This window comes from Pseudomonas fragariae (ex Marin et al. 2024) (assembly GCF_059621105.1).
Genome location: NZ_CM184369.1, coordinates 1,541,591 through 1,599,261 on the forward strand (window position 1 = coordinate 1,541,591; position 57,671 = coordinate 1,599,261).

The window sequence follows — 57,671 nt, forward strand, 5'->3', positions numbered from 1 at the left end:
GGTATCGGTATCATCCACAAGAACATGACCATCGAGCAGCAAGCTGCCGAAGTGCGCAAGGTCAAGAAGTTCGAGGCCGGTGTCGTCAAGGACCCGATCACGATCGAAGCCGACGCCACTGTTCGCGATCTGTTCGAACTCACCCGCATGCACAACATTTCCGGCGTACCGGTCCTGCACAATGGCGACCTGGTCGGCATCGTGACGTCCCGCGACGTACGCTTCGAAAACCGTCTTGATGTCCCTGTCCGCGAAGTGATGACGCCCAAAGAGCGTCTGGTCACCGTGCGTGAAGGCGCCGACAAGAACGAAGTGCGCGAACTGCTGCACAAGCACCGTCTTGAAAAAGTCCTGATCGTGGATGCCAATTTCGCGCTCAAGGGCATGATGACCGTCAAGGACATCGAAAAAGCCAAGGCTTACCCGCTGGCCAGCAAGGACGATCAGGCTCGCCTGCGTGTCGGCGCTGCAGTCGGTACCGGCAAGGACACCGGCGAGCGCGTCACCGCACTGGTCGCGGCTGGCGTTGACGTCGTGGTCGTCGATACCGCTCACGGTCACTCCAAGGGCGTGATCGACCGCGTTCGCTGGGTCAAGGAAAACTTCCCTCAGGTGCAGGTCATCGGCGGCAACATCGCCACTGGCGAAGCGGCCAGGGCACTGGTTGCCGCAGGCGCCGATGCAGTCAAGGTCGGTATCGGTCCGGGCTCCATCTGCACCACGCGTATCGTTGCCGGTGTCGGCGTGCCGCAGATCAGCGCCATCGCCAACGTCTCCGCTGCCCTTGAAGGCACTGGCGTGCCGATGATCGCCGACGGCGGTATCCGCTTCTCCGGTGACCTGTCCAAGGCCATCGTGGCTGGCGCCTCCTGCGTGATGATGGGCTCGATGTTCGCCGGTACTGAAGAGGCACCAGGCGAGATCGAACTGTTCCAGGGCCGTTCCTACAAGGCCTATCGCGGCATGGGCTCGCTGGGTGCGATGTCCCAGGCGCAAGGCTCTTCCGATCGCTACTTCCAGGATTCGTCCGCCGGTGCCGAGAAGCTGGTGCCGGAAGGTATCGAAGGCCGTGTGGCCTATAAAGGTCCGTTGTCGGCCATCATCCATCAGTTGATGGGCGGCCTGCGTTCCTCCATGGGTTACACCGGCAGTGCCGACATCGAGCAGATGCGCACCAAGCCCGAGTTCGTTCGCATCACCGGCGCCGGTATGGCTGAGTCCCACGTCCATGACGTGCAGATCACCAAGGAAGCGCCGAACTATCGCGTCGGCTAAAGCCTCCAGCTTCAAGCCCCAAGCAATCAGCTACAAGCGGTAGTTACGCACATGTAACTACCGCATTGATTCCGACAACTTGCCGCTTGCAGCGTATAGCTTGCAGCTGCTCAGAGAGTTTCCATGGCCCTCGACATTCACGCCCACCGTATCCTGATCCTCGACTTCGGTTCCCAGTACACCCAGCTGATCGCCCGCCGCGTGCGCGAAATCGGCGTGTATTGCGAGCTGCATCCGTTTGACATGGACGACGAAGCGATTCGCGAATTCGCTCCAAAAGGCGTGATCCTCGCCGGCGGCCCAGAGTCTGTACACGAAGCCGACAGCCCGCGCTGCCCGCAAGCGGTATTTGACCTGGGTGTGCCGGTTTTCGGTATCTGCTACGGCATGCAGACCATGGCCGAGCAGTTGGGCGGCAAGGTTGCCGGTTCCGAGCTGCGCGAGTTCGGCTACGCCCGCGTTGACGTAGTCGGCAAAAGCCGTCTGCTCGATGGTATCGAAGACCATATCGACGCCGACGGCCTGTTTGGCCTCGACGTATGGATGAGTCACGGTGACAAGGTCACCAAACTGCCGGAAGACTTCCACATTCTGGCCAGCACCCCGAGCTGCCCGATTGCCGGTATGGCTGACGACGCTCGCGGTTACTACGGCGTGCAGTTCCACCCGGAAGTGACCCACACCAAGCAGGGCGGTCGCATCCTGTCGCGCTTCATCCTCGACATCTGCGGCTGTGAAGCACTGTGGACCCCTTCGAAGATTGCTGAAGACGCTATCGCTCAGGTTCGCGCTCAGGTGGGTACTGACAACGTGTTGCTGGGCCTGTCCGGCGGCGTTGACTCTTCTGTCGTTGCCGCGTTGCTGCACAAGGCCATCGGCGATCAACTGACCTGCGTATTCGTCGACAACGGCTTGCTGCGCCTGCACGAAGGCGAACAGGTGATGGCCATGTTCGCCGAGAACATGGGCGTCAAGGTGATCCGCGCCAACGCCGAAGAGCAGTTCCTGAACAACCTGGCAGGCGAGAGCGATCCAGAGAAAAAGCGCAAGATCATCGGCCGCACCTTCATCGACGTGTTCGATGCCGAGTCCTGCAAGCTGGACAACATCAAGTACCTGGCGCAAGGCACCATCTACCCGGACGTCATCGAGTCGGCTGGCGCGAAAAGCGGCAAGGCCCACGTCATCAAGTCGCACCACAACGTGGGCGGCCTGCCGGAAGAAATGAACCTCAAGCTGGTCGAGCCACTGCGCGAGCTGTTCAAGGACGAAGTCCGCCGCCTGGGCCTCGAACTCGGCCTGCCCTACGACATGGTCTACCGCCACCCATTCCCAGGCCCAGGCCTGGGCGTGCGCATCCTCGGCGAAGTGAAGAAGGAATACGCCGACCTCCTGCGTCGTGCCGACCACATCTTCATCGAAGAACTGCGCAAGGCCGACTGGTACCACAAGGTCAGCCAGGCATTCGTAGTGTTCCAGCCAGTCAAATCAGTCGGCGTCGTCGGCGACGGCCGCCGCTACGCCTGGGTCGTTGCGCTGCGTGCGGTGGAAACCATCGACTTCATGACCGCTCGTTGGGCACACCTGCCTTATGAACTGCTGGAGACGGTGAGCGGCCGGATCATCAACGAGATCGAAGGGATCTCGCGGGTGACTTACGACGTGTCGAGCAAGCCGCCGGCTACTATTGAGTGGGAATGATTGGACGTCCGGCATTGTCCGGGACGATCTAGTAAGAAATGCCCTGGAGCCCGCGTAATTGCGGGCTTTTTGGTTCTGGCCGATCTCTTTTTGAGAATGATGTGATTACTTTTCACGCAAGATGCTCACCCCCAGCCTACCTGCGAGCCGAGTCAGGTTCGCGCGATCCAGATTAAGACCTCTAGCTGCAGCAGAAACATTGCCTTCTGAAAGCCTGAGAGCCTCTTCCAATATCGCTTTCTTGTATCCGTCGACAGATGATTTGAAATCGTGAGACGGGATCTGCTGTGCAAGGATAGAGCCTGATTTTTCCGCAACCCTCTCGGAGGGCGATTCCAGTAGGTCAAGGTCCTGCAATTCCAGCGACAAAACACTCTGCCTTTGCAAAGACGCCGCTCTTTTTTTTGCCTTCAGCGCGGCCCTCGCCATCAGGTGTTCCAGTTCCCGGATATTCCCTGGCCACGAGTAGCCGACTAATGCTTGGCGGGCAGAGTCGGAAAATCGCAACGAAGGTACGCCGATCCTCCAGCGGTTTTCTTCCGCGAATGCTCCGGCGAGCAACATGATGTCGTCCCGACGTTCTTTCAAAGAGGGGACGCGTAATGGGTAGACGCTTAGTCGGTGATACAAGTCTGCTCGAAAGCGACCCGCACGCACTTCCTCAATCAGGTCTCGGTTGGTGGCGGCAATCAAACGAATATCGACGACATGGAGCTTGTCTGAACCGACCCGCTGAAGCTGGCCACCCTGAAGTACGCGAAGCAGGGTGGCTTGCGCGGCCAACGGCAGCTCGCCGAGCTCATCCAGAAATAGTGTGCCAGTGCTGGCCACTTCAAATTTGCCCAGCCGATTTTCGATGGCTCCCGAAAAGGCGCCTTTGACGTGTCCGAAAAGCTCGCTTTCAATCAGGTGCTCAGGAAGGGCGGCGCAATTGACCGTTATGAACGGTTTGTCCGCTCGCGTCGAGAGATCGTGCAGCCGCTGGGCAACCAGTTCCTTACCTACTCCGGTTTCGCCGGTAATCAAAACCGTGAGGTCGCTTGAAGCGACCAGATCGATTTCAGAGAGGAGTTGCCTGAAACTTTCGCTGTTCCCAATCATTTCAGGCTTGGGCCTGCGTGCAGAGAGCCGGTACGCTTCTGCTCGTTTCCGTTCTCCGGCAACGGTGCGCAATAGATCATCAAATCGGGATGCCGCTACGACGGTCGCCGCAGCGAACATGGCAAAGGTCTCGACGGTTTGAAGATCCTGCTCAGAGAACTGCCCCACGGTCAGGGCGTCCAGTGTCAGAACCCCCCAGGTTTTGTCATTGATCCGCAACGAGCAGCCCATGCAGTCGTGTACGGGCAAGGCGCTTGAACCGATCAGTCCGTCATAGGGGTCTGGAAGATCACAGTTCGGTGGAAACAGAACGGCTCCCTGCGCTTCAATGATCGCCTCCAGTCGCGGATTGCTTGCCACGCGGTAGCGTCGGGCCATTGCGTCACTGGCCAAGCCATGCGCGGCAACCGGTATGAGTTCGCCCTGCTCCAAGCGCAGTAATGCCACAGCATCCGAGGGGACCAGCTCTCGCAATGCGTTCAGAACACGGTAGTAACGATGCTCTGCAGGCAGCTCTACTGCTAAATCACCCAAGAGCGGAAGAAGGGCATGCAACGCATTCAGTTGATGAGTCGAAATGACATCTTTTTTCACGGATCAGGTCTTAATAACACAGTCATAAAGACTCTATACGCCTTCGGCTTGCTGTTTTACAAGGCTTTTATGCCTGGCACGGCGGTTGCTCTAACCAAGGGTATAGATTCCTACCCTCTGGAGCCCACCATGCTGACCTCAACCCAGCGCGACATCATCAAAGCAACTGTGCCTCTGCTTGAAACTGGAGGGGAAGCGCTGATCACTTATTTTTATCAACTCATGCTCGACACGCACCCTGAAGTGCGTCCGTTGTTCAATGAGGCGCATCAAGCTAACGGGTCGCAGCCCCGCGCGCTTGCCAACGGCGTGCTGATGTATGCCAGGAATATCGACAGGCTCGAAAACCTGGGCGGGCTGGCGAGCCAGATAATCAACAAGCATGTGGCGCTGCAGATCCTTCCCGAGCATTACCCTATTGTCGGCTCCTGCCTTTTGCAGGCTATCCGCGAGGTGCTGGGCGCAGAAATCGCGACAGATGAAGTCATCGCAGCGTGGGCCGCAGCCTATCAACAGCTCGCAGATATCCTCATCGCCGGTGAGCAGAGTGTCTACGACGCCATTGCTGCAGCACCGGGCGGCTGGCGGGGTGGCCGTCAATTCACAGTCCTTAGAAAGGTGGCCGAAAGCGCTGAAATTACGTCATTTTATCTTGCGCCCACTGATCATCAGCCCGTTATCCGGCATAAAGCCGGACAGTACATCGGCCTACGGCTCATGATCGATGGTAAGGAAGTGCGGCGTAACTACTCTTTGAGTGAGCAGGCTGACGGTGTTCGATATCGAATCAGCGTCAAGCGCGAGCTGGGGGGACTCGCGTCTACCTATCTGCACGATCATGTGGAGGCGGGAAGCTCGCTCGATGTGTTTCCTCCTTCCGGGGATTTCACGCTTAACGACCATATCAAGCCACTGATACTTATCAGCGGCGGCGTCGGGATCACGCCAACGTTGGCAATGGCCGAGCAAGCGCTGGAGTCCGGGGAGCGACCAGTAACCTTCATTCACTATGCACGTAATGGTCAGGTGCATGCGTTCTCAGACCTCCTGCGAAGCTGGCAACAACGCTACCCGCTGTTCAAGGCTCGTGTCGTCTATGCGGAGCGGGCCGATCATGAGGTCTACACGCCAGACGCCATTGGCTTTCCCTTAATCACTCACCTTGAACAATGGCTGCCGGCTGACCGCGATGTCGACGTTTATTTCCTGGGACCCAAACCATTCATGGCATTCATGAAACGGGCCTTAAAGGATCTGGGAGTACCAGAGAAACAGGCCCGGTATGAGTTTTTCGGTCCCGCGCAAGCCTTGGCGTGAGGTTGCAAGGCAACTCTAGGCTCTGTACGAAAAGTGGCTGCGCTCGGTGATGCTTCGTTAAAAACAGGCTCGGAATGCTCATTTACAACACGTAGACTCCGCTTCCTCGCCTGTTTTTGCCTCGCCTGACCTTCGCTCGCCGACTTTTCGTACAGAGCCTAGGGCAGTGGCTAAAGAGTTCGTATTTGCTTTGGCAGATTCGGCTCAAAGACAATAAATGAGACCAGAGTGATGCATAACCAAGCGTTACCGGCACGAAATAATCAAAACCAGAACTTGCTATGGTCTGCGGTCGCTGCGGCCATGGTAATGGCCATTGGCATGGGCTTTGGACGTTTTGCTTATACCGGCGTCTATCCTGTGATGGTTCACGAGGGCATAGTGAACCTGCATGATGGCACTTTGGCTGCGTCAGCCAATTATGCCGGATACTTGTTAGGCGCTTTACTGGCTGCGCGCTTATCAAGCGGTCATTCACGCAGGTGGATAGTGGTCTCTATCCTCGCCAGCGTGGGGTGCCTGATTGCGCTGGCCTATACCGCACTGCCTTGGCTAATTATTAGCGTTCGAGGCGTGGCAGGGCTCTTCAGTGCGCTGTCCATGATCGCCGCATCGCAGTGGTTGTTGCAGCACAAGGGGCATCATGAGGGAGCCCCTATACTCTTTTCAGGAGTGGGCATAGGAATCTTCTTGTCAGCAGAAATTCTGGCCATTGCTCAAGGCGTCGGACTTAACAGTTTTAGTCTGTGGCTTACGCTGGGCGCGAGCAGCGCCGTACTAAGCGGCATTGCCATAAAGAAACTGGATAAGCGCTCCACCCATTTAATAGCCCCATCAGCCAGTGATGCTCCTGGGCGTCATATTGCGTTAGGCGCATGGCCTTTAATTGCGGCCTACGGGTTGGCGGGTTTTGGCTACATTATTACGGCGACGTACCTTCCGATGCTGGTGAAAAGCGCCTTTGGAGATATGAACCCCGTTCACATCTGGGCTATTTTCGGTCTTGGAGCCGCGCCCTCCTGCTACCTCTGGCACACACTTCACCTGAGATTTGGCACTCACGTTGCGCTCCGTGCAAACCTTCTGCTTCAAGCGTTCGGCGTCATTCTGCCAGTTATATCACCTACCGAGGTGGGATACGTGGGCAGCGCGTTAATTGTTGGCGGAACATTCATGGGCACCGTAACCATAGCCATGCCCGCCGCAAAACGCGTTTCACACACTATTAAGCACAACCTTATCGCTGTCATGACTGCTGCCTATGGCACAGGCCAAATCATTGGGCCGTTATTAGCGAGCTACCTGTTCGCATACAGCGGCTCGTTTAACACCTCGCTGATCGCCGCAGGCGTTGGCCTGCTGCTCTCGACACTGCTGACCGTTCGACTTCCTTCACCACTCCAGACAGACAGGTAGTGACATGAACACCACGAATTTCTGGTCCAGCATAGGGGTTCGGCTACCCATTATTCAGGCGCCGATGGTTGGCGTTTCAACTCCAGTACTTGCTGCCGAGGTTAGTAACGCAGGAGCCCTGGGATCGATCGGCCTTGGCGCCAGCACCCCGGATCAGGCACGAGCCCTTATAAAACAGACGCGCGAACTGACTGACCAACCGTTCAACGTGAACATGTTCTGCCATAGACCTGCCCGTTTTAGCCATACGCAGAACGATGCCTGGCTGGCCTATACCGCAAAATGGTTCTCCGAATTCAATGCAGCGCCTCCTCAAGAAATACGCGAAATTTATAAAAGTTTTCTGAGTGACCGGGTGATGCTTGAAGTGCTATTAGCCGAGCGGCCCGCCGTAGTCAGCTTCCACTTCGGCACACCCGACGCGGCCTGGGTAGCTGAGCTAAGAGAGGCGGGCATTGTTACGCTGGGTTGTGCCACCACGCTCAAGGAAGCACAAATGCTTCAGAAGACAGGCGTGGACGCCATTGTCGCGCAAGGCTATGAGGCAGGAGGGCACCGTGGTGTATTCGACGATACGCCCAACCAGGACCACGAGCTTGGGTTGTTCCCCTTGACCCGGATGTTGACTACACACGTAGGCTTACCGGTGATCGCAGCCGGTGGGATCATGGACGGCGTAGGCATTAACGCGGCATTGGCATTGGGGGCCATAGGTGTACAAATGGGAACCGCCTTTATCCTGTGTCCCGAGTCCTCAGCTACGCCCGAGCATCGCGCAGTGCTTGTCTCCGCAAGAGCCCATGAAACTCGCGTAACCAGCTATGTATCCGGCCGTCCTGCCCGTGGCTTGGCGAATCGTTTGTACCTGGAAAACACCGAACAACAGATCCCTGTCCCAGCCGAATATCCCTTGGCTTATGATGTGGCCAAAGCACTGCACGCCGCCGCTGTTCTAAAAGGCTGTCATGATTTTGCCGCTCAATGGGCCGGGCAAGGGGCGCCACTCGCACGCGCACTCCCTGCAGCAGAATTGATCAAAACCCTGGTGGAAGAGATGCGTTCAGCGTCTACATCCACAACCTTCCTGTAGAGAGACAATCAATGCCATTGCTGAAAATTGATGTAATAGAGGGCCGTTCGGATCAGGAAATCGAGACGTTGCTGGATGCGATCCACGACGCGATGGTGAACGCATTCCAGGTTCCTGAACGTGACCGCTACCAGGTGTTGAATGAACACAAAAGAAATCGACTGATCATTCAGGATACGGGTCTTGGATTTACGCGGTCCGACAAAGTCGTTGTCATCACCGCCATTAGCAGGCCGCGTCCAGCAGAGATGAAAAAGCGGTTTTATGCCCTGATAGCAGAAGGATTGGAGCGCAACTGTGGCATCGCAGCAGAGGACGTCATGGTTTCGATAGTGATCAACAGTGACGAAGACTGGAGTTTCGGTCTGGGGCGCGCTCAATTTCTAACAGGTGAGCTATAACGGCACTTCCGCCAATCACCACCTCGAACTTCACGCTAGATGCTGGGCAGAAATCAATCAGGGTTGGAGCTTATGTGATCTATCAAACGGCCCGAGAACGCAAAGGAATCAGCGCTACGTTACCCGCTGGTGATACGTCCCAATGAGCACTTTCACGCAAGAGGCTGCCTTCGTGACGGGCGTCTCAGCTCCTTACCGACCGCAAAACACCTCATTTGATACTGATCTGAAGTTCGAGGAAAATCGTTACGGACAACCCGCTCAAAGGCACCCCAGCCCCAGCCCCAACGCCGGGGTAGCCTAGCAAAAAATATTCGATATCCGCATCCCTAAAAACCAAGGACCCCATTCATGAAATCCCGATTTTCTCTCAGTTCATCTTTCCTGATCATGTTGTCGCTGACAGGATGCGCAGCGAATATGGATGCTCCAAAGCACGATCAGCCTGGAGAAAGCGCGCTTTACGGCAGTTGGCATGTTGCAGGTGTAGCGGTATCAGACTCGGGCGTGCAGGCACTGGGGGATGATGATCCGAGCTTTATGGGGCGACGTCTCAGTTTCAGTCACGACCAGCTTGCATGGAAAGCGTCCACAGACTCCACGGAAGATGTGTGCAAGGGGCCTGTTTTTCATAAGCTTCCGGCGATGAGTGGAGCTGAACTGGAGCCGCAACTCCATAAGCTTGGCATCGAAAAAGCTGTGCGCTATAGCGTTGAATGCAAATCTGGGAGCTGGGGTCCTTTTGACAAAGAAACTCCGGCATTTTTCCTGGCACAGGACGGGTCGTTAGCTCTTTCCTGGTATGACGGCGGACTGCTGAAGCTCGTGCGAGACTGATCACGCACAGACCCTTCGCATAGCGCTGTGAAGGGTCTCCTGAAAAAGTAACCTGCGTTGCAATCAGTACAACTGAGGCGGAACATCGGCTATTGGTACTAAGGGCTGCGCTCGGCAGTTACCTCTCTCTTACCACACAAGTCCCCCTGAGCATCAATTGTTGCTATCAGATCAGCCCCGACTGTAACTATCTCCCCATCAATAATCCGCTTATCGTCGACGCTTGTACCTACGGAGTGACAGTCATGCCGGATGCAGCCAATCTCTACCTGTTCATTGTCGCCGCCACGTTACTTTTAATCGTTCCGGGTCCGAACATGGCTTTTGTGACCAGTCATGCGTTGGCCCACGGTTGGCGTGCTGGCTTCGCTGCCGCTCTCGGTATCTCCTTCGCCGACGTGCTGATGACCGCTCTGGTCAGTGCAGGTATTGGCGCTGTGGTCATGAGTTGGGCACCTGCATTTGAAGTACTACGCTTGGCAGGGGCGTGTTATCTGATATGGATCGCCTGGCAAGCTTTAAAAGCGCCAGCCGCGACTGCCAGCGGGCAGCCCCAATTGGCTTCCTTCCGGAAAATATTCGCCAGAGGCACACTGAATAGCCTGTTGAATCCCAAGGCGCTTTTGTTCTTTATGGTATTCCTGCCTCAGTTTGTCAGCGTAACTGGTGGCAATGTCAGCCTCCAGTTGATGTTTCTCGGAGCGCTGCTTGCGCTGATCGCGCTACTTTTCCATACCGCACTCGGAATATTTGCCGGGCAGCTAAGAGGGAAACTGGGCGGCGGCAAGATCGCCAGATGTTTAGGGATTTATGGCTTTGCCGGGATAATGGCAGCGTTGGCGGCACGCTTGTTGTTTCTTGACCGCCCGCTTTGAGGCGGTGAATGAAAACTCGCAGCCGAGTCATGCGTACTCGGCGAGTAAGCGGCAGGCCATGTCACGTCCCAAACGCCACATCACCACCAGTTGCGCATGTACACGCTGGCCCTCCGCACACGTTATGACCTGAAGCCACTTGCCCACTAACCCCAAACCGCGGCGACTCCATTTATGTTCAAACGCATTCTGTCCGCTCTCAGCGGCAAGAAATCTCAAGCTTCAACAGATAACGCGCCTGCTGATGCGAAGTCGCCAGAAGCTCACGACGGCGAGTTGATCACTGCCTACGACAGTTACGGACGCGAGATAAAGATCACTCGGAGCGAGTGGCGCGAGAAGGTGTTCCTGCCCAATCTGCAACAGCAGTGGGGTGATGCTGACGAGCTCTACAACCTAATCGTTTCGGGGCTGAACGATGGATTTGCGACTGACCTGATGCCTGCCGCCGAGCGACTGGTCGAGATCGACGCTAATCCCGAGCGCAGTTATGTGGTGAACGGCATCGTGCTGATGCATAACGCCCGGCTCGATGCTGCAGAAGCCTCGCTGCGCGAAGGGCTGGCTAAAGTCGGCGTGTCGGGAATCATTCTGACCAATCTGGCCAAGGTGTTTGCCGAGCGTGGTGATCAATCAGTTGCAGAGGCAACGCTTTGGCAGGCGGTTGAGGCCGATCCGAATCAGGAAAACGGCCTGTTGTGGTGGCTGAGCATTCAGCAGGAGCGGGGTGGTGAGGCCGCCTATCTCGATGCTCTACGCACTGTAGCGGCGTTGCCGGGCAGTTGGCGTGCGCAGTTGTGGATGGCGCGGCATTACCTGCAGCAGCAGAACGTCGCGCAGGCGCGTGTGTTGTATGAGGAGGTACTGGCAGGTGGTCATTTCGACCGCAGTGCCTTGCAGATGATATCGGGCGACTTGGGCAACAATGGCCACATTCCGCTGATCATCGAGCTTGTCGGGCCTGCTTATGATGAGCACAAACATGATTCGACGGCAGGTCTCAACTTGCTGCGTGCCTATCAGGAACTGGGCAGGGTGGATGAAGGCGAAGCGTTGCTTACTCGCTTGTATGCACTCGGCTTTGCGCCAATCAAAAGTCACCTTGACCAGTTTGCGCATGCTTTCGAGGACGTGCGCAGGCAGGAAGACAAAGGCATTCCGATTGACCCTGCCAGCGTGACGATCAATACCTTGGCGCTGAACAAGCCGGTCTGGCACTACGGTTTGCGCAATGCTGACTGGCTCTTCGCGCAAAAACCGGAAGGTGCGCCAGAAATCGGTTTCTTCGCCCTGTCCAAAATCATGGAGAAAGCAGAGCCTGCCGAATCGCAGCGCGAAGATGATGTCGGGCGCTATACGCGTGCCATCCCTCTTTACCTGGCGGAGTCGGTTCACTATTGGCATGACTATGCAGCTACTTGTTATGTTCAGGTCGCGGAGGGGGCGGGGCCAGTTGTATCGGGGGTTGAGGTCGACGGCAACACACTGTTCGATATCGTCCCGCCAACGACGAAGTATTTCGTGACGGGCGAAGTGGGTTGTTCGGGTGAGGGCGATCAGGCCCAGTGGCGGATTTCCCTGAGCCTATGGAATTGTGCGACTCGCACCCGGCAAACCGTTGAAAGCGGTAGTGCAGGCAAGTCAGAACTTGGTGCGCTGGTACTTGATCTTCAACAGCACTTGCTGGTCGGTATCGGACTCAAGCGCGAGCAGCCACTGGATGTTTTTTACCAGCAGCCCACCGCCGAAGTACTGCCGGTGTATCTGACCCAGTTGGGCCAATCATTCATGCTGACGTTGCTTGCGAACGACCATTTGCCCAAGTCATCAATGTGGGGTGAGCGGGCCATGCTCGAGTGGCCTCTGAATATGGCGCTCCAGTGGCCTGAGATGGAGACCGCAAAACTGATGTACATCTCCGGGCTGGGAAAGGCGTTCGGTTACAAGTCGGAGACAGTCGCCGAGCACAAGCAACGAAGCCTGCAAGTGCTGAGCGAACTGGAGCGGGCAAACAGCCCGGCATGGCGCCTTGCACCGTTGGTATGGAAAGTGTTCGGCATGCAGGCAGAGCTGGAGGATTACCGCGCCAATCTACCGCCTGATGTAGAGCCGGCCTATATCGAATGGCTGGAGCGGGTGAGCCAGGCATAGCGGTTGATCGATGCAAAAAGCCGGAGCGGGCGTCACTGCCTTGCCCGGCTTTTTTACGCCTCGACTTCAGTTCGTGGTATCCACCCTTATCTTTCCCCAAATGCAGGTGTATCGTATTCGCCCCTCGCATTTGCTCGCAGATGCGCTCAGTCGTCGTTTTCCGAGGTTGCGCCGTTCATGTCCTTTACCCGTCGTCAAATCCTTACAGGCATCGCCGGTCTGGCCGTAGTCGGCCTTGGCGCGGGTGGTGCTTCGCGTTACTGGATGGGGCGTCGCGAGTCTGAAGCGGGCTCTGACTTCGTGCTGATCGCCGCTCCGCTGGATGTGGAACTGGTGGCGGGCCACAAGACGCCAGCCTGGGCCTTTGGCGGTTCTGCGCCGGGTACGGAGCTGCGCGTGCGGCAGGGTGAGTGGCTGCGGCTGCGCTTCATCAATCAGTTGCCGGTCGAGACGACCATTCATTGGCATGGCATTCGTTTGCCGCTGGAGATGGATGGCGTGCCGTATGTGTCGCAGTTGCCGGTCAAGCCGGGTGAATACTTCGATTACAAATTCCGTGTGCCGGACGCGGGTAGCTACTGGTATCACCCGCACGTCAGCAGCAGCGAAGAGCTGGGCCGCGGGCTGGTCGGGCCGCTGATTGTCGAAGAACGCGAGCCGACCGGTTTTGCCCATGAGCGCACGGTCAGTCTGAAAAGCTGGCACGTGGACGAGCAGGGCGCCTTTACCGAGTTCAGTGTGTTGCGTGAAGCGGCACGTGAGGGCACGGCGGGGCGGCTTTCAACGCTGAACGGCATTCCGCAGGCGGTGATTGAGTTGCCTGCCGGGCAGATCACTCGCGTGCGCTTGCTCAATCTCGACAACACCGTGACCTATCGACTCAACCTGCCGGACGCCGAAGCGCAGATCTATGCGCTGGATGGCAACCCGGTGAAACCGCGTCCCTTCGGCGACGAATACTGGCTGGGGCCGGGCATGCGCATTTGTCTGGCGATCAAGGCCCCGCCGGCGGGCGAGGAGATCTCACTGCGTAACGGCCCGGTGCGCCTGGGCACGTTTCGCTCGGTCGCCAATAACGACGCGCCCGGCCAGTGGCCGCCCGAGCTGCCGGCCAATCCGGTGGCCGAGCCTGATATGGCTAACGCCGAGAAGATCAATTTCAACTTCGAGTGGGTGGGCTCGATGTCGGTCAACACCGACAATGGCAAGCCGCCCAGCCTGTGGCAGATCAATGGCGAAGCGTGGGACATCACCGACAAGACCTGCGCCGATCGGCCTATCGCCAGGTTGAAGCTGGGCAAGAGCTATATCTTCGAGTTGAAGAACATGACTCAGTATCAGCACCCGATTCACTTGCACGGCATGAGTTTCAAGGTAATCGCCTCCAATCGGCGCAAGATCATCCCGTACTTCACCGACACCTTTTTGCTGGGCCGTAACGAACGGGCGCGAGTGGCGCTGGTGGCGGATAACCCCGGCGTATGGATGTTCCATTGCCACGTGATCGACCATATGGAAACCGGCCTGATGGCCGCTATCGAGGTGGCATGATGCGGCAACCGCAGATCATCGACCGCAGCAAGGATCAGGATTTCATGCGCGAGGCGCTGGCACTGGCCGCGCAAGGCGCACTGCTGGGCGAGGTGCCTGTCGGGGCAGTGGTGGTGCAGAACGGCGAGATCATCGGTCGCGGTTACAACTGCCCGATCAGCGGCAGCGACCCCAGCGCGCATGCCGAGATGGTCGCGATTCGTGACGCAGCCAAGGCGCTGGACAATTATCGCCTGCCGGGCAGCACGCTCTACGTGACGCTGGAGCCGTGCAGCATGTGCGCGGGGCTGATCGTGCACTCACGGGTGGCGCGTGTGGTCTACGGGGCGCTCGAACCCAAGGCGGGCATCGTGCAGAGCCAGGGGCAGTTTTTCAGTCAGGCATTTCTCAATCACCGCGTACTGTTCGAAGGCGGGGTGCTGGGCGAGGAGTGCGGGACGATCTTGAGCGAGTTTTTCAGAATGCGCCGGGCAGCCAAGGACGCTGACAAAGGCCAGGGCAACGTTTAGAGCGGAGATTCGTCCGTGCTGCTGGACGAGGGGACGGGGGAGGCTGGCGGGACGGGCGGTTGGGTCTTGTCGACGCCAGGAACATGCAGGTTGCCATCGGCGACCTGACTGCCTTCAAGCTGGGGCTGCGTCACCCAGGTCAGAATGTCGTAATAACGGCGAATGTTGGCCACGAAATGCACCGGCTCACCGCCTCGGGCGTAGCCGTAACGCGTTTTGCTGTACCACTTCTTCTGTGCCAGACGCGGCAGCATTTTTTTTACGTCGAGCCATTTATCAGGATTCAGCCCCTCGTTCTGGGCCAATTTGCGCGCATCCTCAAGGTGACCGCTGCCAATGTTGTAGGAAGCGAGAGCGAGCCATGTGCGATCCGGCTCTTTAATCGAATCGTCCAGCTGATCTTTTATGTAGGCAAAGTACTTTGCCCCGCCCTGAATGCTCTGGCGTGCATCCAGCCTGTTGGACACGCCCATGGCTTGCGCGGTGTTCTGGGTGAGCATCATCAGGCCGCGCACGCCGGTTTTCGAGGTCACGGTCGGCTGCCACATCGATTCCTGATAGCCGATGGCGGCCAGCAGTCTCCAGTCGACCTGTTCTTTCTTGGCCGATGTCTGGAAGTGCTTCTCGTATTTGGGCAGGCGTTCCTGAAGGTGCTGGGCAAAGGTGTAGGCACCGACATAGCCGAGCACGTCGACGTGGCCGTAGTAACGGTCCTTCAGGCGTTGCAGGGTGCCGTTCTTTTCGACCTTGTCGAGGTAGGCGTTGATTTCGTTGAGCAGGCTGTTGTCTTCACCCGGCGCGACGGCCCAGCGCTGTGCACGGGCTTCGCCCAGGTCAAAGGCTACGCGTACATTGGGGAAGTAGACCTGGTTCATTGCCAGCTCATTGGAGTCGACCAGGGTCAGATCGATCTGGCCTTCGTCGACCATGCGCAGGAGATCAACGACCTCGACCGCGTCCGATTCTTCATATTGAATGCCGGGATTCTGCGCCTTGAGCGCCGCCAGTTGCTCGGCATGCGCGCTGCCTTTGAGCACCACGATGCGTTTGCCCACCAGATCGCCGGGATCGGTCGGTCGCGACTGGCCGTTGCGATAGACCACCTGAGGGGTGACTTCCAGATAAGAGTGCGAGAAACGCGCCTGTTGCTTGCGCAGTGGCGTTTCAATCAGGCCGGCGGCACCGAGTACCGGACCGCCCGGTTTGTTCATCTGGTCGAAAAGATCGTCCAGATTGTCAGCTGTTTCTATCTTCAGTTCGACGCCCAGATCATCGGCAAAGCGCTTGACCAGCTCGTATTCGAAGCCGGTTTCACCGTTGCGATCCTGGAAATAAGTCGCCGGGCTGTTGCGGGTGATCACCCGCAGTACGCCGTCCTCCTTGACTCGCTCCAGTGTGGTGGGTTTTTCCACACAGGCGCCGAGCATCAGGAAGAGTCCGGTTGCGATGAGCCATTTGGCGCAACGTGGGCGGAAATCTGGTTTGAAGAACATCGGTGCAGTATACGCAAAGCGCACCGGGCGCCATATCTCGACAGTGAAGCTTGCGTCTGATAGGCGAGTGGCTTTTACCGGCATTTCCGGAGTTTTTTTGCCTGGGGCGACATTCGGGCGCAGCGGATGCCGCCGTTTTGGGTGATCAAATGCCCGGTTTAGGCTAGAATACGCGGCCTCAAAGCACACCCCCTTCTCGAGGCTGTCCCGAAGATGTTGATCCTGCGCGGTGCTCCTGCCCTTTCTGCTTTCCGCCACAGCAAATTACTAGAACAACTGAAACAAAAAGTTTCAGCTGTCAGTGGCTTGTACGCCGAATTCGCCCACTTCGCTGACGTCAACGACGTTCTGACCAGCGAAGAACAGCAGGTTCTCGACCGTCTCCTGAAATACGGCCCCAGCGTGCCGGTTCAAGAGCCGAGCGGCCGTCTGTTTCTGGTGTTGCCGCGTTTTGGCACCATTTCACCCTGGTCGAGCAAGGCCAGCGACATCGCTCGCAATTGCGGCCTGAGCAAAATCCTGCGCCTCGAGCGCGGGATTGCCTTCTATGTAGAAGGCCAGTTCAGCGAGACCGAGGCTCAGGCAATCGCCGACAGCCTGCACGACCGCATGACGCAACTGGTCCTGGGCGACCTCGAGCAGGCTGCCAACCTGTTCAGCCACGCTCAGCCCAAGCCGCTGACCGCCGTGGACATTCTGGGTGGCGGCCGCGCAGCGCTGGAAAAAGCCAACGTCGAGCTGGGCCTGGCCCTCGCCGAAGATGAAATCGATTACCTGATCACCAGCTTCAACGGTCTGGGGCGCAACCCGCACGACATCGAGCTGATGATGTTTGCCCAGGCGAACTCCGAGCACTGCCGCCACAAGATTTTCAACGCCAGTTGGGACATCGACGGCCAGAGCCAGGAAAAAAGCCTGTTCGGCATGATCAAGAACACCTACCAGATGCACAGCGAAGGCGTGCTGTCCGCTTACAAGGACAACGCTTCGGTGATCGTCGGCAACGTCGCCGGTCGCTTCTTCCCGGACCCTGAAACCCGTCAGTACGGCGCGGTTCAGGAGCCGGTGCACATTCTGATGAAGGTCGAGACGCACAACCACCCGACCGCCATTGCACCGTTTCCTGGCGCAGCGACCGGCTCCGGCGGCGAGATTCGCGACGAAGGTGCAACCGGTCGCGGTGCCAAGCCCAAGGCCGGGCTGACCGGTTTCACCGTCTCCAACCTGCAGATTCCCGGTTTCGTGCAGCCTTGGGAAGTGCCGTACGGCAAGCCCGAGCGCATCGTGACTGCGCTGGACATCATGATTGAAGGCCCGCTGGGTGGCGCGGCGTTCAACAACGAGTTCGGTCGCCCGGCGCTGACCGGCTATTTCCGTACCTTCGAGCAGTCCATCACCACGCCGCACGGTGACGAGGTTCGTGGTTATCACAAACCAATCATGCTCGCGGGCGGTATGGGCAACATCCGCGAAGATCACGTCCAGAAGGGCGAGATCACCGTGGGTTCCAAGCTGATCGTGCTGGGTGGCCCGGCGATGCTGATCGGCCTGGGTGGCGGCGCGGCTTCCTCGATGGCGACCGGCACCAGCTCCGCAGACCTGGATTTCGCGTCGGTTCAGCGTGAAAACCCCGAGATGGAGCGTCGTTGCCAGGAAGTCATCGACCGCTGCTGGCAGTTGGGCGACCGTAACCCGATCAGCTTCATCCATGACGTCGGTGCCGGGGGGCTGTCCAACGCCTTCCCCGAACTGGTCAACGATGGCGATCGCGGTGGCCGTTTCGAACTGCGTAACGTACCCAATGACGAGCCGGGCATGGCCCCGCTGGAAATCTGGAGCAACGAATCCCAGGAACGTTACGTGCTGGCCGTGGGCGTTGAAGACTTCAAGCGTTTCAAGGCTATCTGCGAGCGTGAGCGCTGCCCGTTTGCGGTTGTCGGCGAAGCCACTGCAGAGCCGCAACTGACCGTCACCGACAGCCATTTCGGTAACAGTCCGGTGGACATGCCGCTGGAAGTCCTGCTGGGCAAGGCGCCGCGCATGCACCGTTCGGTCGCACGCGAAGAAGAGATCGGCGATGATTTCGACCCGAGCACACTGGACATCGAAGAAAGCGTGCAGCGCGTATTGCGCCACCCGGCCGTCGCCAGCAAAAGCTTCCTGATCACCATCGGTGACCGCAGCATTACCGGTCTGGTCGCTCGCGATCAGATGGTCGGTCCATGGCAGGTGCCTGTGGCTGACTGCGCCGTCACCGCCACCAGCTTCGACGTCAACACCGGCGAAGCCATGGCGATGGGCGAGCGTACTCCGCTGGCGCTGCTGGATGCTCCGGCGTCGGGCCGTATGGCAATCGGCGAAACGCTGACCAACATCGCGGCCTCGCGTATTGAAAAGCTTTCTGACATCAAGCTGTCGGCCAACTGGATGTCGGCGGCTGGTCACCCTGGAGAAGACGCGCGTCTTTATGACACCGTGAAAGCGGTCGGCATGGAGCTGTGTCCGGAACTGGGGATCACCATTCCAGTGGGCAAGGACTCGATGTCCATGAAGACCCGCTGGAGCGACGAGGGCACCGAAAAGAGCGTGACCTCGCCGCTGTCTTTGATCGTGACGGGCTTTGCGCCAGTGGTCGACATCCGTCAGACCCTGACGCCCGAGCTGCGCATGGACAAGGGCATCACCGACCTGATCCTGATCGATCTGGGACGTGGCCAGAACCGCATGGGCGCCTCGATTCTTGCGCAGACTCACGGCAAGCTCGGCCGCGTCGCTCCGGACGTCGACGACGCGGAAGACCTCAAGGCCTTCTTCGCCGTGATTCAGGGCCTCAATTCCGACGGTCATATCCTCTCCTATCACGACCGTTCCGACGGTGGTCTGCTGGTCAGCACGCTGGAAATGGCTTTCGCCGGTCACTGCGGTCTGAACCTGCACCTCGACGGTGTGGCGGACAACGTCTCCGAACTGAGCGCGATCCTCTTCAACGAAGAGCTGGGCGCGGTCATCCAGGTCCGTCAGGACGCTACTCCACTGGTGCTGGCGCAATTCAGCGCGGCCGGTCTGGAAGACTGCGTGGCAGTGATCGGTCAGCCGATCAACAACGATGAAGTGTCGATCAGCTTCCATGGCGAGCCGGTATTCAGTGGCCAGCGCCGTCTGCTGCAACGCCAGTGGGCCGAGACCAGCTATCAGATCCAGCGCCTGCGTGACAACGCCGAATGCGCGGATCAGGAATTCGATGCGCTGCTGGAAGAAGACAACCCGGGCCTGACCGTCAAGCTGGGCTTCGACGTCAACGACGATATCGCCGCGCCGTACATCAAGACGGGCGTGCGTCCTCAGGTTGCCGTTCTGCGCGAGCAGGGTGTCAACGGTCAGGTCGAGATGGCGGCAGCCTTTGATCGTGCCGGTTTCAACGCAATCGATGTGCACATGAGCGATATCCTGGCCGGTCGTGTCGACCTGAACGACTTCAAGGGTATGGTCGCCTGCGGTGGCTTCTCCTACGGTGACGTATTGGGTGCCGGTGAAGGCTGGGCCAAGTCGGCATTGTTCAACAGTCGCGCGCGTGATGCGTTCCAGGGCTTCTTCGAGCGTTCCGACAGCTTCACGCTCGGCGTCTGCAACGGTTGCCAGATGCTGTCCAACCTGCACGAGCTGATTCCGGGCAGCGAGTTCTGGCCGCATTTCGTGCGTAACCGCTCCGAGCAGTTCGAAGCGCGCGTGGCCATGGTTCAGGTTCAGGAGTCGGCTTCGATCTTCCTGCAGGGTATGGCCGGTTCGCGCATGCCAATCGCCATCGCGCATGGCGAAGGGCACGCGGAGTTCCGCAATGACGATGCACTGCTTGAAGCGGACGTTTCTGGCACCGTTGCACTGCGCTTTGTCGACAACCACGGCAAGGTCACTGAAGCCTACCCGGCCAACCCGAACGGCTCGCCACGCGGTATTGGCGGCATGACCACCCTCGACGGTCGTGTGACCATCATGATGCCGCACCCGGAGCGTGTATTCCGTGCTGTGCAGAACTCATGGCGTCCCGAGGACTGGAACGAGGACGGTGCGTGGATGCGCATGTTCCGCAACGCGCGGGCCTGGGTTAACTAAGGCGCGTGTACAAGCTCGCCTTCTTTGTTCCACCGAGCCATGTGGACGAGGTCAAGAACGCCGTATTCGCTGCTGGTGCAGGGCGAATTGGCGCTTACGATCACTGCGCGTGGCAAGTGCTCGGCCAGGGCCAGTTCCGCCCGCTGGATGGCAGTCAGCCATTTATCGGGCAGAGCGGTGTGGTCGAGTCGGTGCAAGAGTGGAAGGTCGAGCTGGTCGTCGCGGACGAGCTGATTCAGCAAGTGGTGATGGCGCTCAAGCAGAGCCATCCCTACGAAACGCCTGCTTACGAAGTATGGCGGCTGGCAGAGTTCTGAGGAGCCTCCAGGGCTGGACGCGCAGCGTCCGGAAATGCGTCACCACGCTGGAGCGTGGGGACGATAATCATCTTGAGTCTCGTGGGAGCGAGCTTGCTCGCGAATGCGCAACGCCGCACATTAAGGTCGAATTTCGATCATCGTCCCGTCTTTCACCAGATCCCATATTTCCCGCATGTCGTTGTTCTTCAGCGCAATGCAGCCGTTGGTCCAGTCCAGCGTGTGGAAATACCATTCCGGATACTCTTCATCCACCGGTGTGCCATGCAGCATGATCATGCTGCCCGGTTTCACGCCCTCGGAACGTGCGCGTGCCGAGTCCGAAACATTCGGGTAGGAAATGTGCATCGACAGGTTGTAGTTATTGCTGGGTTTACGCCAGTCGATCCAGTAGAAGCCCTCCGGCGTGCGTTGGTCGCCTTCCTGCAGCTTGGTGCCCTTGGGGTTCTTGCCCAGCGAGATTCGGTAGGTCTTCAAAGCCTCGCCACCGCTGATCAGCTGCAACTGGCGCGCTGACTTGAGCACCAGCACCTTGTCGATCGGCTTGCTGGCGATACTCTCGGTATTGATGACCTTGTTATTGATGATTTTCTGTTCGCTGCCCTTGGGCACGATGGTTTGAGTAAACGCGGCCTGCGAAAGCGGCATGAACGACATGCAAAAGAGTGCGAGCAACCAGCGCATTACGATTTCCCTGAAGATACTTCTTTAACAAAAGCGCCGATGTTGTGTGCGACCCTGGCGTTCAGGTGTCCAGCAACGGACGTGACGGGGGAAGGGCGCTGGTATGAACCGGGTAGGCCTGCCGACGCCGATCCGCAAAGAAGTATTCTAGGGTACGCCCGACTGTCATGAAAGCCAGGTCCGACCACGGAATGTCTGCTTCGTCGAATAACTGCACTTCCAGGCTCTCGATGCCTGCGGCGAATGCCTCATTCGCCATCTCCCCACGATAGAACACATGCACCTGATTGATATGCGGTACGTCGATCAAGGTGTACAGATGCAGTTCGCTCAGAGTGGCGCACGCTTCCTCCATGGTTTCGCGCCGTGCAGCCTGTTCGATGGTTTCGCCGTTCTCCATGAAGCCGGCCGGCAACGTCCAGAAACCCAGGCGCGGCTCTATCGCCCTGCGGCACAGCAGCACTTTGCCGCCCAGCGTCACCAGACATCCCGCCACGATGTTCGGGTTCTGGTAATGAACGGTGTGGCAATGCTCGCAGACATAGCGCAAACGGCTGTCGCCTTCGGGAATGCGCTGGATAATAGGGTTGCCGCACTGGCTGCAAAATTTCATGGGATCAGTCGATAGTGAACGCAGTCGCTATCTTGGCCTGTCGTGCGGCGGCTCGGCAACCCTCTGTGTGACAGGAGTTGTCCTGCAAGGGCTTGGGCGCAGCGTTGCTTTGGTGCATGATGCCAGACAGGCAACAGATCGAGATTTCCCATGCTGGATGAGCTACTTCGCCGTGTAGTCAGTCACACGCCAGAAACCCTCGACTCGGATCGAAAGTTCCCCGAGGCGGCTGTTCTGGTGCCGATTACCCGCAGCGAGCAACCCGAGCTGATTCTGACCCTGCGCGCCAGTGGCCTGTCGACGCATGGCGGTGAAGTGGCGTTTCCGGGTGGCCGTCGCGACCCGGGCGACCCCGATCTGATTTTCACTGCGCTGCGCGAAGCCGAGGAGGAGATCGGCCTGCCTCCCGGGCTGGTCGAGGTGATCGGGCCGTTAAGTCCGCTGATCTCCAAGCACGGTATCAAGGTCACGCCTTATGTAGGGGTGATACCTGACTTCGTCGAATACCAGCCCAACGACGCCGAGATCGCTGCAGTCTTCAGCGTACCGCTGGAATTCTTTCGTCAGGACACGCGCGAGCACACTCACCGTATCGATTACGAAGGCCGCAGCTGGTACGTGCCCAGTTACCGTTATGGCGAGTACAAGATCTGGGGGCTTACCGCGATCATGATCGTCGAGCTGGTCAATGTGCTGTACGACACCAGGATCAGCCTGCATCATCCGCCCGAACGTTCGACAATCTGAGCCACCGGTATCTGAAGCGTCACTGTTTATAGTTCGTCCCCATGAGTACGACCCGCCCGAGGAGGTTGCATGAAATTTCGCCTGGGAGAATCCCGAGTTCAGACCGATCCGCAGAGCTGGGTGGCTCCCAATGCAACGCTGATCGGCAATGTCAGGCTCGAGGCGGGTGCGAGTGTGTGGTTCAACGCGGTATTGCGTGGCGACAACGAGCTGATTCACATCGGTGAAAACAGCAATGTGCAGGACGGTACGGTGATGCACACCGACATGGGGTCGCCGCTGAGTATCGGCAAGGGCGTGACCATCGGCCACAACGCCATGCTGCATGGCTGCAGCGTTGACGATTACAGCCTGATCGGCATCAATGCGGTCATCCTCAACGGGGCGAAGATCGGGAAGTACTGCATCATCGGCGCCAATTCGCTGATCGGAGAAAACAAGGTCATTCCTGATGGCTCGCTGGTCATGGGATCGCCGGGTAAAGTGGTGCGCGAGCTCACCGATGTGCAGAAGAAGATGCTGGAAGCCAGCGCAGCCCATTACGTACACAATGCCCAGCGTTACGCCCGTGACCTGGCGGTGCAGGAAGATTGATGAGCACTGATACCCCGATCGAAAAACCGGTCCGCTCCCCGTGTGTGAGTATTTGTGCACTGGATGAGCAGGATATCTGCACCGGTTGCCAGCGAACCGTCACCGAAATCACCCGCTGGAGCCGCATGAGCAACGACGAGCGCCGCGTGGTGCTCGGCCTGTGCGACGAGCGCGCCAGAGCCAGCGGCCTGATGTGGACAGTGGGCGAGGCACGCTGATGTTCCGATGGCCTTGTAGCCGCGAACAAGTTCGCGAAGAGGGCGGTGCAGTCGATGCATTTCCTGCGTCAGGAATAGCGCTTTCGCGAACAAGTTCGCTCCTACAGGTTATCCGCGAGCTTTTGTAGGAGCGAACTTGTTCGCGAAGGGGGCGGTGCAGTCGATGCATTTCCTGCGTCAGGAATAGCGCTTTCGCGAACAAGTTCGCTCCTACAGGTTATCCGCGAGCTTTTGTAGGAGCGAACTTGTTCGCGAAGGGGGCGGTGCAGTCTATGCATTTCCTGCGTCAGGAATAGCACTTTCGCTAACAAGTTCGCTCCTACAGGGGGTATCCGCGAGCTTTTGTAGGAGCGAACTTGTTAGCGAAGAGGGCGGTGCAGTCGATGCATTTCCTGCGTCAGGAATAGCGCTTTCGCGAACAAGTTCGCTCCTACAGGTTATCCGCGAGCTTTTGTAGGAGCGAACTTGTTAGCGAAGAGGGCGGTGCAGTCGATGCATTTCCTGCGTCAGGAATAGCACTTTCGCGAACAAGTTCGCTCCTACAGGGGGTATCCGCGAGCTTTTGTAGGAGCGAACTTGTTAGCGAAGAGGGCGGTGCAGTCGATGCATTTCCTGCGTCAGGAATAGCGCTTTCGCGAACAAGTTCGCTCCTACAGGTTATCCGCGAGCTTCTGTAGGAGCGAACTTGTTCGCGAAGAGGGTGGTGCAGTCGATGCATTTCCTGCGTCAGGAATAGCGCTTTCGCGAACAAGTTCGCTCCTACAGGTTATCCGCGAGCTTTTGTAGGAGCGAACTTGTTAGCGAAGAGGGCGGTGCAGTCGATGCATTTCCTGCGTCAGGAATAGCGCTTTCGCGAACAAGTTCGCTCCTACAGGGGGTATCCGCGAGCTTTTGTAGGAGCGAACTTGTTCGCGAAGGGGGCGGTGCAGTCGATGCATTTCCTGCGTCAGGAATAGCGCTTTCGCGAACAAGTTCGCTCCTACAGGTTATCCGCGAGCTTTTGTAGGAACGAACTTGTTCGCGAAGAGGGCGGTACAGTCGATGCATTTCCTGCGTCAGAAATAATGCTTTCGTTTTCGCTTGGGCGCGGCTCTTGTCCGCGTTTGCTATCATTGCCGCTCGCTTGCACAGGCCCAAACCCTCCATGCTTTTCCTGATCGCCTACATCAGCAGTGTCGTGCTGATCAACTTCGCCTTTTCCAGTGCGCCGCACCTGGACATGATCTGGTCTGCCTGGGGCGGGTTGGTGTTCGTGTTGCGGGACATGGTGCAGATTCGCTTTGGCCATGGTGCGATCATTGCCATGCTGGTGGCGCTGGTCCTGTCCTATGTCACCAGCGACCCCACCATCGCCCTGGCCAGCGCCACAGCGTTTGCGGTTTCCGAATGCATTGACTGGCTGGTGTTCAGCATTACCAGACGCCCGTTGCGTGATCGGTTGTGGATCAGCTCGGCACTCAGCATTCCGCTGGATACCTTTATCTTTTTCGGCATGATCGACGCCCTGACGGCGCCGGTCGTGCTCACCGCGCTGGCATCGAAGTTCGCTGGCGTGACCATTGTCTGGATGGTCATGGCCTGGCGGGCGCGCAACAGTGCGTGTCCAGGCTGAGCGCCCATTTGCAGGGGGTTCGTGGTAAATTGCGCGCCTTTCTTCACAGCGGTTGCTTGCATACGGCGGGCAGCCCTCGACATCTGCTTCACGAGGACCTGAGATGACTCAAATCGGAACTCCACTGTCGCCCACCGCGACGCGCGTACTGTTTTGCGGCAGCGGCGAACTGGGCAAGGAAGTCGTGATCGAGCTGCAGCGCCTAGGCGTTGAAGTGATCGCTGTTGACCGTTACGAGAACGCGCCGGCCATGCAGGTCGCTCATCGCAGCCATGTGATCAACATGCTCGACGGTGCGGCACTGCGCGCAGTCATCGAGGCCGAGAAGCCGCACTTCATCGTTCCGGAAATCGAAGCCATCGCCACCGCAACGCTGGTCGAGCTCGAGGCCGAAGGCTTCACCGTGATCCCGACCGCGCGCGCCGCGCAACTGACCATGAACCGCGAAGGAATTCGTCGTCTCGCGGCTGAAGAGCTGAAGCTGCCGACCTCGCCTTACCACTTTGCCGACACCTTCGAGGCGTACAGCAAGGCGGTCGAAGACCTCGGTTTCCCGTGTGTGGTCAAGCCGGTCATGAGCTCTTCGGGCAAGGGGCAGAGCCTGCTCAAGAGCACCGATGACGTGCAGAAAGCCTGGGATTACGCGCAAGAGGGTGGTCGCGCTGGTAAAGGGCGTGTCATCGTCGAAGGGTTCATCGACTTCGATTACGAAATCACCCTGCTGACCGTGCGTCACATCGGTGGCACCACATTCTGCGCGCCGGTTGGGCATCGTCAGGAAAAGGGCGACTATCAGGAATCTTGGCAGCCGCAGGCCATGAGCCCGGTTGCGCTGGCAGAGTCCGAGCGGGTTGCCAAGGCGGTGACCGAGGCATTGGGTGGACGCGGGATGTTTGGCGTCGAACTGTTCATCAAGGGCGATCAGGTGTGGTTCAGCGAAGTCTCGCCGCGCCCGCACGACACCGGTCTGGTGACGCTGATTTCTCAGGACCTGTCGCAGTTTGCCCTGCACGCGCGCGCGATTCTGGGGCTGCCGATTCCGTTGATCCGTCAGTTCGGCCCTTCGGCTTCGGCAGTGATCCTGGTCGAAGGCCAGTCCACGCAAACCGCTTTCGCCAACCTCGGCGCTGCGCTGGCCGAGCCTGATACCGCATTGCGTCTGTTCGGCAAGCCGGAAGTCAACGGTCAGCGGCGCATGGGCGTTGCCCTGGCGCGTGACGAGTCCATTGAAGCCGCTCGGGCCAAAGCGACCCGGGCATCGCAGGCGGTAAACGTAGAACTGTAGGGGCGCAGCGGTAAGCCTCAAGGCTCAAGCTGCAAGAAAGAGCACCACGCTTCTTCTTGCAGCTTGCAGCTCAAAGCTCCCTATCTCTCGTCTCTTTCAGGCTCAACACCGCCAGCACGCTGATCAGCGCTGCAGCAGACACATACCCGCCCACCCAGCTCAGGCCACCCATCGCCACCAGTTTCTGGGCGAAGAAGGGGGCGACCGACGCTCCGACGATTCCGCCCAGGTTGTAGGCCGCCGATGCGCCGGTGTAGCGAACCTGTGTCGGGAACAGTTCCGGTAGCAGTGCGCCCATCGGGGCGAACGTGATGCCCATCAGAAACAGTTCGATGCACAGAAACAGCGCCACAGCCCAGGTGCTGCCGTGGGTCAACAGTGGCTCCATGGTAAAACCTGAAAGGATCGCCAGCACGCCTCCCACAATCAACACCGGCTTACGCCCGAAGCGATCGCTCGCCAGTGCGGCCAGTGGTGTGGCCGCTGCCATGAACAGCACCGCAAAGCACAACAACCCCAAGAACGTTTCACGCGTATAGCCCAGCGTGGCCACGCCGTAGCTCAACGAGAACACCGTCGAGATATAAAACAGCGCGTAGCAGACCACCATCGAAGCCGCACCGAGCAGCATGGGTTTCCAGTGCTGGCTGAAGGTTTCCACGATGGGCAGGCTGACCCGTTGGTGGCGAGCCATGGCCTTGGCGAACACGGGCGTCTCTTCCAGCTTCAGGCGCACGTACAGCCCGACCATGACCAGTACGGCGCTGAGCAGAAATGGAATCCGCCAGCCCCACGCGCGGAACTGTTCGTCATCGAGGGTCATGGCCAGCGCCAGAAACAGGCCGTTGGCGGCGAGAAAGCCGATCGAAGGGCCCAGTTGCGGAAACATGCCGAACCAGGCGCGCTTGTCTTTCGGGGCATTCTCGGTCGCCAGTAGCGCCGCGCCACCCCATTCGCCACCCAGGCCAAGCCCCTGACCGAAACGCAGCACACACAACAGAATCGGCGCCCACGCCCCGATCGTCGCGTAACCAGGCAATACGCCGATCAGCGTGGTGCAGATCCCCATCAACAGCAGCGAGGCCACCAGGGTCGACTTGCGCCCGATCCGGTCACCGAAGTGACCGAACAGCGCCGACCCCAGAGGGCGAGCGAGAAAGGCGATGCCGAAGGTCAGAAATGACGACAGCATCTGGGCGGTGCCCGAGGTCTGTGGAAAGAATACCGGACCGATCACCAGGGCGGCGGCGGTGGCATACACGTAAAAGTCGTAGAACTCGATGGCCGTGCCGATAAAGCTGGCCGTGGCGACGCGGGTCGTCGAATTCACCGGCTTTGCGTGCGCGTCGTGATCTTCGCGAGAGAGCGGGGTGCTGGTCATGCGGATTTCCTGACAGTCGACTCGCCGGTCGGCATCGACCGTATTCCGGCAAGCGTGCATTTATTGTGATTGTGGGTGCGGCGTCGAGCAGAGTAACCCGAATGGGTCGAGAGGCAAGGGCGGTTCAGGAATCTATTTGAACGCAGACAGCTATTTGAAAGTGCGGACCAGCGTGTTCTGCCACATGGCGACACGCTTGACGCGGTTGTCCTCGGTTTCGAGGATTTCCAGCCGGTAAGGCCCTATTTTCAAGCACACCGGAGCGTCCGGGATGGTTTCCAGTGCCTCGGTAACCAGTCCGTTGACGGTTTTCGGGCCGTCTGACGGCAGGTGCCAGCCAAGGCTCTTGTTCAAATCGCGGATGGACGCTGCGCCTTCGACTTCGAGACGCCCGTCGTCCTGTTGTTTGACGTGCGGGTTATCCAGCCGCTGCTCGCTTTCGAACTCGCCGACAATCTCTTCGAGAATATCCTCGAGGGTAACGATGCCCAGCACTTCCCCGTATTCATCGACCACCACGCCGAGACGCCGCTGCTGTTTGTGGAAATTCAGCAGCTGCAACTGCAGCGGGGTGCTTTCCGGTACGAAATAAGGCTCGTAGCAGACCGCCAGCAACTGCTCCTTGGTCAAAGTGCCCTTGGGCAGCAGGTGGCTGATGTCTCGGGTATTGATGACGCCTTGTACCTGATTGATATCGTTGTGATAGACCGGCAGGCGCGTGTGCCGTGAAATGATCAGACGCTCGATGATCATGTCCATGGGGTCATCAAGGTTGACGCCATCCACTTCGTTGCGCGGGATCAGGATGTCATTGACGGTAATGCTGTCCAGCGCACGAATGCCTGACAGCACGCTGGCGCGCGGAGAGTATTCCTGGGCGGCATCGTTGCGCGGGGTATTTTGCGTGTCGTCTTCGAAGTCCTGATCCTGCTGCTGTACGGCGCGAGACAGGAAGGGGCGCAGCAGTGTCTTGGCCAGAACATTGAACACGTAGGCCAGCGGCCAGATGATCTTCATCGGGATGCGCAGCACACCGTTGCCCAGCAGCAGCGTCGAGACAGGGTGGCGGTTCGCCAGGCGGCGCGGCATGTATTCGGCGAAGACCAGCATGATGCTCACGGTAGCGAGCCATGCCACCGTCGGACCGTTGTAGAGCCAGTAATTGGCGGCGATAAGCGTTGCGATCACGCTGATCAGTACTCGGATCAGCGTATTGCCCAGAATCAGGCTGTTCAGGTTGAAGGCCAGTTCGGGGAGCGGCGCCGACTTTTCCGGGCGGCTGGCAGAGCGCATCGCCTTGACTTGATGATGAGCGGCTTCGACCGCAGTCAGCAGGCCGGCCCACAGCAGCAGTAGGGCGAGGACTCCGAGCAACGGGCCCAGGGGCAGATTATCCATGATCAGGGCCCGTCAGATGTGCAGGATGAATTCGCGTACCAGCTTGCTGCCGAAATAGGCGAGCATCAGCAGGCAGAAACCGCCCAGCGTCCAGCGAATGGCCTTGTGTCCACGCCATCCAAGACGGTTACGCCCCCACAGCAGCACACTGAACACTATCCAGGCCAGACAGGCCAGCAGGGTCTTGTGCACCAGATGCTGGGCAAACAGGTTTTCGACGAACAGCCAGCCGGAAATCAGCGACAGCGAGAGCAACGACCAGCCAGCCCACAGAAAGCCGAACAGCAGACTTTCCATGGTTTGCAGCGGCGGGAAGTTCTTGATCAGCCCGGAAGGGTGCTTGTGCTTGAGGCGGTAGTCCTGCAACAGCAGCAGCAGCGCCTGGAATGCAGCAATGGTAAACATCCCGTAAGCCAGCAGTGACAGCAGGATGTGGCTGAGGATGCCGGGCTCTTCCATGATCGGCTGCACAGTGCCGCTAGGGGCGAACTGGGCGAGCAGTACAGTGACCATTCCTAAAGGGAACAACAGCACCAGCAGGTTTTCCACCGGGATGCGCGATGTGGCGATCAGGGTGACGACGATCACCGACGCCGCGATAAGGCTGGCCGAATTGAAGAAGTCCAGACCAAGACCGACGGAATGCGTCAATTGGGAAAACAGACCAATGGCATGTGCGATGACCGCCAACGCTCCAAGCAGGCAAAGCAGCCGCTTGTCGGGCTTGACGGCCTGGCTCAGACGCAGGCTCTGATAGACGGTCGCAGCGGCATAAATAATGGCGGCGGCGAGGCTGGGAAGCAGGCTGGGTGGCAAAGGGGACATAGATCCTGATGGACGGGCCTGAAAAGACGCTGAGTTTGGCATAGAACCGGCAAATCACGAAAGACCACAGAAGCAGTCTGCATGGTGTCCGTGCGACGGAGTCTTCGCTATAATCCGCGACCTGCTCAAGCCGCAGGCTCGCCGAGCGCCATTTCTGCATTACGGGCCGGGCCGCATCAACCGGGGTTCGACGAGAGCCTGAAAGGATCGCGCATGTTTGAAAATCTGACTGACCGCCTCTCGCAGACGCTGCGCCATGTTACTGGCAAGGCCAAGCTGAACGAGGACAACATCAAAGATACCTTGCGCGAAGTGCGTATGGCGTTGCTCGAAGCCGACGTCGCCTTGCCGGTGGTCAAAGACTTCGTCAATAACGTCAAGGAACGCGCCGTCGGCACCGAGGTGTCGCGCAGCCTGACGCCAGGTCAGGCGTTCGTGAAGATCGTCCAGGCCGAACTCGAAAGCCTGATGGGCGCCGCCAACGAAGACCTGGTGCTCAATGTCACGCCGCCTGCCGTCATCCTCATGGCGGGTTTGCAGGGCGCGGGCAAGACCACCACTGCCGGCAAGCTGGCGCGCTTCCTTAAAGAGCGCAAGAAGAAAACCGTGATGGTGGTGTCGGTCGACGTTTATCGTCCCGCAGCCATCAAACAACTCGAAACCCTGGCCAACGACATCGGCGTGACGTTCTTCGCCTCCGACATCAGCCAGAAGCCGGTGGACATCGCCCAGGCTGCCATTAAAGAAGCCAGGCTCAAGTTCATTGACGTGGTCATCGTCGACACCGCCGGTCGTTTGCACGTCGATGTCGAGATGATGGGCGAGATCCAGGCGCTGCATGCGGCGGTCAAGCCGGCCGAGACGCTGTTCGTGGTCGATGCCATGACCGGCCAGGATGCGGCCAACACCGCCAAGGCCTTCGGTGATGCACTGCCGCTGACCGGTGTGATCCTTACCAAGGTCGACGGTGATGCCCGCGGTGGTGCGGCGCTGTCGGTGCGTGCCATTACCGGCAAGCCGATCAAGTTCATCGGCATGGGCGAGAAGAGCGAGGCGCTGGAGCCGTTTCACCCGGACCGCATCGCCTCACGCATCCTCGGCATGGGCGATGTGCTCAGCCTTATCGAGCAGGCCGAACAGACTCTCGACAAGGACAAGGCCGACAAGCTGGCGAAAAAGCTCAAGAAGGGCAAGGGCTTCGACCTCGAAGACTTCCGCGACCAGCTGCAGCAGATGAAGAACATGGGTGGCCTTGGCGGCCTGATGGACAAACTGCCGAGCATCGGCGGCGTCAACCTGTCGCAGATGGGCAACGCCCAGGGCGCAGCGGAAAAACAGTTCAAGCAGATGGAAGCCATCATCAACTCGATGACCCCTGCCGAGCGCCGTGATCCGGATCTGGTCAGCGGTTCGCGCAAGCGCCGCATTGCCATGGGTTCGGGCACTCAGGTTCAGGACATCGGGCGTCTGATCAAGCAGCACAAGCAGATGCAGAAGATGATGAAGAAATTCTCCGCCAAGGGCGGAATGGCCAAAATGATGCGCGGCATGGGGGGAATGTTCCCCGGCGGCGGCATGCCAAAAATGTAATTGCGTCGCGTGCAAGACGCTTTGCACGCTTCCCATCTGGGGGGTGACCCCCAGTCAGCCCGCGCTATGCGGGCTTTTACCGGCTGTCATACCGACAGCTCCCTCGCAAATCTGGAAGGCATGCCGATAGGCGCCGGAAAAAGACATTTGCAAAAGTCGGGATATTCCTTAGAATATGCGGCCTTTCGGGCACCTATGCCCGCTGTGCATCTTAGATTTGCAGCACCGACTACAGGAACGATGTTCAATGCTAACCATCCGTCTTGCCCTTGGCGGCTCCAAAAAGCGCCCGTTTTACCACCTGACCGTAACCGACAGCCGCAACGCTCGTGACGGTTCCCACAAGGAACAGGTTGGTTTCTTCAACCCGGTTGCCCGTGGTCAGGAAATCCGTCTGTCCGTTAACGAAGAACGCGTCAACTACTGGTTGAGCGTGGGTGCACAAACTTCCGAGCGCGTTGCCCAGCTGCTCAAAGAGCACAACAAGACCAAGGCCGCGGCCTGAGTCTTATGAACGCGACGCCTGCATCTGCCGACGATCTGATCGTCATTGGCAAGATTTACTCGGTTCATGGCGTTCGCGGCGAAGTGAAGGTTTATTCCTTTACTGATCCGATTGGAAACCTGTTGGACTACAAAACCTGGACGCTTCGGCGCGAAGGCAGCGTTGATAAACAGGTGGAGTTGGTCAGCGGACGCTTGCAAAGCAAGTTTCTGGTCACAAAGCTCAAGGGTCTCGATGATCGTGAAGAAGCGCGTCTTCTGTCCGGTTACGAAATCTGCGTGCCGCGTAACCTGTTCCCTGATCTGGACGATGGCGAGTACTACTGGTACCAGCTTGAAGGCCTCAAGGTCATCGACCAACTCGGGCAACTGCTCGGGAAAATCGATCACCTGCTCGAAACCGGTTCGAACGATGTAATGGTTGTAAAGCCCTGCGCGGGTAGCCTGGATGATCGCGAACGCCTGTTGCCCTATACGGAGCAATGCGTGTTGGCAATCGATATGGCTGCTGGCGAGATGAAGGTGGATTGGGACGCGGACTTCTGAATGCCATGGCCAGCCTGCGCATAGAAGTCATCAGTCTGTTTCCCGAGATGTTTTCCGCCATCAGCGAATACGGCATTACCAGCCGTGCGGTGAAACAAGGGCTGTTGCAGCTCACTTGTTGGAATCCGCGGGATTACACCACTGATCGCCATCACACTGTGGATGATCGCCCATTTGGCGGTGGTCCGGGCATGGTGATGAAGATCAAGCCCCTTGAAGATGCTCTGGTTCAGGCCAGGCAAGCGGCAGGGGATGCGGCGAAGGTGATTTACCTGTCGCCACAAGGCCGCCAGCTGAATCAGTCTGCGGTACGCGAACTGGCGCAGGAGGAAGCGATTATCCTCATCGCCGGTCGTTATGAAGGCATTGACGAGCGTTTTATTGATGCTCATGTCGATGAAGAGTGGTCGATTGGTGACTATGTTCTTTCCGGTGGCGAGCTGCCGGCGATGGTCCTGATTGACGCGGTTACGCGGCTGCTGCCTGGAGCTTTAGGGCATGTGGACTCCGCGGAGGAAGATTCCTTCACGGACGGTCTGCTGGATTGCCCGCATTACACCCGACCTGAGGTGTATGCGGATCAGCGTGTTCCCGACGTGTTGCTAAGTGGCAATCACGCGCACATCCGGCGTTGGCGTTTACAGCAGTCCCTTGGGCGGACCTATGAACGACGCGCTGATCTTCTGGAAAGCCGCTCGCTTTCTGGAGAAGAGAAGAAGCTGCTGGCGGAATACATCCGCGAGCGGGACGATAGTTAACGTATCGATGGTCGATCCAGACGGATTACCTTAGGAGCACCAGCATGACTAACAAAATCATTCTTGCCCTCGAAGCAGAGCAGATGACCAAAGAGATCCCTACCTTTGCACCAGGCGACACCATTGTCGTCCAGGTTAAAGTGAAGGAAGGCGACCGCGCTCGTCTGCAAGCATTCGAAGGCGTTGTCATTGCCAAGCGTAACCGTGGCGTGAACAGTGCTTTCACTGTTCGTAAAATCTCCAACGGTGTTGGCGTTGAGCGTACTTTCCAGACTTACAGCCCGCAAATCGACAGCATGGCTGTGAAACGTCGCGGTGACGTTCGCAAGGCCAAACTGTACTACCTGCGTGACCTGTCCGGTAAAGCAGCGCGCATCAAGGAAAAACTGTCCTGATACAGTTTTTCGATGCATAAAAAAGGCAGCCTCAGGGCTGCCTTTTTGCTGCCAGCTGTTTGATGATTCACCCCTTGTCTACCAACACATGCACTGAGTAAACATGGCTGCCATCGACCACCCGCTGATTGACCGGTTTCTGGACGCGCTCTGGCTCGAGAAGGGGCTGTCCGACAACACCCGGGATGCTTACCGCAGTGACCTGGCGCTGTTCAACGGCTGGCTGCAGGAGCGCAACGTTGATCTGATCAGTGCCGGGCGCGAAGTGATCCTCGATCACCTTGCGTGGCGCGTGGAGAATGCCTACAAGCCGCGTTCTACTGCGCGTTTTCTGTCCGGCGCGCGTGGCTTCTACCGCTACCTGCTGCGTGAAAAGCTGATTGCCGTCGATCCCACCCTGCAGATCGACATGCCTCAGCTGGGCAAGCCGTTGCCCAAGTCGCTTTCCGAAGCCGATGTCGAGGCCTTGCTTGCCGCCCCCGACCTGAGCGAGCCCATCGGCGAACGTGACCGCGCCATGCTTGAGGTGCTGTATGCCTGTGGTCTGCGCGTGACTGAATTGATCAGCCTGACCCTGGAACAGGTCAACTTGCGCCAGGGCGTGCTGCGCGTGATGGGCAAAGGCAGCAAGGAGCGACTGGTGCCCATGGGCGAAGAGTCCATCGTCTGGGTCGAGCGTTACCTGCGCGGTGCCCGCGACGAGTTGCTGGGCGGAAAGCCCAGCGACGTCCTGTTCCCCAGCACCCGCGGCGACCAGATGACCCGCCAGACCTTCTGGCACCGTATCAAGCATCAGGCGACCGTTGCGGGCATCGGCAAATCCCTGTCGCCGCACACCCTGCGCCACGCCTTCGCCACCCATCTGCTCAATCACGGTGCCGACTTGCGCGTGGTGCAGATGTTGCTCGGGCACAGTGATCTCTCGACCACGCAGATCTACACTCATGTGGCGCGTGCGCGGTTGCAGGAGATGCATGCCAGGCATCATCCGCGCGGTTAGTGAGCCTTTCTGCTGTGATTCATTGCGTGGTTTGATGAATGATTATTTCAAATCGTTCTACTGATGTATGCGCGCAGTGTCCGCAGGTAGCTAATATTCAGGTGAGGTTTCTAAAACTAATTATCAAGGATGATTGGCATGGACGGTGAAAAGAAAGCGCTTTCGTTTCTTGCAATTCTGGATCTTGCAGATGGAACAAAATTGTCTTTCTCCAAGACAGTGGAGCGCGGAACCAAAGTTGAGGAGCATGACTATCTGTGTGCGAGCTCCTTGGCGAGTCGCTCGATACAAGTCTATTTCCGGGCGGGAAGTGAAAGTGGGCGCTATGTTGTTTAAAGGGTTTGCACCGGACTTAACGTTACATTACCAACCACAACCCTCCGCTGAAAAAACTATTGATCCGATGCAGGCCGCTGAGCAAGATTCGCCGATATACATAGGCGTCAATGCTGATGGCAGGGTCAATAAAACAACGAATGCCGGGATGGCTTATCTGGCGCAGATATCAGGTTATAAAAATATTGAGTTCTCGATTGACCGCACGGATGCTCAAGACGTTTATTTGAAGTCGTGGCGAAGCAAGAACTTCATGCAGACTTACAAGCGTGAAGACTTTCCAAACAAGGCATGGTTCGCCTGGATGACTGATTGCGACGGCACCGATGCGGTACTGAAGCTGACGATCATCAAGCGTTACAACGCAGACGGCTCGGTCAAATAGTAAGGCGCGGGTAAAGCGTTTGCCGGGCATGAGGGTTGTGACAGCCCCCATTCCGGTTTCGCCTGTCAAGGTGGGCACTCTTTTTTTCGACAGTTGCCAACCTGTCCGCCGTTATAGACGTTTTCAGGTTTTGCTCCGGATTTTCGTTGCCGCCGGCTTAAATGCTGGTTGGCACCGTCAGTATGCTGCCCTGGCTGGTGCAGCCCCGGTATCAGCGGTTGCAGGGTATGCATGTGACGCATCATCCTCGAGGTTAATGTCCTGATGTCAGCGGCATGAAGGAGTGCGATGGTTTTTATGCCGGTTATTTCCAATCGTTATTGAGCCGTGCGGGCGATGTTTCTTCGAACAGCTACCATCAGGATGATGGTTATCTGAAACTCACTATCAAGGATGATTGACATGTCTGACGAAAAAAAAGAGCGTTCATTTCTGGCGACGCTAGACCTCAAGGACGGTACCAAGCTGGGGTTTTCCAAAATTACTGCGGGAGGAGGCACGCTGGAAAAAGTGGAGGAACTCTGTGCCAATTCATTGCTCACACAATCGATCAAGATTCGCTTTGAACCCAATGATGAGGGCGACTACGCTATGTTTTTCAACGGGTACGCAACTGCAGATAAAGTGTCACCCAAGGTTTCAGAATATGAAGCATTTAAGGCGGCAGGGAACGGTAATGAGCTCATGAATGTGCGTTCGGCTGAGGGCCCTGTCCCATCAAATACAGGCGGTACTTCAGGAGAATATTCAGAAGACGGAGCGCTGCTGCAGGCAAACCAAATAACGGCCTCTCAATCCCCCGAGCCAGAGCCGCCCATTTACTTAGCCGTTAGCGACGGCGGTTGGGTCCATAAAACAAAAGAATCTGGATATGCTTATCTGGCCGGGATAGCAGATGGTGGAAGCAGTAAGTTCTCGATTGACCGCACGGATGCTCAAGACGTTTATTTGAAGTCGTGGCGAAGCAAGAACTTTATGCAGACTTACAAGCGTGAGGACTTTCCAAACAAGGCATGGTTTGCCTGGATGACTGATTGCGACGGCACCGATGCGCTACTGAAACTGACGATCATCGAGCGTTACAACGCAGACGGCTCGGTCAAAAAGTAAGGCGCGGGTAAAGCGTTTGCCGGGGATAGGGGCTGTGACAGCCCTATCCCGATCTGCACAGGAAAAATCTGCAATTCATCAGCGAAACCTCCCGAATCATGACGGCCTGTCGGCCCCGCGAGCCTTATGTGGTAGGCTTTGCCGGTTTCGCCTATCAAGGCTGGCGCGCCTTTTTTCGACAGTTGCCAGCCTGTCCGCCGTCATAGGAGTTTTCATGCGTTTGCCACAGATTTTCGCTGCCGCGGCTTTGATGCTGGCCGGCACCTTCAGTATGTCTGCCCTGGCTGATGCAGCCCCCGATCAGGCTATCCGCAAGACGCTCGACTCGCTGGAATTGCAGCTGCCGGTCGAGAGTATCTCGCCGAGCCCGCTCAATGGCCTCTATGAAGTGAAGCTCAAGGGCGGCCGCGTCCTGTACGCCAGCGCCGACGGTCAGTTTGTGGTTCAGGGTTATCTGTTTCAGGTGCAGAACGGCAAGCCGGTCAACCTGACCGAGAAGACCGAACGTCTGGCCATTTCCAAGACCATCAACGCCATTCCTGCGTCCGAGATGGTGATCTACCCGGCGGTGGGCGAGACCAAGTCGCACATCACCGTATTCACCGACACGACCTGCCCGTATTGCCACAAGCTGCACGAAGAAGTCGGCCAGCTGAACAAGATGGGTGTCGAAGTCCGTTACCTGGCATTCCCGCGTCAGGGGCTTGGTTCTCCGGGTGACGAGCAGTTGCAGGCCGTGTGGTGTTCCAAGGATCGCAAGGGTGCGATGGACCGTATGGTCGATGGCAAGGACATCAAGGCCGCCAAATGCGACAATCCGGTCAGCAAGCAATATGAGCTCGGTCAGTCGATCGGCGTCAACGGCACGCCTGCGATTGTCCTCGCTGACGGTCAGGTGATTCCGGGTTATCAGCCTGCGGCTCAGGTTGCCAAGCTGGCATTGAGCGCCAAATAAACCGGTGTTTTCAGGCGCGCCTTGTGCAAACAGGGGGCAAGTGGCCGAAGTGTCGTCAAAATTTCAGCCGCATGGCGCCATGCGGCAGTTTTTCCACAGCCGATTCAGGTTCGGCTGTTTTTCGGGGAGTTCATCAGTGAAACCGGTCAAAGTAGGCATATGTGGGCTGGGTACTGTCGGTGGCGGTACCTTCAACGTACTTCAGCGTAACGCCGAGGAGATTGCCCGCCGTGCCGGGCGTGGAATCGAAGTGGCGCAAATTGCGGTTCGTACAGCAAATCCCAATTGCCAGATTACCGGTACGCCGACCACCAGCGATGTGTTTGCCATTGCGACCAACCCTGAAATCGACATCGTCGTAGAATTGATCGGCGGCTATACCGTCGCCCGCGAGCTGGTCCTCAAGGCCATCGAAAACGGCAAGCACGTGGTGACCGCCAACAAGGCGCTGATCGCGGTGCATGGCAACGAAATCTTCGCCAAGGCGCGTGAGAAGGGCGTGATCGTCGCTTTTGAAGCAGCGGTTGCCGGTGGCATCCCGGTCATCAAGGCCATTCGTGAAGGCCTGTCGGCGAACCGTATCAACTGGGTTGCGGGCATCATCAACGGCACCGGCAACTTCATCCTCACCGAAATGCGCGAGAAGGGCCGTACCTTTGCCGATGTTCTGGCCGAAGCTCAGGCCCTGGGTTATGCCGAAGCCGATCCGACCTTCGACGTTGAAGGTATCGACGCGGCGCACAAACTGACGATTCTGGCCTCCATTGCCTTCGGCATACCGCTGCAGTTCGACAAGGCCTACACCGAAGGCATTACCAAACTGACCACTGCAGACGTCAACTATGCCGAAGCACTGGGCTATCGCATCAAGCACCTGGGCGTTGCACGCAGCACGGCTCAAGGCATCGAACTGCGTGTACACCCGACCCTGATCCCGGCCGATCGCCTGATCGCCAACGTCAACGGCGTCATGAACGCCGTGATGGTCAATGGCGATGCGTCCGGCTCGACGCTGTTTTACGGCGCGGGTGCCGGTATGGAGCCTACCGCGTCTTCGGTGGTGGCCGATCTGGTCGATGTGGTCCGTGCGATGACCTCCGATCCGGAAAACCGGGTCCCTCATCTGGCCTTCCAGCCCGATTCGTTGTCCGCCCACCCGATTCTGCCGATCGAAGCCTGCGAAAGCGCCTACTACCTGCGCATTCAGGCCAAGGATCACCCGGGCGTGCTGGCTCAGGTCGCGAGCATCCTGTCCGAGCGCGGCATCAACATCGAATCGATCATGCAAAAGGATGTCGAAGAACATGATGGCCTGGTGCCGATGATCCTGTTGACCCACCGGGTAGTGGAGCAGCGTATCAATGACGCCATCCAGGCCCTGGAAGCGTTGCAGGATGTGGTGGGCCCGGTAGTCCGTATTCGCGTCGAACATCTTAATTAAGGCAGCGGCAAGCGGTCAGCTACAAGCTACAAGTCAGACGCCGATCGTTTTGGACTTGCAGCTTGCAGCTTGCGGCTTGCAGCTCGAACCGAAGGTTTGATCCCATGCGCTATATCAGTACTCGCGGGCAAGCGCCTGCATTGAATTTCGAAGACGTGCTGTTGACTGGTCTGGCCAGCGATGGTGGCCTCTACGTGCCGGAAAACCTGCCGCGCTTCACGCAGGAAGAGATCGCTTCCTGGGCAGGTCTGCCTTATCACGAACTCGCCTTCCGGGTGATGCGCCCCTTCGTGGCGGGCAGCATCCCGGATGCCGACTTCAAAAAGATTCTCGAAGAGACCTACGGCGTGTTTGCCCATAGCGCTGTTGCGCCGCTGCGCCAGCTGCATGGCAACGAGTGGGTACTCGAACTGTTCCATGGCCCGACGCTGGCGTTCAAGGACTTCGCACTGCAACTGCTCGGCCGCCTGCTCGACTATATTCTGGCCAAGCGTGGCCAGCGTGTCGTGATCATCGGCGCGACCTCGGGCGACACCGGTTCTGCGGCCATCGAAGGCTGCCGTCGCTGCGACAACGTCGACATCTTCATCCTGCACCCGAACAACCGGGTGTCCGATGTACAACGTCGGCAGATGACCACGCTCTTCGGCGACAACATTCATAACATCGCAGTCGAAGGCAACTTCGACGACTGCCAGGAAATGGTCAAGGCCAGCTTCGCTGATCAGAGCTTCCTGAAGGGCACTCCTCTGGTCGCGGTCAACTCGATCAACTGGGCGCGGATCATGGCTCAGATCGTCTACTACTTCCACGCGTCGCTGCAGTTGGGCGGACCTGCGCGTTCGGTATCGTTCTCGGTACCGACCGGTAATTTCGGCGATATCTTTGCCGGTTATCTGGCGCGCAATATGGGCCTGCCGATCAATCAGTTGATCGTTGCCACCAACCGCAACGACATCCTGCACCGCTTCATGAGCGGCAATCAGTACGTCAAGGAAACCCTGCACGCCACGCTGTCGCCTTCCATGGACATCATGGTGTCGTCCAACTTCGAGCGCCTGCTGTTCGACATGCACGGTCGCAACGGCGCTGCCATTGCCGAGTTGATGAGCACGTTCCGCCAGGGTGGCGGTTTCAGCGTCGAGGAAGAGCGCTGGACCGAGACCCGCAAACTGTTCGATTCGCTGGCAGTCAGTGACGAGGACACCTGCACGACCATCGCCGAAGTGTTCGCCAGCACTGGCGAGTTGCTCGACCCGCATACCGCTATCGGGGTGAAGGCTGCGCGTGAATGCCGGCGCAGTCTGGACACGCCGATGGTGATTCTGGGCACCGCGCATCCGGTCAAGTTTCCGGAAGCGGTTGAGAAAGCCGGTGTAGGAAAAGCGCTTGAACTACCTGCACATTTGTCTGATTTGTTCGAGCGCGACGAGCGCTGTACGGTTCTGCCAAATGACCTGAAAGCCATACAGGCGTTTGTCAGCCAGCACGGCAATCGCGGCAAACCGCTCTGACAGAAGCGTTGTGTAACAACTTTAGGCCCGCCATCTGGCGGGCCTTTCTGTTTCTACGTGCCAAACTTCGCTGGTTTTTCGAACCATAGAGTCGGGTCATTCGTAGTGAAGCAGGCAAGTATGCAAAGCGTAGTCAGGGAGACAGGCAGCACATCGAGATGCCGCGCATGGCGCCGGGTGTGGATGTTGCTGGCGCTGGTTTTTGCCGGGGCAGCCAATGCGGCGCAAAGCTTGCCGTTTTCACTGACAGCTCCTTTTGTGGCTTCAGCGGATATGGTTCTCGAAGATCAGGACCGGGCCTGGCTCGACCAGCGCAAGGTGCTTCAGGTCGGCATTGCGATCGCAGACTACGAACCGATCGACATCACCAGTGACCGCAACCGTTATCAGGGCATCAGTGCCGACTACCTGGGGCTGGTCAGCGACCAGTTGAACCTCCCGGTGCAGGTCACCGGTTTTGCCAAGCGTGACGAGGCTATCGAGGCGCTGCGCGACGGCAAGATAGATCTGCTGACCAGTGCCAATGGTTTCGAACGGGGTGTGAAAGGACTGTCCTTCTCAACCGAGTACATGCCCGATCGATCGGTCGTGGTTGGCCGCGGCAACGATCTGAGCCCGTCGTCGAGCCTGGCCGGCAAGAAGGTCGTACTGCTTGATGGCTATGCCGATTCGGACGTGCTGCACCGCATTTATCCTGACAGCCAGATCATTATTGCGCCTAACCTCTACAGTGCTCTGGAAGCCCTGAGTCAGGGTGAAGTAGACGTGTTCATCGGTAACGAAGTCATCGTCCGTACCTACACTGCCCTGCGGCCCTATCTCGGTTTGCAGATCAAATTCGAAAGTCGTCTGCCCCCGGTGGGGTTTTCCTTTGCGGTCAGGGATGACGAGCAGCGCTTGCTGACCTTCATCAATCGGGCCCTGGACAGCATCGCACCTTCGACCAGTCGTGAAGTGCTCGGCCGCTGGACCATGGGGCTGGGCGCCGACGTGGAAGGACAACGTATTCGCCTCACCAGTGCCGAGCGACGCTGGCTGCTCAAGCATCCGAGTGTGACCATCGCGACCGTGCAGCACCCACCGTATATCTACAAAGACAATAACGGCCACTGGGTAGGGTTGAACGCAGATGTGCTGTCACGTATCTCGCGCATGACCGGCTTGCAGTTCGTCCATCAGGAGTCACTTTCCACGCAGCAGAGCATCGACGTGCTGCGCGCCGGCCAGGCCGACATGAACACCACGCTCGCGGAAAATACCGAGCGCCGAAGGTTTCTGGACTTTACCTATTCGTTCGGCGGCAATAGCTGGATGTTCGTGGTGCGCTCCGACCACTCGTCCCGCATATCGCTCGACAGTCTGGCCGGGAAAGTACTGGCACTGCCGGCCAGGCATGCGCTCGAAGACCTGATCAGGCGCGAACACCCCTTGATCCAGCTGCGGCTGGTCAATACCTATGATCAGGCTCGCGCGCTGGTGGAAAGTGGTGCTGCCGACGCGACCATTCAGAATGAAGTGGGGGCCTACCTGTTTCCGTCCGGAGAATTGAAGGTCGCCAGAAGTGTTGAAGGTCAATGGTCACCCGACAGATTTTCAGTGATCAAGACCCAGCCCGAACTGCTGGGGATTCTGAACAAGGCGCTGGAGGAGTTCCCGGTGGCCGAATTGCGCTCGATCCGTCTGAAGTGGCTGGGATCGGCGCTGCCTCAGCCGTCGCTCTGGGCGCGCATACCGCCGTGGGTATTCTGGGTGGTGTCCCTGGCGCTGCTGACCGGGCTTGTGTCGCTGGCCTGGAGCAGTCGCCTCAAGGTGCAGATTCGCCAGCGGCAAAGGGCGCAAAGACAGCTCAATGATCAACTGGCCTTCAAGCACGCGCTGCTCGACGGTATCCCCAATCCGATCTATGTGCGCGATCTCAAAGGGCGCCTGATTTCCTGCAACCGCAGCTACGAGCAGAGTCTGGGCATCAGTTTCGAACAGATGAATGGCCGACGCCTCACGGACGTCAATCTGATTCCGCGTGCGTTGGCCGAGCAGATGCATACCGATTACCTCAATCTGCTGGAAAATCATCAGCCGGTCTTTTCCGATCGCACCATCGAACTGCCTGGCAAACGTATGGATGTCTGGCAATGGACGGTGCCTTTCTTCGCCGCCGATGGTCAGCTGCAGGGGCTGCTCGGCGGCTGGATCGATATCACCGAACGCAAGCAACTGGAACAGCAGCTTCAGGAAGCCACGCGTCTCGCCGCTCAGGCCAACGAGGCAAAAAGCGCTTTTCTGGCCAGCATGAGCCATGAAATTCGTACGCCGATGGGGGCAATCATTGGCTTGCTGGAACTGGAATGCGAACAGGCCTTGCGCTTGGGCACGATGCCGTCGCAAGGCCTGCAAGTGGCTCACCGCTCGGCTACGGAGCTGGTCGCGCTGATTGGCGAAAGTCTTGATCTGGCCAGAATCGAAGCGGGCGGCATGCAGTTGTCACTGGCTGTCACCTCCCTGCAAGGGCTTTTCGACGGTGTGATCGAGCTTTTTTCCGCACAGGCTCGGGAAAAGGGGGTGGAGCTACGCCTGGAACTCTCCGCGCAGGCGCGCGGCGACTACTGGCTGGATCCCTTGAGGTTGCGTCAGGTGTTGCACAATGTGCTGGGCAACGCCTTGAAGTTCACCCGTCAAGGTGCGGTGGTCGTGAGGCTCGATGTGACCAGCGATTCGCCTGACTCCACGCATGTGCGCATTGGTATCCAGGACAGTGGCGAAGGTATCGATCCGCAGCGTCAGCAGCAGGTATTTCAACCTTTCACTCAGGCGAACGACGACACGGCCGCACACTACGGGGGCAGCGGGCTGGGGTTGAGCATCACCCGGCAACTGGTGGCGCTGATGAAGGGCGATATCAGCCTGCACAGCGAGCCGGGCAAGGGGACCCTGGTTACCATCGACCTGCCGTTGACCAGGGTGAGCGAGCCGGTTTTGCCAGCGGACGATGTGACGGATGCGCCTGTCGACACGCGTAGTCTTCATCTGTTGGTGGTCGATGACATGTCCGCCAATCGCCTGGTATTGACCCGCCAGCTGGAGTTTCTTGGCCATCAGGTAACGGCTGTCGAAGATGGCAAGGCGGCGTTGTCGAATTGGTGTGAAGGGGCGTTCGATGCGATCATCACCGATTGCAATATGCCGGGTATCAGCGGCTACGCGTTGACCCAGGCCATTCGCCAGATCGAAGAGAAAGAGCAGCGTCAGCGCTGCCCGGTGATTGGCTGTACCGCCAACGCGATGAGTGACGAGGCGGCACGTTGCGAGCAGGCAGGCATGGACGGCCTGCTGATCAAGCCGCTGTCGCTGGCGCGTCTGGCCCAAGAGCTGGCGGATCGGGTACGCGAGCCGACGTTCGACATCGGCACGCTGCAAGCCATGACTCAGGCCAACCCGCAACAAATGCAACGGTTGCTGAGCGAGTTATGGAAGAACCTCAGGCATGAGCACGCGTTGCTGGAGCCCGCAGTGTCGGCCAATGACTGGAAGACCCTGGGCGCCTGTCTGCATCGGCTCAAGGGCGCGGCGAGTCTGGTCGATGCAGTGCCGCTCGCCAAGGCGTGTGCCGCGCTGGACGACAGTGTACGGCTGCAGAGCGCAGCCAGGCTGGCCGAACGCTGGCAGGTACTGGAAGTGGCCATGACCGGTCTGCGCGCGGATATCGAATTGCAACTGGTGGCCGTGCCCGAGACCGCGGTGCCAGGCGCTTGAATCCTGCGGAAAACCTGTGGCGTGTTTAGGACATGTCCTATGGGGCGGGTCTGCGGGACGAGCTACAGTTAATGCTATCCCGGGCCGATGGCTCTGACTCCGCAGGCGTGATCGTGCACTCACTCAAGGTTCTGATTCTCGAAGACCATCCCTTCCAGCTGATGGCTCTGCATCAGATGCTCAACGCCAATCAAGTGTTCGATGTGCTGGTGGCCGACAGCGTCGAGGTCGCCAGGCTTTCGCTGCAAAGCCGCGGCCCTGTCGACATCGCGATCTGCGACTTGCAGATGGAAGGGCCTGATGGTCTGGAACTGATCCGCTTCATGGCTGAGAACGGCCTGGCGCGAGCGCTGATCATTGTCAGCTGTTCCGCCGCCTGCGTGCTGGAAGGGGCCGCGCAGCTGGCGCTCGCCCAAGGTCTGAATGTTCTGGGGTATGTGCAGAAACCTGCTTCCGCCGGGGCGTTGTACGAGTTGCTCGAGGCCTATGGGCCTGGCCGCTCGGACTGTATAGAGCAGGCATCGCCGGGCAGCGCGTTCAGAGCTCTTTCCGCCATCGAATTGTTTGACCCGACAGGCAGCGGACCGATAGACGTGGCGTCCATTGCCGAACAATGGATCACCTATTTTCAACCCAAGGTCAGTCTGCAGGGCGAGTTGCTGGGGGCCGAAGCGTTGGTTCGCTGGCAGCATCCGGTGTATGGCCTGCTGGCCCCCGGGCGATTCATCGAGGCCATCGAGGCTGAAGGGCTGACCGTTGCGTTGACCTGGCGGGTGCTGGATCAGGCCCTGCAGTTCTCTGCGCAGGTCATGCGCGAGCAGGGCGAGCCGCTGTCGGTTGCCGTCAACATTGATCCACAAGTGCTGCAACAACTGGATTTCGCCGAGCAGATCACGCAGGCGCTTGCCCGTCATGGCGTGCCGGCCACCGCGCTGACCCTGGAAATTATCGAGCAGGACGCCGCACGGCCGGAAACCTGGCAGCTCGAAGGCCTGCTGAGGTTGTGCATGCAGGGTTGCAAGTTGTCCATCGATGACTTTGGCATGGGCGCTTCGAATATGGACCGGCTTCTGCAATTACCTTTCAGCGAACTGAAAATACCGACCGAGTTCGTGCGCGGCATGGCCGACGACGCGCGTAAATCGGCGGTAGTGGCCGGTGCCTTGCTCATGGCGCAGCGGCTGTCGATGTCGGTCGTGGTTGAAGGGGTCGAGACGATTGAAGACGTCCACAGTCTGCTGGCGTTGGGCGATCCGGCCATTCAAGGGTATTTCATTGCGCGCCCGATGCCTGCCTCGGCGTTCATGCGCTGGATGGCTGAGCATGATAGCAGCCACCTGCACGCCGTTTCGAAGGACGACCGGCCTCAGGACATGCCGCTTTCCTGCAAATAAATGAACAGGGCTGCGTCATTGGCCAGTCCGAGCTTGCGCATGGCGGCGACTTTCTGGGCGCTGACGGTCTGTTTGCTGCGATTGAGTTGCGCAGCGATCTGGCCAACCGTATGGCCGGCCGAGAGCAGGCGTAACACCTCAAGTTCCCGCGGCGACAAGCGATCTGCCGGCACAAGTGTGTCGTGTCCGTGCTGCCGGGCCTCTCTGAGTACCCTGCGTACGGATTGGGCGACGAAAAGCTCACCGCGCCTGACCCCCTGGATGGCAGCAGGCAGTTCTCCGGCAAGGCTGGCCTTGCTCAACAGACCCCGGACATCCAGGTCGAGCATGGACTGAAACAGTCCGGCATTGCTCAGGGTCGTGACAACGATCACCGGCAGCGCCGGAAAGTCCCGGCGGATGCGCTGCAGCAGACGCAGGCCATCGTTCTGCCGTTCAACGGGCATCATGAAGTCAGTCACCAGCACATCGCAGGCGTGGCGTTCGAGTACCTGAAGCAGTTCGTCCGGATTGCAGGCCTCGGCGACGACGCTGGCCAGATTGTTCTGCTCCAGTACGACCCGCAGGCCGATGAGAAAAATCGGGTGGTCATCAGCCACGATGACCCGCAACGGGCGATCAGCGGAATCGCTCAAGAGGTGGCTCCGTGAAAAAGGCTATACGGGTATTGCATGCGATAGAGGTGTTTAACGCAGTGATCAAGAGCATAGGCACCTTGTAGGACGTGTAGCGGAATTATGTTGGATTCTTCCTACAAGCTGACTTTCTGTTGTCATCGGCGTCCGGTTTTTTCCTTGTCACATTCAACAGGCATGCTCGAAATGACAGACAGGTGCTGCGATCTGGCGATAGAAAGAACTTTCTGCTGTCGCCGATGGTCATTGGTTAGCACCTTTGCATTCAAACTGTTGAGTGGTGATCCGGATGGAAAATATCAGCTTACTGCTAAGCGAAGCGCTGGCTCCCTATCAGGCCAGTATTGGCCCGGCCGGTTCTCGGGGCGAACGTCTGGTGACTCTGAAAGATAAAGCGGGCACCTGTGTGATCGAGCGCGCATTCGGCGCTGATCAGCTGAGCGACAAGCGTCAGCTCACCGACGTGGTAGACGGCCTGCGCCGCGATCTGATGGTTGCCGAGGGTCGAATCGAACCCTGTGTCATCGCTGCCATGCGCAATGCTGCAATCAGTCGCACGTTTGTCGGCACCCCATCATTTGCTTAACAGTTGCTTAACCGGCGACAACGATTCTGGAACCTGACGGGTTCTATGCACTCCTATCCATTACGTCAGACTTGATCATTGTGCTCCGGTGATCAAGGGCTGACGTACTGACCAGCATGGTCATGTTTACCCCGAGCAGGTCCCCCTCTGCCCGGGGTTTCTTTTGTCCGCTCATTCCTTGTCCAGCAGCGCCTTGACGTCCTCCAGGTAGCTGGCCCGTTGCGCGGGTTCCAGCCACTGCGCATAAAAGCCCATCAGGCTGGTTTCGCGCAGCACGCGCATCTCGCGGTTGATCAGCGCAATGGCCTGCTGGCCTTTGGGTGAGTTGCTGCAACTGACATAGACGAACTGGTATGCAGGGTTGCCCTTGATCGGCAAGAAGGCCAGCTCCTCGGGCCTTATGCCTTGTTGCATGGCGTGATAGCGCGCTTCCGGCCAGAAGCTGATAAAGGCCTGCAGACGCTCCAGACGCTCCATTTGCAGCAGGCTGCCGACGGCATCGTTACCGTAGTGCGGCACAAGGACGTCTTCATCGACGTCGTGCAACGTGTGGTCGATCACTTCTCCATAGCTGCGTTCGGCAACGATGCCCAATTTGATCTTCCGGCTGGCCATCAACGCCGCCACGTCGATTTTTCCGTCTTCTACGTAGGGCTCGAACTTCGACATCTCCTCCTTGCGTACAATCAGACCGCTGCTCAGTACCGCACCGATCGGTATGGAAAAAAGCAGGGTTCTGGCTCTTTCTGCCGTCCACAGCATGGTGGGATCACAATTGAGAGACGTCTCGTCGCTCAGCATTTGCAGAGCCCTGGCGCGGTTGACCCGCATCAGCACGTGATCGTATTCGGGCATTTGCGCAGTCAGCAATGGCATGAGCTGATCAATTGCACCTTGCCCGCGCATGGCACCGGAAAAAATCGTCGAAGGGGGGATGTCGCGCATCAGCCAGGTCAGCGTCTCCCTGGCCTGGCTGGCGCACGACGTGGCAGCCAGCGACAGGGCGAGCATCAATCGAGCCGTTGTGCAGTACGAGGCAGGAAGGGGCATTCGCGGGTGTCATCCTCGAAAAGGGTTCAACGGTCTGAGGTAGGGTTGGCAGCTCTTTGAATGGCGCTGCGCCAGTGGCGTCACATTCAGGTGCCCCGGTTGGGAGTCCGGGCGCTCGCTGCAGATCGTCTTTAGCACAGATATGTATCAGAAATTTGTTTCAAACTATCGATTTTTGTTCGTCCTGCAAATGGGGGGCAAACACACCCTTGCGCGAGCAAGTTCGTTCACAGGCCCGGCATCGGGTAGACTTGCCGTCTTCCCTCCAGACTCTAGAAGCCCGTTCATGGCCCAGCCGTCCACGACCTACAAATTCGAACTCAATCTCACCGACCTTGATCGCGGCGTGTACGAGAGCGTCAAGCAGACCATTGCCCGCCATCCTTCGGAAACCGAAGAGCGCATGACTGTGCGTCTGCTGGCCTATGCCTTCTGGTACAACGAACAGTTGTCGTTCGGTCGTGGCCTGTCAGATGTGGACGAACCCGCACTGTGGGAAAAAAGCCTGGATGACCGGGTTCTGCACTGGATCGAAGTGGGGCAGCCGGATGCCGACCGACTGACCTGGTGCTCGCGCCGTACCGAACGCACCAGCCTGCTGGCCTATGGCAGCTTGCGCGTCTGGGAAGGCAAGGTCATCCCGGCGATCAAGAACCTGAAAAACGTCAATATCGCCGCCGTCCCGCAGGAAGTGCTGGAAGTGCTGGCCAAAGACATGCCGCGGGTCATCAAGTGGGATGTGATGATCAGTGAAGGGACGGTGTTCGTCACTGACGACCGTGGCCAGCACGAGGTCCAGTTGCAATGGCTTGCGGGCGAGCGCGGCTGACAGCCGCCGGTTCCGTTCGAAAAACATTCATCGACACTGCACAGAGAATCAGCTGACCCGCATGCGCATCGAACCTCGTCCATTGCCCGACACCTTGCCGTTCCTTGGCGACCTGCCGCCCTTGCTCACTCGTCTGTACGCAGCACGAGGTGTGGCCTGCGAGGCCGAACTGGACAAAAGCCTGGCGCGGCTGATCCCCTATCAGCAACTCAAGGGGATCGATGCAGCGGTAGACCTGCTGGTCACTGCGCTGCGCGAGGGCCAGCGCATGTTGATCGTCGGCGATTTCGACGCCGATGGCGCGACCGCCAGCACCGTGGGTGTTCTGGGACTGCGTCTGCTGGGCGCAGTGCATGTGGATTATCTGGTGCCCAACCGGTTTGAATATGGCTACGGCCTTACGCCGGAAATCGTCGAAGTGGCATTGCAGCGCGAACCTCAGCTGTTGATCACCGTGGATAACGGCATTTCGAGCGTCGAGGGTGTAGCAGCGGCCAAGGCGGCCGGCTTGCAGGTACTGGTGACCGATCACCATTTGCCTGGGCATGAGCTTCCGGCCGCAGACGCCATCGTCAACCCGAATCAGCCAGGCTGTACCTTTCCCAGCAAGTCGCTGGCCGGTGTCGGGGTCATTTTCTACGTACTGATGGCCTTGCGGGCGCGTCTGCGCGAGACCGGCTGGTTCGAGAGCAATCAGCGTGCCCAGCCCAATCTGGGCGAGCTTCTGGATTTGGTCGCGCTGGGCAGTGTGGCCGATGTGGTGCCGCTGGACGCCAACAACCGCATTCTGGTCCATCAGGGGCTGATGCGTATCCGTGCCGGGCGTGCCAGACCGGGGCTGCGCGCCATTCTCGAAGTTGCACGACGTGAACCTTCGCGCATCACCTCCACCGACCTGGGGTTCATTCTCGGGCCACGCCTGAACGCGGCAGGGCGCCTGGATGACATGAGCCTGGGCATCGAATGCCTGCTCTGCGACGACCCGACACTGGCGCGGGAAATGGCCGTGCAGCTGGACGAATTGAACCAGGATCGCAAATCCATCGAGCAGGGCATGCAGCGTGAAGCACTCGCGCAGCTCAAGGACCTGCCGCTGGAGTCGATGCCGTTTGGCCTCTGCCTGTTCGATGCCGAATGGCACCAGGGTGTCATCGGCATCCTCGCTTCGCGTCTCAAGGAGCGTTACCACCGCCCGACCATCGCGTTCGCCAGCGCCGGGGAGGGCGTGCTCAAAGGCTCGGCCCGCTCGGTGCCAGGGTTTCACATTCGCGACGCGCTGGACGCCGTGGCGGCCAGTCATCCGCACCTGATCAGCAAGTTCGGCGGCCACGCGATGGCGGCAGGTCTCTCGCTGCCTGAAGAGAACTTCCCGGCATTTGCCGCAGCGTTCGACCAGGAGGTGCGTCGTCAGCTCGATGAGCAGGACCTGACCGGGCGTCTGCTGTCCGACGGCTCGCTGGCCGTCGAGGAGTTTCATCTGGAACTGGCCCGTGCACTGCGCAATGCCGGTCCCTGGGGGCAGCACTTCCCGGAGCCTTTGTTCCACGGCGTGTTTCAGCTGGTCGAGCAACGGGTGGTGGGCGAGCGTCATTTGAAGATGGTGCTCAAGACCGAGTGCGGCAGCGTCAAGCTCGATGGCATTGCGTTCGGCGTTGACCGGGATATCTGGCCCAATCCGAATATCCGCTGGGTCGAGCTGGCCTACAAACTCGATCTCAACGAGTTTCGCGGTAACGAAACCGTGCAATTGATGGTGGTGCATATCGCGCCACGCTGACGATAGCAGGAACCCCTCTCGCTAACGGGGTGTCGACACTACACGGTCTGTCAAACCTGTTCTTTGAATGAACGGAACCTGGACACCTGAATTTTTATTACGAGAGGTTGCCATGAGCCTGCTGCTTGAACCCTATACCCTGCGTCAATTGACCCTTCGCAATCGCATTGCCGTATCGCCGATGTGCCAGTATTCCAGTGTCGACGGCCTGGCCAACGACTGGCACCTGGTTCACTTGGGCAGTCGTGCTGTCGGCGGTGCCGGCCTGGTCATCACCGAAGCAATGGCGGTGACGCCGGACGGCCGCATCACTCCCGAAGACCTCGGGCTGTGGAATGACGAGCAGATCGAACCGCTGCAACGTATCACCCGCTTTATCAACGCTCAGGGCGCGGTTGCCGGCGTCCAGCTGGCGCATGCCGGCCGCAAGGCCAGCACCTGGCGCCCGTGGCTTGGCAAGCACGGCAGTATTTCCCTCAATGAAGGTGGCTGGACGCCGGTCGGGCCTTCGGCGATCGCCTTCGATCCGCAGCACACTGCCCCTGTGCAATTGAGCGAGACGCAGATCCAGGAGTTGATCAAGGCGTTTGTCGATTCCGCACGGCGTGCCCTGGAGGCAGGCTTCAAAGTCGTGGAAATCCACGCTGCCCATGGCTATTTGCTGCATCAGTTCCTGTCGCCCCTGAGCAACCAGCGCACCGACGAGTATGGCGGTTCATTCGAGAACCGCATTCGCCTGACGCTGCAAGTCACCGAAGCCGTGCGTGCGGTGTGGCCTGCAGAGCTGCCAGTGTTCGTTCGCGTGTCCGCCACCGACTGGGTGGAAGACGGCTGGAACGCCGATGAAACGGTCGAGCTGGCGCGTCGCTTGAAAGCCATCGGGACCGATCTGATCGATGTATCGTCGGGCGGTACGTCAGCCAAGGCGGAAATTCCGGTCGGCCCAGGCTACCAGACGCGCTTTGCCGAGCGGGTTCGCAAGGAGTCCGAGATCGCAACGGGCACGGTGGGCATGATTACCGATCCGGCGCAGGCAGAGCACATTCTGCGCACCGGGCAGGCCGATATCATCCTGCTGGCGCGTGAGCTGCTGCGTGATCCGTACTGGCCGCTGCGTGCCGATGAAGACCTGGGTGGGCGCCTGGCAACCTGGCCTGCGCAGTACCAGCGCGCCACACACCGTGATCAGCCGATTCATGAGTCAGATCTGCGCGACTGATCGCCAGTCGGCTCACGGATAGCAATACCCGAAAAATGAGCGCCGTAGGGCGCTCATTTTTTGTTACTCGCCTTCCAGCAGCTCGGTGACGCGGCCAATCAGTTCGGCAATCGCAAAGGGCTTGGGCAGCACGTGCATGCCCGGCTCCAGCGTGTCATGCGCCAACGCGGCGTTTTCAGCATAACCGGTCACAAACAGGATTTTCAGGTCGGGCCGGACATCCCGCGCCGCGTCTGCGACCTGCCGACCGTTCATGCCGCCCGGCAGACCGACGTCGGTGATCAGCAGGTCGATGGCCGCCTTGGACTGCAGAATGGTCAGCGCATCGGCGCCTCGTTCAGCCTGCAAAACAATATAGCCAAGGTCTTCGAGCAACTCCGTGATGAGCAAGCGCACGGCGGGCTCGTCATCGACCACCAGAATGGTTTCGTCGCCGGTGCTGGAGGCGGGGACTTGCAGCGGGCTGTCATCGAAGGCCACTGTTTCAGCTTCGCCTTCGTGCATCGGCAGCAGAATGCTGACTTTCGAACCCTCGCCAACCTTTGACGTGATGTAGACGCCGCCACCTGACTGCCGTGCAAAACCGTAAATCATCGACAACCCCAGTCCGGTGCCCATGCCTGTCGGTTTGGTGGTGAAGAACGGGTCGAAGGCCCTCGCCATGACGTCGTTGCTCATGCCCGTGCCGGAGTCGCTGACGGACAGTTCCACATAGCGGCCTGCAGGCAACTGATACCGGGTCGCCGTGACTGCAGTCAGGTGACGGTTGCCCGTCTGGATCAGCAGCTTTCCGCCATCGGGCATGGCGTCCTTGGCGTTGATGCACAGGTTGAGCAGTGAATTTTCCAGTTGATGCGGGTCAACCAGGGTCGCCCACAGCCCGCGTGAGGCATTGACCTGCATATCGATGGCCGGACCTACGGTGCGTCGGATCAGCTCGTCCATGCCCGCGACCAGCAGGTCGATATCGGTAGCCTTGGGCGCCAGTGTCTGACGGCGCGAAAATGCCAGCAGTCGATGTGTCAGGGATGCCGCGCGTCGCGAACCTTCCAGTGCGGCGTTGATGTAGCGGTCCAGCTCTGTGAAGCGTTCCTGTCTGATCCTCGACAGGAGCAGCTCCATGTTGCCGGTCACGCCCATCAGCAGGTTGTTGAAGTCATGAGCCAGACCGCCGGTCAATTGCCCGACCGCTTCCATTTTCTGCGATTGAATCAAGGCCTCTTCGGCGATACGCAGTGCCTTGATGCGGTCCTTTTCGTGGGTCAGGTGTTTGCCCAGCGCAAAAATGATTCCATTGCCGGGTGCCGCGGTCCAGCCGAACCAGTGATAGCTGCCGTCGACGTGCTGATAACGATTTTCAAACAGCGGCAGCACATGGTTGATGGTGTGTTTCAGAGCATTCTGGGTGCCGCTGACATCATCCGGATGCAGCAGGGTCATGATGGAGGTGCCCAGCAGCTCGTGTTCCGGGTGGCCCAGCAGCGCTGTCCAGGCCGGGTTTACCCGCAGAAAGATACCGTTGAAATCGAGTATCGCCAGCGGGTCCGGAGATATCTCCCAAAACGTGTCCAGCTCCAGCGTGCGTTGCTCCAGCCTGGCGGTCTGCTGTCGTTCCAGGCTGACCAGGTCATCGATCAGTTTCAGGCGTTTGCGTTCGCTATCCTGCAGCGCCTGCTGGTTGAGGACATGCGCGGTGGTTTCGTTGGTGATGCAGAACATGCCGACAACCACGCCGTATTCGTCGATTACCGGTGAAAACGAAAATGACCACCATGTCTGTTCGACCTCGCCGTAGCGTGCCATGGTCAGCGGCATATCCGTGTAGCGGCAGGGCTTGCCGGCAAACGCATCGATCACCAGCGGCGCGACCTGATCCCAGACGTCAGCCCACAGATCCGGAATGAGTGCGCCGATAGCGTTGTCCTTGCGCGGGCCGAGAATCGGCGTATAGGCGTCATTGTGGAAAAACACCAGATCCGGCCCCCAGAGCAGGTACATGGACTCCGGGGAATTGAGGATCAGATTCAGGGTGTTTTTCAGCGATACCGGCCAGTGCTCGATCGGTCCGAGTGAAGTCTGGCTCCAGTCCCTGGATCGGATAATCCCGGCGGCCTTGCCGTTGGCGGTCGGGAAACCAGTGGGCGATATCACTTGGGACAAACTCCTGAAAATCTGCATGGAGGGGCAGTGGCATTCATATGAATATGGATGTGTGTTCGATCAGTCCAGGAAAGGGGCTGCATACCTGACTTTACCTGCAGCCTGTCCTTATTGACTCTTTGCCACAGGCGCCGGTTGCACGCATTTCGCCGATAAGCGGGGCAGATTGACGAACGGGTATCGGTGCAACTCCGTAACATCCGGAAGCACACCGGTAAGGGCCTGGCAGTGACTTCTCTTCAACTTGTTGGTCAATCACTCATCTGACAAACCTTGTAGGAGGCTTCCTGTGAATACGCGTGGTTTACTCGATCAATTGCTCAAGTCCGGACAAAGCATGTTGCAGGACAAGAACAAAGGCAAATCCGGCAAGCAATCGTCGGGCGGCGATTCACTGATCAATGGCCTCGGCAGCCTGCTTGGCGGTGGTAAAGGGCAGGGCGCTTCCCAGAATGGGCTGGGTGGTCTGTTGTCCGGCGCAGGTGGTGGTGCGCTGGCCGCAGGTGCCATGAGCCTTCTGCGTGGCAAACGCACACGCGGGATGGGCGGCAAGGCGTTGACCTACGGAGGCTTGGCGGCGCTGGGGGTGTTGGCTTACAAGGCTTACAACAACTGGCAGGCCAGTCAGGGGCTCGCCGCTCAGCGCGAACCGCAAACCATCGACCGGCTGCCCGAGGCTGAAGCCGAGCAGCATAGCCAGGCAATCCTGCGTGCACTGGTCGCCGCGGCAAAGGCAGATGGTCATGTCGATGAGCGTGAGCGCGAACTGATCGAAGGTGAGTTCACCAAGCTGGACAGTGATCATTCACTTCAGCAGTGGCTTCACGCCGAGCTGAACAAGCCGCTGGACCCGGCAGAGGTGGCCCGGGCCGCGACCACGCCGGAAATGGCGGCGGAGATGTACATCGCCAGTGTGATGCTGGTGGATGAAGAGCACTTCATGGAACGCGCCTACCTCGATGAGTTGGCGCGTCAGTTGAAGCTGGAACCCGGCCTCAAGACCGAGCTTGAAGGCCAGGTGCGGAACGCTCAGTGAACTGGCGCTTCCAGCAGCGGGTTGCCTGACACGCCTTGTGTCAGGCAACCCGCTCGATCAGTGATGTTCCATTCCTTCGGCGTTGGTCAGCTCCCTGATCAGTGCTGTCTGCTGCTCCTTGAACCTGGCTTCGAACTCTTGAATCCGTCCTTCGTATTCCGGGTCGTCGAGGCTGATATTGCGTTGCTCGAACTCGTCGGTGAGTTGGTTCAGTTCAGTCCTGTAGGTGCGTTCGAGTGCTTCGAAGCGTCCAGCATGGATTTCGCGCAGGTAACTGATCCAGTAATCCTGCTGCTGGGCAAAACGCAGGAAGGGCTCGCCGCGTTCGCCGTTTTGCACGCGAAGCAGTGCCGCGTCGAATTCCCCCGGCCTGATGGCGGCGTGGGCCTGGTACAGCATGCCTTCCGGCGGCACGGGCAAGTCCAGCGCGCTGGCCCAGTGCGTGCGATACGCCAGACGTACCTCGGCTTCATCACGGCTGCCGGTCTGTTCGCGGGCTGCGGTATCCAGCTCGGACAGGCGATACAGCCGGACGGTCAGCCGATACAACAGCGCACCGCGCTGCTCCGCGACGACGTCCTGCAACGACTGCCGGATGAACACCAGCACTTCCATCTGGTTGAACTCCAGAAGGATGCCGTCCGGGCAGGTGTGGTTGTCACGAAACAGCCTGAGCGGTTCTTCGGCAATAGCGTTGAGGGTCAGTCCGAGTTGCGGGTCCTGACTCACCGTGACCAATACCCGCCAGACGCGCTCGCGCAGCGCTGCACGGCTGGTGATGTTGCGATAATCGGCGCTGTGACGCAGCGAATCGATCAGGTCGAGCAGGTTGCGGGTCTGCTCGCGGGCCTCCAACTGCTCCCAGATCTCGCGCCGCCCGGCGCTCAACGGGTTGCTGTCGTCCAGCCAGGGCTCGACGGTGACGGGTTCCGGAGTCGATGCCCGGCTCTCCTCTGAGGACAGGTACTCGGAATACGATGAGTCCGAGTCATGGTTTTCCGTCCAGTCCATCGCGCTGAGCTCGGGCGGCAGGTCCATGTCGAAGGTGAAAGAACGTCCATAACGCTCTGAAAAATGCGCCTGCCGCATGGTGTCTTCGGAAAGCGGATTGTTCAGCAGGCTTATTTCCGTGTGCGCAAACTCGCTGCCGGGATTGGCGAGTATGTGCTCTGGCAATTCGCTGATCAGATTACCCTCCAGCAAGAGTGTCCTGATTTGCGCTGGAACCATGCTCTCTGTCCAGGCTGGCCATTCGACCAGTCCGGCATTGTTCAGTGACAGCCAGTTGAGTGCAGTGCCACTGAGGCTGGTCAGGTCGCTGATGGCGCCTATCCGGTTGCCATCCAGCTCCAGTCGTTCAAGCGTCGCAATCCGGCTGAAGAAATCGATGTGCTGTTGCTCTATCAGCATTCCCTGATCCATCAGCGATAGCGAACGAAGTGATCGAAGCTCAAGCAGCGCCGGTGGCAGTTGCAGCAGGGGGGCGACATGTCCGCTTATTTCCAGTGAGGTCAGATCAGTCATGCGGCGCAACAGTTGATCGAGATCAGAGGCCGTGCCGGTGATTCGGCTCAGGTGCAGATAGCGTACCTGGCGATAAAAGAAATCAGGCAGCTGTCGCGGAAAGTCGATCAATGCGATGTCTGCAAGGCGCAGGGGGCTATGGAGCTGCCCCAGGCTGAAATTTCGCCAGTGATCGATCAGTATCCTGCCGATCTGCTGGCGTGATTCGATGGTCTGCTCGCTCGGTACGGCCATCGAGCCGGAGGCATGCGTCCATTGATCAACGGCGGCAAATAATTCGGCACCTTCGTTCAGTTGCCTGTTTACAGCGGCCTGCACGGCAACCGGAGTGTCCATGACAAAACTGAAGGAACTGCCGGCTACCGCTTCATTGATACGTGCGTGTATTGCGGTGTGTCGGGACAGGATATTGCCGCGCAAGTCAATCAAGGTCCGGTGCTCAGGGCTGGGAGGATTGTCAAGGATCCACCCGGGCAGTTCCGTCAGGTTGTTGTGAGCCACCGACAGCTCGCGAATGTTGTTCGGAATGATGTCGGTCAGCCAGGACGGCCAGCGGTTCATGCCAACCCGCTCCAGCACCAGCCGATCAAGGTGCAGCCAGCTCAGGTCCATGGGCAGCACACTGACCAGTCGATTGCCACTGAGGTTCAGCATCCTGAGGCCCGGCATGCTGCGCAGGTGGTCCATCTGCGCCTGATCCAGAAAAATCTCCTGGTTGATCAGCGCCAGTTCGGTCAGTTGGGGCAGCACACGGGACACTTGCTGAGGCAGGTTGAGAAAGACCGAGGTCTCGGGGGCCAGTCCGGCGGCTGGCTCACTGATCAGGTTCAGTGCGCGGGTATGCGGGAAACGTTGCAGGAAGGCTCCAAGTTCGGCGCTGTTGGTCGACTGCCGGGGCAGGTTTATGCCGGCAGGCGTCAGGTCAATTGCACCGGGGCGTGCTCTGGGCTCGACCGATATGTTTTCCAGGTGCAGCGCGGTAACGCGATTGAAGACGAAGTCCGGCAGATGGTGCGGAAAGTCACTCAGCGAGACATGTTGCAGGCTTAGCGGCTCAAGCGTCCGTCCTATCTCGGGCAGGT

General features: G+C 58.7%; 45 protein-coding genes and 2 pseudogenes (2 of these 47 running past the window's edge). 36 read left to right on the forward strand and 11 right to left on the reverse strand.

Going from position 1 to position 57,671, the window contains the following annotated elements:
* On the forward strand, positions 1-1,275 hold the 3' portion of the coding sequence (guaB, locus tag AC54XV_RS07010) for an IMP dehydrogenase (protein WP_003314194.1). The gene continues 195 nt to the left of window position 1, outside the view; the window shows 1,275 of its 1,470 coding nt (coding positions 196-1,470); its start codon lies beyond the left edge, outside the window; its stop codon occupies positions 1,273-1,275.
* A 123-nt stretch (positions 1,276-1,398) separates the two neighbouring features.
* Positions 1,399-2,976, forward strand: coding sequence for a glutamine-hydrolyzing GMP synthase (gene guaA / locus AC54XV_RS07015; protein WP_003433442.1), 1,578 nt, complete (start codon positions 1,399-1,401; stop codon positions 2,974-2,976).
* A 105-nt stretch (positions 2,977-3,081) separates the two neighbouring features.
* Here the strand turns inward: guaA and norR are convergent, their stop codons facing one another.
* Positions 3,082-4,671, reverse strand: coding sequence for a nitric oxide reductase transcriptional regulator NorR (gene norR, locus AC54XV_RS07020; protein ID WP_024660544.1), 1,590 nt, complete (start codon positions 4,669-4,671; stop codon positions 3,082-3,084).
* 129 nt (positions 4,672-4,800) lie between these two features.
* Here norR and hmpA point away from each other — a divergent pair, with 129 nt between their 5' ends.
* The 9 genes from hmpA to tadA all read left to right on the forward strand — a co-directional run bounded on the left by hmpA (position 4,801) and on the right by tadA (position 14,818).
* The gene (hmpA, locus tag AC54XV_RS07025; protein WP_024660545.1) at positions 4,801-5,988 is read left to right on the forward strand and encodes an NO-inducible flavohemoprotein; all 1,188 of its coding nucleotides are present in this window, start codon (positions 4,801-4,803) and stop codon (positions 5,986-5,988) included.
* Between the two features lie 231 nt (positions 5,989-6,219).
* Positions 6,220-7,404, forward strand: coding sequence for a YbfB/YjiJ family MFS transporter (locus AC54XV_RS07030; protein WP_496718214.1), 1,185 nt, complete (start codon positions 6,220-6,222; stop codon positions 7,402-7,404).
* 4 nt (positions 7,405-7,408) lie between these two features.
* A complete protein-coding gene (locus AC54XV_RS07035) occupies positions 7,409-8,494 on the forward strand; it encodes an NAD(P)H-dependent flavin oxidoreductase (RefSeq protein WP_058399010.1) in 1,086 nt (361 codons plus the stop codon).
* Positions 8,495-8,505: 11 nt separating this feature from the next.
* The gene (locus AC54XV_RS07040) at positions 8,506-8,895 is read left to right on the forward strand and encodes a tautomerase family protein (protein WP_003409144.1); all 390 of its coding nucleotides are present in this window, start codon (positions 8,506-8,508) and stop codon (positions 8,893-8,895) included.
* Positions 8,896-9,246: 351 nt separating this feature from the next.
* Complete coding sequence (locus tag AC54XV_RS07045) at positions 9,247-9,732, forward strand: hypothetical protein (protein WP_004406435.1); 486 nt, start codon at positions 9,247-9,249, stop codon at positions 9,730-9,732.
* A 245-nt stretch (positions 9,733-9,977) separates the two neighbouring features.
* The gene (locus AC54XV_RS07050; RefSeq protein ID WP_024659500.1) at positions 9,978-10,607 is read left to right on the forward strand and encodes a LysE family translocator; all 630 of its coding nucleotides are present in this window, start codon (positions 9,978-9,980) and stop codon (positions 10,605-10,607) included.
* A gap of 174 nt (positions 10,608-10,781) precedes the next feature.
* Positions 10,782-12,758, forward strand: coding sequence for a tetratricopeptide repeat protein (locus AC54XV_RS07055; RefSeq protein ID WP_496718216.1), 1,977 nt, complete (start codon positions 10,782-10,784; stop codon positions 12,756-12,758).
* 177 nt (positions 12,759-12,935) lie between these two features.
* Positions 12,936-14,309, forward strand: a complete 1,374-nt coding sequence (locus AC54XV_RS07060) for a multicopper oxidase family protein (protein ID WP_060409044.1) — start codon at positions 12,936-12,938, stop codon at positions 14,307-14,309.
* On the forward strand, positions 14,309-14,818 hold the full coding sequence (gene tadA, locus AC54XV_RS07065) for a tRNA adenosine(34) deaminase TadA (RefSeq protein WP_024659503.1): 510 nt from the start codon (positions 14,309-14,311) through the stop codon (positions 14,816-14,818). The genes AC54XV_RS07060 and tadA overlap by 1 nt, the downstream gene beginning before the upstream one ends.
* Here the strand turns inward: tadA and mltF are convergent.
* Entirely contained in the window at positions 14,815-16,311 is a 1,497-nt protein-coding gene (gene mltF / locus AC54XV_RS07070; protein WP_011266923.1) for a membrane-bound lytic murein transglycosylase MltF, read from the reverse strand. The genes tadA and mltF overlap by 4 nt on opposite strands.
* Positions 16,312-16,524: 213 nt before the next feature.
* Between mltF and purL the strand changes: the two genes are divergently transcribed.
* On the forward strand, positions 16,525-20,421 hold the full coding sequence (gene purL / locus AC54XV_RS07075) for a phosphoribosylformylglycinamidine synthase (RefSeq protein ID WP_054092352.1): 3,897 nt from the start codon (positions 16,525-16,527) through the stop codon (positions 20,419-20,421).
* Between the two features lie 5 nt (positions 20,422-20,426).
* On the forward strand, positions 20,427-20,738 hold the full coding sequence (locus AC54XV_RS07080) for a YqfO family protein (RefSeq protein ID WP_024642802.1): 312 nt from the start codon (positions 20,427-20,429) through the stop codon (positions 20,736-20,738).
* A gap of 120 nt (positions 20,739-20,858) precedes the next feature.
* On the opposite strand, the pseudogene AC54XV_RS07085 reads toward AC54XV_RS07080, so the two are convergent.
* A pseudogene (locus AC54XV_RS07085) lies at positions 20,859-21,281 on the reverse strand (L,D-transpeptidase family protein); the annotation flags it as partial.
* Between the two features lie 202 nt (positions 21,282-21,483).
* Positions 21,484-22,035: an NUDIX hydrolase gene (locus tag AC54XV_RS07090; RefSeq protein WP_198705491.1), complete on the reverse strand. Its 552-nt coding sequence runs from the start codon at positions 22,033-22,035 to the stop codon at positions 21,484-21,486.
* A 150-nt stretch (positions 22,036-22,185) separates the two neighbouring features.
* On the opposite strand from AC54XV_RS07090, the gene AC54XV_RS07095 reads away from it, so the two are divergent.
* From AC54XV_RS07095 to purT, 5 genes are all read left to right on the forward strand, one after another.
* Positions 22,186-22,782, forward strand: a complete 597-nt coding sequence (locus AC54XV_RS07095; RefSeq protein ID WP_004406418.1) for a CoA pyrophosphatase — start codon at positions 22,186-22,188, stop codon at positions 22,780-22,782.
* Positions 22,783-22,851: 69 nt separating this feature from the next.
* Entirely contained in the window at positions 22,852-23,376 is a 525-nt protein-coding gene (locus AC54XV_RS07100) for a gamma carbonic anhydrase family protein (RefSeq protein ID WP_003339683.1), read from the forward strand.
* Positions 23,376-23,594, forward strand: coding sequence for a DUF1289 domain-containing protein (locus AC54XV_RS07105; protein ID WP_003415455.1), 219 nt, complete (start codon positions 23,376-23,378; stop codon positions 23,592-23,594). Before AC54XV_RS07100 ends, AC54XV_RS07105 begins: the two co-directional genes overlap by 1 nt.
* Before the next feature lie 1,144 nt (positions 23,595-24,738).
* The gene (locus tag AC54XV_RS07110) at positions 24,739-25,206 is read left to right on the forward strand and encodes a preQ0 transporter (RefSeq protein ID WP_004406410.1); all 468 of its coding nucleotides are present in this window, start codon (positions 24,739-24,741) and stop codon (positions 25,204-25,206) included.
* Between the two features lie 103 nt (positions 25,207-25,309).
* The gene (gene purT / locus AC54XV_RS07115; protein ID WP_004406408.1) at positions 25,310-26,491 is read left to right on the forward strand and encodes a formate-dependent phosphoribosylglycinamide formyltransferase; all 1,182 of its coding nucleotides are present in this window, start codon (positions 25,310-25,312) and stop codon (positions 26,489-26,491) included.
* 70 nt (positions 26,492-26,561) lie between these two features.
* Here purT and AC54XV_RS07120 read toward each other — a convergent pair whose 3' ends face one another.
* The 3 genes from AC54XV_RS07120 to AC54XV_RS07130 form a co-directional block, all read right to left on the reverse strand.
* Complete coding sequence (locus AC54XV_RS07120; RefSeq protein ID WP_004406405.1) at positions 26,562-27,872, reverse strand: MFS transporter; 1,311 nt, start codon at positions 27,870-27,872, stop codon at positions 26,562-26,564.
* Positions 27,873-28,022: 150 nt separating this feature from the next.
* Complete coding sequence (locus tag AC54XV_RS07125; RefSeq protein WP_004406402.1) at positions 28,023-29,270, reverse strand: CNNM domain-containing protein; 1,248 nt, start codon at positions 29,268-29,270, stop codon at positions 28,023-28,025.
* A 12-nt stretch (positions 29,271-29,282) separates the two neighbouring features.
* Positions 29,283-30,095, reverse strand: a complete 813-nt coding sequence (locus tag AC54XV_RS07130; RefSeq protein WP_004406400.1) for a cytochrome C assembly family protein — start codon at positions 30,093-30,095, stop codon at positions 29,283-29,285.
* A 213-nt stretch (positions 30,096-30,308) separates the two neighbouring features.
* Here AC54XV_RS07130 and ffh point away from each other — a divergent pair, with 213 nt between their 5' ends.
* The 13 genes and pseudogenes from ffh to AC54XV_RS07195 all read left to right on the forward strand — a co-directional run bounded on the left by ffh (position 30,309) and on the right by AC54XV_RS07195 (position 45,773).
* Positions 30,309-31,685 carry a signal recognition particle protein gene (ffh, locus tag AC54XV_RS07135; protein WP_004406399.1) on the forward strand — a complete coding sequence of 459 codons (1,377 nt, stop codon included), beginning with the start codon at positions 30,309-30,311 and terminating at the stop codon, positions 31,683-31,685.
* A gap of 247 nt (positions 31,686-31,932) precedes the next feature.
* Entirely contained in the window at positions 31,933-32,190 is a 258-nt protein-coding gene (gene rpsP, locus AC54XV_RS07140) for a 30S ribosomal protein S16 (RefSeq protein ID WP_002552521.1), read from the forward strand.
* 5 nt (positions 32,191-32,195) lie between these two features.
* Positions 32,196-32,735 (forward strand): ribosome maturation factor RimM, encoded by a 540-nt coding sequence (rimM, locus tag AC54XV_RS07145; RefSeq protein ID WP_004406396.1) that lies wholly within the window; start codon positions 32,196-32,198, stop codon positions 32,733-32,735.
* A gap of 5 nt (positions 32,736-32,740) precedes the next feature.
* Positions 32,741-33,493 (forward strand): tRNA (guanosine(37)-N1)-methyltransferase TrmD, encoded by a 753-nt coding sequence (gene trmD / locus AC54XV_RS07150; protein ID WP_002552523.1) that lies wholly within the window; start codon positions 32,741-32,743, stop codon positions 33,491-33,493.
* 44 nt (positions 33,494-33,537) lie between these two features.
* Positions 33,538-33,888, forward strand: coding sequence for a 50S ribosomal protein L19 (gene rplS, locus AC54XV_RS07155; RefSeq protein WP_002552524.1), 351 nt, complete (start codon positions 33,538-33,540; stop codon positions 33,886-33,888).
* Positions 33,889-33,991: 103 nt separating this feature from the next.
* A complete protein-coding gene (xerD, locus tag AC54XV_RS07160; protein ID WP_024639873.1) occupies positions 33,992-34,888 on the forward strand; it encodes a site-specific tyrosine recombinase XerD in 897 nt (298 codons plus the stop codon).
* 138 nt (positions 34,889-35,026) lie between these two features.
* A pseudogene (locus AC54XV_RS07165) lies at positions 35,027-35,609 on the forward strand (hypothetical protein).
* A gap of 402 nt (positions 35,610-36,011) precedes the next feature.
* Positions 36,012-36,719 (forward strand): hypothetical protein, encoded by a 708-nt coding sequence (locus AC54XV_RS07170; protein ID WP_058398412.1) that lies wholly within the window; start codon positions 36,012-36,014, stop codon positions 36,717-36,719.
* A gap of 214 nt (positions 36,720-36,933) precedes the next feature.
* Positions 36,934-37,674 (forward strand): bifunctional protein-disulfide isomerase/oxidoreductase DsbC, encoded by a 741-nt coding sequence (gene dsbC, locus AC54XV_RS07175; RefSeq protein ID WP_004406382.1) that lies wholly within the window; start codon positions 36,934-36,936, stop codon positions 37,672-37,674.
* A gap of 136 nt (positions 37,675-37,810) precedes the next feature.
* Positions 37,811-39,115, forward strand: coding sequence for a homoserine dehydrogenase (locus tag AC54XV_RS07180; protein WP_004406381.1), 1,305 nt, complete (start codon positions 37,811-37,813; stop codon positions 39,113-39,115).
* Positions 39,116-39,219: 104 nt separating this feature from the next.
* Positions 39,220-40,629 carry a threonine synthase gene (thrC, locus tag AC54XV_RS07185; protein WP_004406380.1) on the forward strand — a complete coding sequence of 470 codons (1,410 nt, stop codon included), beginning with the start codon at positions 39,220-39,222 and terminating at the stop codon, positions 40,627-40,629.
* Positions 40,630-40,812: 183 nt separating this feature from the next.
* A complete protein-coding gene (locus AC54XV_RS07190; RefSeq protein ID WP_496718921.1) occupies positions 40,813-44,379 on the forward strand; it encodes an ATP-binding protein in 3,567 nt (1,188 codons plus the stop codon).
* Between the two features lie 113 nt (positions 44,380-44,492).
* Entirely contained in the window at positions 44,493-45,773 is a 1,281-nt protein-coding gene (locus AC54XV_RS07195) for an EAL domain-containing response regulator (protein ID WP_496718232.1), read from the forward strand.
* Here AC54XV_RS07195 and AC54XV_RS07200 read toward each other — a convergent pair.
* Entirely contained in the window at positions 45,746-46,408 is a 663-nt protein-coding gene (locus tag AC54XV_RS07200; RefSeq protein WP_024639877.1) for a response regulator, read from the reverse strand. The two genes, AC54XV_RS07195 and AC54XV_RS07200, sit on opposite strands and share 28 nt — an antisense overlap.
* Positions 46,409-46,697: 289 nt before the next feature.
* Between AC54XV_RS07200 and AC54XV_RS07205 the strand changes: the two genes are divergently transcribed.
* Entirely contained in the window at positions 46,698-46,994 is a 297-nt protein-coding gene (locus AC54XV_RS07205; RefSeq protein WP_004406361.1) for a DUF3509 domain-containing protein, read from the forward strand.
* Between the two features lie 171 nt (positions 46,995-47,165).
* Here the strand turns inward: AC54XV_RS07205 and AC54XV_RS07210 are convergent, their stop codons facing one another.
* A complete protein-coding gene (locus tag AC54XV_RS07210) occupies positions 47,166-48,005 on the reverse strand; it encodes a TIGR02285 family protein (RefSeq protein ID WP_162885226.1) in 840 nt (279 codons plus the stop codon).
* Between the two features lie 325 nt (positions 48,006-48,330).
* Here AC54XV_RS07210 and AC54XV_RS07215 point away from each other — a divergent pair, with 325 nt between their 5' ends.
* From AC54XV_RS07215 to AC54XV_RS07225, 3 genes are all read left to right on the forward strand, one after another.
* Positions 48,331-48,873, forward strand: a complete 543-nt coding sequence (locus AC54XV_RS07215; RefSeq protein ID WP_003314240.1) for a YaeQ family protein — start codon at positions 48,331-48,333, stop codon at positions 48,871-48,873.
* 61 nt (positions 48,874-48,934) lie between these two features.
* Positions 48,935-50,650 carry a single-stranded-DNA-specific exonuclease RecJ gene (gene recJ, locus AC54XV_RS07220; protein WP_011266941.1) on the forward strand — a complete coding sequence of 572 codons (1,716 nt, stop codon included), beginning with the start codon at positions 48,935-48,937 and terminating at the stop codon, positions 50,648-50,650.
* Between the two features lie 112 nt (positions 50,651-50,762).
* Positions 50,763-51,869, forward strand: coding sequence for an NADH:flavin oxidoreductase/NADH oxidase (locus tag AC54XV_RS07225; protein ID WP_058398415.1), 1,107 nt, complete (start codon positions 50,763-50,765; stop codon positions 51,867-51,869).
* Between the two features lie 63 nt (positions 51,870-51,932).
* Here AC54XV_RS07225 and AC54XV_RS07230 read toward each other — a convergent pair whose 3' ends face one another.
* Positions 51,933-54,020, reverse strand: coding sequence for a response regulator (locus AC54XV_RS07230; protein WP_104724441.1), 2,088 nt, complete (start codon positions 54,018-54,020; stop codon positions 51,933-51,935).
* Between the two features lie 298 nt (positions 54,021-54,318).
* On the opposite strand from AC54XV_RS07230, the gene AC54XV_RS07235 reads away from it, so the two are divergent.
* Positions 54,319-55,065 carry a tellurite resistance TerB family protein gene (locus AC54XV_RS07235; RefSeq protein WP_024639879.1) on the forward strand — a complete coding sequence of 249 codons (747 nt, stop codon included), beginning with the start codon at positions 54,319-54,321 and terminating at the stop codon, positions 55,063-55,065.
* A gap of 57 nt (positions 55,066-55,122) precedes the next feature.
* Here AC54XV_RS07235 and AC54XV_RS07240 read toward each other — a convergent pair whose 3' ends face one another.
* Positions 55,123-57,671, reverse strand: partial view of an NEL-type E3 ubiquitin ligase domain-containing protein gene (locus tag AC54XV_RS07240; protein ID WP_496718237.1) — the 3' end only. It continues 3,424 nt past the right edge of the window; 2,549 of the gene's 5,973 nt are visible here — the last part of the coding sequence; its start codon lies beyond the right edge, outside the window — the gene reads right to left on this strand; the stop codon is at positions 55,123-55,125.

Excerpts from the sequence above, each read along its gene's own strand:
- guaA (WP_003433442.1), top strand. The coding sequence starts at position 1,399 with ATGGCCCTCGACATTCACGCCCACCGTATCCTGATCCTCGACTTCGGT.
- hmpA (WP_024660545.1), top strand. The coding sequence starts at position 4,801 with ATGCTGACCTCAACCCAGCGCGACATCATCAAAGCAACTGTGCCTCTG.
- AC54XV_RS07030 (WP_496718214.1), top strand. The coding sequence starts at position 6,220 with ATGCATAACCAAGCGTTACCGGCACGAAATAATCAAAACCAGAACTTG.
- AC54XV_RS07035 (WP_058399010.1), top strand. The coding sequence starts at position 7,409 with ATGAACACCACGAATTTCTGGTCCAGCATAGGGGTTCGGCTACCCATT.
- AC54XV_RS07040 (WP_003409144.1), top strand. The coding sequence starts at position 8,506 with ATGCCATTGCTGAAAATTGATGTAATAGAGGGCCGTTCGGATCAGGAA.
- AC54XV_RS07045 (WP_004406435.1), top strand. The coding sequence starts at position 9,247 with ATGAAATCCCGATTTTCTCTCAGTTCATCTTTCCTGATCATGTTGTCG.
- AC54XV_RS07050 (WP_024659500.1), top strand. The coding sequence starts at position 9,978 with ATGCCGGATGCAGCCAATCTCTACCTGTTCATTGTCGCCGCCACGTTA.
- AC54XV_RS07055 (WP_496718216.1), top strand. The coding sequence starts at position 10,782 with ATGTTCAAACGCATTCTGTCCGCTCTCAGCGGCAAGAAATCTCAAGCT.
- AC54XV_RS07060 (WP_060409044.1), top strand. The coding sequence starts at position 12,936 with ATGTCCTTTACCCGTCGTCAAATCCTTACAGGCATCGCCGGTCTGGCC.
- tadA (WP_024659503.1), top strand. The coding sequence starts at position 14,309 with ATGCGGCAACCGCAGATCATCGACCGCAGCAAGGATCAGGATTTCATG.
- mltF (WP_011266923.1), bottom strand. The coding sequence starts at position 16,311 with ATGTTCTTCAAACCAGATTTCCGCCCACGTTGCGCCAAATGGCTCATC.
- purL (WP_054092352.1), top strand. The coding sequence starts at position 16,525 with ATGTTGATCCTGCGCGGTGCTCCTGCCCTTTCTGCTTTCCGCCACAGC.
- AC54XV_RS07090 (WP_198705491.1), bottom strand. The coding sequence starts at position 22,035 with ATGAAATTTTGCAGCCAGTGCGGCAACCCTATTATCCAGCGCATTCCC.
- AC54XV_RS07095 (WP_004406418.1), top strand. The coding sequence starts at position 22,186 with ATGCTGGATGAGCTACTTCGCCGTGTAGTCAGTCACACGCCAGAAACC.
- AC54XV_RS07100 (WP_003339683.1), top strand. The coding sequence starts at position 22,852 with ATGAAATTTCGCCTGGGAGAATCCCGAGTTCAGACCGATCCGCAGAGC.
- AC54XV_RS07105 (WP_003415455.1), top strand. The coding sequence starts at position 23,376 with ATGAGCACTGATACCCCGATCGAAAAACCGGTCCGCTCCCCGTGTGTG.
- AC54XV_RS07110 (WP_004406410.1), top strand. The coding sequence starts at position 24,739 with ATGCTTTTCCTGATCGCCTACATCAGCAGTGTCGTGCTGATCAACTTC.
- purT (WP_004406408.1), top strand. The coding sequence starts at position 25,310 with ATGACTCAAATCGGAACTCCACTGTCGCCCACCGCGACGCGCGTACTG.
- AC54XV_RS07120 (WP_004406405.1), bottom strand. The coding sequence starts at position 27,872 with ATGACCAGCACCCCGCTCTCTCGCGAAGATCACGACGCGCACGCAAAG.
- AC54XV_RS07125 (WP_004406402.1), bottom strand. The coding sequence starts at position 29,270 with ATGGATAATCTGCCCCTGGGCCCGTTGCTCGGAGTCCTCGCCCTACTG.
- AC54XV_RS07130 (WP_004406400.1), bottom strand. The coding sequence starts at position 30,095 with ATGTCCCCTTTGCCACCCAGCCTGCTTCCCAGCCTCGCCGCCGCCATT.
- ffh (WP_004406399.1), top strand. The coding sequence starts at position 30,309 with ATGTTTGAAAATCTGACTGACCGCCTCTCGCAGACGCTGCGCCATGTT.
- rpsP (WP_002552521.1), top strand. The coding sequence starts at position 31,933 with ATGCTAACCATCCGTCTTGCCCTTGGCGGCTCCAAAAAGCGCCCGTTT.
- rimM (WP_004406396.1), top strand. The coding sequence starts at position 32,196 with ATGAACGCGACGCCTGCATCTGCCGACGATCTGATCGTCATTGGCAAG.
- trmD (WP_002552523.1), top strand. The coding sequence starts at position 32,741 with ATGGCCAGCCTGCGCATAGAAGTCATCAGTCTGTTTCCCGAGATGTTT.
- rplS (WP_002552524.1), top strand. The coding sequence starts at position 33,538 with ATGACTAACAAAATCATTCTTGCCCTCGAAGCAGAGCAGATGACCAAA.
- xerD (WP_024639873.1), top strand. The coding sequence starts at position 33,992 with ATGGCTGCCATCGACCACCCGCTGATTGACCGGTTTCTGGACGCGCTC.
- AC54XV_RS07170 (WP_058398412.1), top strand. The coding sequence starts at position 36,012 with ATGTCTGACGAAAAAAAAGAGCGTTCATTTCTGGCGACGCTAGACCTC.
- dsbC (WP_004406382.1), top strand. The coding sequence starts at position 36,934 with ATGCGTTTGCCACAGATTTTCGCTGCCGCGGCTTTGATGCTGGCCGGC.
- thrC (WP_004406380.1), top strand. The coding sequence starts at position 39,220 with ATGCGCTATATCAGTACTCGCGGGCAAGCGCCTGCATTGAATTTCGAA.
- AC54XV_RS07190 (WP_496718921.1), top strand. The coding sequence starts at position 40,813 with ATGTTGCTGGCGCTGGTTTTTGCCGGGGCAGCCAATGCGGCGCAAAGC.
- AC54XV_RS07205 (WP_004406361.1), top strand. The coding sequence starts at position 46,698 with ATGGAAAATATCAGCTTACTGCTAAGCGAAGCGCTGGCTCCCTATCAG.
- AC54XV_RS07210 (WP_162885226.1), bottom strand. The coding sequence starts at position 48,005 with ATGCTCGCCCTGTCGCTGGCTGCCACGTCGTGCGCCAGCCAGGCCAGG.
- AC54XV_RS07215 (WP_003314240.1), top strand. The coding sequence starts at position 48,331 with ATGGCCCAGCCGTCCACGACCTACAAATTCGAACTCAATCTCACCGAC.
- recJ (WP_011266941.1), top strand. The coding sequence starts at position 48,935 with ATGCGCATCGAACCTCGTCCATTGCCCGACACCTTGCCGTTCCTTGGC.
- AC54XV_RS07225 (WP_058398415.1), top strand. The coding sequence starts at position 50,763 with ATGAGCCTGCTGCTTGAACCCTATACCCTGCGTCAATTGACCCTTCGC.